Below are 40,608 nucleotides of genomic sequence, written 5' to 3' on the forward strand. Positions count from 1 at the left end.
ATGCCCACCGACATCGGCCTCGACGGTCAGAAGCTGCCCGGCCGCCTGCTCCGCCTCACCCCGGAGGAGGCATGGGATTTCGAGCACATCCCCGAAGAGACCGCGCCGGTCGAGTGGCTGCGCAAGCACCCGACGGGGCTCACCGGTGCCGAACTGGAGGCCCTGCGGCCTGATGAGAATGTGTGGGCCCCGAAGGACACTCGGCGTCGAGCGGTCAAGCTGTGGATTCGCGACGGCGGGATCTGCCAGATATGCGGACTGGCGGTGGACATCTCCCTTCGCTCCATCGCCACGCAGGATGGGGGAGCGACGCTGCACCCGGCGATGGCCTCCGTCGACCATGTCGTGCCCGGTGGCGGCGACTGGTGGGGCAACCTGCAGCTGGCGCACCGGTGGTGCAACACCGTGCGCAACGACAACCCGCCGACCATCATCGCCGTGCAGACGTACCGGGACCAGCTCGCGAAGGCCATCGAAGCAGCACCGTTTCGTGCGACGCCCGAGCCGCTCGTGCGCCGGAACTTCCTCGCGCGCTGGCTGTGGACCCCCGTTGTCGACGAGAACTGGCGCGCCGAGGTCGAACACGGTCGGCCGGCCGGGGAGTGGGGCGAGGAGTGGACCGTGCCGGCCCCGGCCCATCCCTACCAGCAACGCGAAGACTTCACGTACCCGGAGGGTCTGTACGGCGACCTGCTCGAAGGCGTGAGCGAGCGGTCACGCGCGTCCTTCATCCGACAGGCACGCGAGAAGGGGTTCGATCGGGACGAGGTCGAGCGTTACTTGGCCGCGCGTCGGCGCCCGAGGCCGAAGAAGGCCACGACCACCTGACCTCCCACCGTCAGGGGCGGTACGTGTTCTTCCCGCCGGCCGTCGCCAGGGCCCCGAGGATGAAGTTGCGGTGCTCGAGGTCGGAGTTGTGCTTCCCGACCCCGATCAGCCCGCCGTAGGAGCCGTGGAAGACCGCCTCGGTGCCCATCGAGAGGATCTCGGTGGCGGGGTGATCGTAGCGCTTGCCGATGTACCGGCTCACGAAGTGGTCGGGGCGGGTGTACTCCCCGCGCAGGGCGCGGCCGTTGTGCTCGGTGACCCCGCCCTTGCCGTCGGACTTCAGGATGGTCTGGTAGACCGGTTGCAGCTTCTGCTGGTCGAAGCCGCCTTCACCGTCGGGTTCGATGGTGGTACGGCGGCGCAGGAACGACTCCTCCAGGGCGTTGAGGTTGCCCACGGCGTACCCGAACCGGTGGGACAGCTCGTGGGTCGCGACGTCGTCGTTCAGCTTCCGCCCCTCCGCGTAGACCTCCGACCGGCCACCCGTCTTGATCTCCGCCGCCTGCCGCGACCAGCGGTTGCGGGTGGTCAGCTCGGGGCGGCGCCAGTGGGTCCGCCCGGTCTCCGGGTGCACCCACGGCTTCCACCGGCCACCGGTCGGGGCTCCGCTGGCGGTGTACTTGATCCGGGTGAACCCGCCGCTGGGCGTGGACCGCCACGTGGTGTCGGGGTCGATCACCTCGTACTCGATCGACTCGTACTTCTCGCCCATGCCCGGCACGTTTTCGCCGGTGGCGACCCAGTCGAACCGCGGGTTGTTCTCCTGCGCGGGGTCGGGGCGGCCCTCGGCGCGGTACTTGGTGTACGTCCGCTCGGATGAGACGCGCGTCTTGACCGCGTCGTTCATGTAGTGGGCGCGGCCCTTGGTGGTCTTGGGCACCATATCGATGCCGTACTCGTTGGACGCCTGAACCCAGTCGGCCGGGAAGAACTCGCTCATCCGCTGGAACTGGGTGGCCGCCGTCTTCTGGCCGCCCTCGGCGAAGGCGAGATTGCCACCGAGCTCGCGGACCTCGGCGAGGGCAGCCTGGTAGCCGTCGGCCAGGCGGCGCAGGTCGGTCTTGGTTTGCTCGTCGCGACCGTACATCGTCATCGCGTGTGCGGTGGAAGCCCGGTAGGCCTCCATCAACAGGGCGTCATCGACCGGGGCGCCGGCCTCGCGTGCGTCGGCGACCCGCTGCTTGACGGACGCGTGGGTCTCCTGAGCGGCGGTGGCCCGCTCACCCCAGGAGGCCTGGACCTCGGCGGTGGTGATCCCGGCGATCTCCTCGGCGCGGGCGGCGACCATCTCACCGACGTAGATCGCGGCCTGGTCGACGGTGCCGAACTCCTCCAGACGGGCCTTGGCAGCGACCTGCCGGTCCATCTCCTGATCGCGCTGCTCATGGCTGCGATAGGTTTCCGGGCGGCCGATCACCACCGGAGTGACGATCAGGGCGTCCTTCAGGTCCTCGGCGATCGTGTGGATCGCCTCCACGTCCAGGGCGGCGCCGCCCCACCCCCAGCCGTCGTCGAGGCTGACGTCGGGGTCAGCGTGGGCGGTCTCACGGAAGCGGCCACCGATGGCGGCGGTGCCGTCGCTGGTGCCGGCGGCGTGACGGGCGGGGGCGAAGGTGCTCATGCCCTTCCTGTGTACGGCGGATCGCCAGGATGACGGCGGCTGCCGTCACGGCCACAGGCCGCTGATCGCCACGACGAGCTCGACGGCGCGGGTGAGCAGCGCGAGTATGCAGGTCCCGACGCTGAGCCAGGGAATCAGCGTCGTCGGGTCGATCCGGTGGGCTGTGGGTGCGAGGTGTCGCGCCATGGCGATGCTCCGTTCCGGGTCCCACGGTGCCGGCTCGTGCCGACTGGGTGTCCGTGGTCCCGCACTAGGAGAGGGCCAGCCCCGTCGTACACGGTGTGGGATGGTGCCCCGTGTCGGAACTACGCCTCGTCGCCCTCGAGAGCATCGTCGTCGTCCTCGGTGGGGTCCTCGTCGAGGCTGTGGTGCCCGCCGGCGTAGATGAGCTGCCCGGTCTCCTCGCTGATCTCGGTGAAGAACGCCCGACCGGGATTGGTGGCGGCCAGCGCCGCGGCGACCCCCAGCTCGGTGTCCGCGCCGGCGGTCACGTCGATCGAACCCAGCCGGAACCGGGAGCCGAGCTCCACGGCCTCGATGGCGGCGACCACGATGACCGGGTCGCCGGTGAAGGTTCCGTCCTCGAAGGAAGCGATGGCGCCGTCGATGTCGACGGCCACGGGGGTGATGCTCATGGGATGCTCCTGGTGTTCGGGCCCGCGGCGTGCGGGCTGGTTGGTGCCCATGTGTGCGGACACCCGCCCCTCCGACGCCGGCGTCAGCCGGTAGAGCCGGAGGGTCGGTGTCGGCGGAGCCAGTTGTCCACCGCCGAGAAGGCGGCCGAGCTCGGCCGCCTTCTGCTCGATCGTCAGATCCGCACGGGTGGCGATCCCCTTGTCCTTCTCGGTCCATCGGGCCCGGTGGGCGACTGCACGGGCCCGGGTGCGGGCGTTGCGTTCCCTCGAGGCGGCCGCCGTCGCCGCCGAGCAGTCCTCGCACCGGCAGCCCTGCTCGTAGGCCAGGACCGTGCCGTGCTCGGCGGTGATGTTGGCCCGCGCGATCCGGCGCTGGTTCTGCGTCCGCTTGTACTGGGCCTTCGCCGTCGTGCAGGCCGGGCAGGGGCAGCCGTGGTTCATCCACCCGGAGGTGGTCCCGTGACGGATCACGGGTGGCGGGGAGGGGACCCCGTGCTGGGCCACGATGCGTCGGACGGCCCGGTAGGTGAGGCCCGTCCGGTCGGCGATCTGCGGCAACGTCGCCCCGCTGGCCCGCAGATCCCGGATCCGAGGGAGTGCCGCCTCGACCTCGGCCGGGGTGGTCAGGTGCCGGATCGGGGTGTCCATCGGCAGCCCCAGCGCACGCCGGCGATAGTGGGCCGCACACAGTCCGCGCGCGGCGACCACCCGGCCACACTCGGCCTGGGTGCACACGGTGGCGGGCTGACTCAAGGGGTGGCTCCTGGCGGGTGATCGTGGGCGGCGATGGCGCCGCCCACGATCGTACGGGTGCCGGTCAGATGGTCGGGACGAAGGCCGCGGCCTCGGCCACGTCGATCCGGTCACCCTCGGTGAGCGCCTCGAAGTCGCGGATGTCCCGGTACTTGAAGATGAAGTCGTTCGCCGCCTCGACGAGCTCCTCTCCGATCTCGTTACCGTCGACGTCCCTGACGTCGTGCATCTCCGGGACGGAGTCGTAGTCGGCCTCCCGCAGCTCGAAGGAGGCGACCTGCGGGTAGCTCGCCTGCAGCTCCACCGCCACACCCACCAGGTACGTGCGCTGCATCTGCTCCCGGACCTCCTGGTAGCGGGACTCGAGCCGCATCGCGGTGGCGTCGCGGGTTTCCTTGTCCCGAAGGTCCTGCTGCGGCTGCGGGGTCTTGCCGGCGGCCGCGGCGCAGATCGCCTTCCTCACCTGGGGCGCGGCGATGGCCAGCTCCATCGCCGTGTGCGCCGCCCACTCGGCGCGCCGGTGGGCGCTGCGACCGAACCGGCGGGCCTGCTCGCGGGTCTCGTGGTCCATGTCCTCCCACGGGTCCTCATCGCCGCACGAGATGGTGTCCATCGACCCGTAGCTGTCGTTCCAGAACGACATCGTCTTCCCGTCCACGCTCACATACGTCTCGACGGTGCAGTTGTCGCTCATCTGGACGTCGATCTCCGGGTCCGGCAGGGAGGACGGCCACGGGGCGTCGAACTCGGTCGGCCCTCCGGCCGGGATGTTGGCCGTGCCGGTCAGCGGGACGGTGAAGTGCGTCGGCGCCTCGGCGGCCGGGGTGAGCGCGACGTCCGGCTCGGTGTGGCTGGTGGCGGCGTACTGGCCGCCGGTGGGGACGCCCTTCTCGACGCGGGCCTGCTGCTGGGTCATCTTGATGGTCTCCTCGGGGGATTGGTCAGTTGGAGAGGTCGCTGGCGTACAGGTCGGCGGAGTTGGCCACCATGGCGTCGAAGTCGAGGCCGCGGGCGGCGGCGTAGTGGCGCAGGTCGGTGAGCATGGATTCGGCCGGAAAGGTCTTGTCCTCGCCGTCGCCGAAGTGGTCCCAGGTGGCGGCCAGGGACGCGGTGATGCGATCGTTGCCGTCGCGCTGCATCGCCTTGGGCCCGTACTTGGGCCCGTTGACCGGGATGGGCTTGCCGGTGACGTTGGCGAGGATCGCTTCACGGACTCCGGGGGCGTTGACGGCGGCCTGCTGCGCGCCGTTGGCGGCCGCTTCGATGGTCGCGTGCTTCTCCCGGCCCCAGGCGAGTGCCTGATCGCGGGTCTCCTCGTCCATGCCTGACCACGCGTCGGCGTCGTATTCGGTGGAGTCGAGCGTCTCCTCGCGGTCGGTCCAGAACTTCATCACGCTGCCGTCGACGGTCACGTGCGTCTCGATGACACCGCCGTCGAGGTCGATGTCCACCTCGGGGTCGGGCAGGGAGGACGGCCACGTCGCGTCGAACTCGTTGGGCACCGGGGTGTAGAGGTCCAGGGTTGTGACCAGGGGCATTCGGGTGTGATGGATCGAGATGTTGGGCTGCGGCGCAGCGGGAAGGGCGACGTCCGGCTCGGTGTGGTTGGTGGCGGCGTACTGGCCGCCGGTGGGGACGCCCTTCTCGACGCGGGTCTGCTGCTGGGTCATGACGGTGGTACTCCTTCGTGCGGGTGGCTGATCAGAACGTGGGGGTGTAGGCCGCGGCGTCGGCGACGCTGATCCACTGGCCGTCGGCCCGGGGGCGGAAGTCGTCGATCCGGCGGCCCCGGAACACCTCCGCGTTCGCGGCAGCGACGACGTTGGGCGGGATCTGATCGCCGTCGCAGTCGACGACGTCGTGGATCTCCGGCTCGGGGCCCGAGGTGCTCTCTCGGAGACGGAAGAAGGCGATGTCGGGGAAGCGGTCCTGCAGCTCGCTGGTGGCGCCGGCGAGGTGGAAGCTCTGCGCCCGCTCGCGCGGCGTCTGCCTCTGTCCCTCGGCGTGGGCCCGGTCGGTGCCAAAGCCGTTCAGGATGCTCAGGTCGGCCTGCGGCTTCTCGATCGGCTTGCCGGTGGCGGTGGCCAGGATCGCCTCATGCACTCCGGGAGCGTTTGTCGCGGCGGTCTTGGCGGCGTACGCGCCGTCTTCGATGCGACGGTGCACGGCGTGCGCCCAATCCACCGCTTCGTCTCGTGCGTCCTCGTCCAGGTGCGCCCACGGGTGCTCCTCATCGCGACTCAGCGCGCCGGCGGTGTCGTACATCGAGCCGTCGCTGCCGGTCCAGAAGCGCATCCGCTTGCCGTCCATCCAGACCGTGGTCTCGGTGTTGTCCTCGACATCGAAGTTGACCACCGGCTCGGAGACACCTTCGGGCCAGTCCGGCAGCCCGTCGTAGTCGTCGGGCCACAGCGTGACCTTCGCACCGTCCAGGGGGAGGTTGACCGTGCCGTACTGCACCGGGCCGGCACCCTGGGTGCTCGGCAGGCTGACGGACGATTCGGTGTGGGGCATCGTGTCGAACTGGCCGGCGCCGGGCACACCGGCGGGCTTGTGCGGCTGGACGTGGTTGCTCATGACGGGCATGGCTCCTGGCAGGTGGTCGAGTGGCTTCCACCCGGACTGTGTACGGCGAGACGCCGCCGCGCGCAGCGCCTACTCCTCGGTGTCGGGGGGGGGGCGCCCCTCGCCTCAGACGGCGCGGAACCGGTGGGCGTACTTGGCCGGGTCGGCGAGCAGATCGATCGGCAGGATCGTCTCGCGCCCGTCGCGGTCCAGGTCCACCATGGTGGTGATGAACGAGTGCGATTCGCGCAGGTGGTCGGCCACGGTCGGCAGGGCGGGGTTGTCGTTGGGCTCGTCGGCCCAGGAGGGGTCCCCGCCGGTGAGGTCGTTGCCGTCGGCGTCCAGGACGCGCGTGGCTGCGAACTCGGGGCCGCCGTCACCGCTGAGGTGAGCGGCCACGTGCAGCTGGGTGGCGGTGGGGAACCGGCGGTGGGTCAGGGCGAGAGCGTCAGCGGTCTGCGCCTTCGAGTCCTCCCGCAGCAGTGACTGGATCTGCGCCTGGCGGAGCAGGGCGTTGCCGTGGGAGGTCACGTGGTCCAGTGCGGTGCCCGGCTCGACGGTGACGGGGGTGGACTCGCCGGGCACGCCGGCGGCCAGGGCAGTGAGCCGTTCGGCCCGCTGCTGCAGTGGGGTGAGCCGCTGGTTCCGGAAGTAGGCCGGCTGCTCGACTCGGTGACCGGTCGCGTCGTCGAACTTCGCGTGCAGCCCGGTGGGCAGGGTGGCGCCGATCCGGGCCCAGGGGTGATCCGCCGGTAGGAACGCCATCACTGTGGTGGAGCCGTCCTCGTGCTCGTGGACGGCCGCCCAGGCGATGCCGTGCAGGGTGCCGTCCTCGACGAAGTCCTCCGGGGCGATGCCGTGCATGAACTGGTCCTCGATGAGGCTCAGATTCGGCTCGGAGTGGCTTGTCTCGCGGAAGCGTCCGCCGATGTGGGCAGTGCCGTCGGAGGCACCGGCGGCGTGGCGGGCGGGAGTGTTCGTGCTCATGCTCATCCTGTGTGCGGCGGGTCGGTGGGATGACGACTCAGGCGGCCAGTGGCTGGTCGAGGCCGGGGGCGTGCCGGTGGCCGAGCCGGTCGATCGTGGCGGACACCAGGTCCTCCAGGCTGGCGTGCACCGGCTGGGCGGGGCGGGCCAGCTGCAGGTTGTGGACGACGTCGCGCCGGTACGGATACTCCGGGTGGGCGCCGATGATGATCGGCTTGCCGGCCCCGAGCATCGAACCCAGCTCGAACAGGGTGAACGGCTGGATGCTGGTGGAGGTGAACCAGAACAGCACGAACCGGGCGCGGGCCAGGGCCCGGCGTTCCCAGCCGATCTGGGCGGCCGCCTCCGGGCCGGTGGCGTCGAAGTCGGTGCCGCGGCGCGGGTTGGCGACCGTGGCCGGCAGGTGCGCCAGGGCGGCGGCCACCTCGGACTGCCACGGCGCGGTGCCGGTGACCCCGCCGGCCAGGAACAGGTCCACCTTTTCCGGAAGCCGGGCCGGGGCCTGGACGAGTACGTGCGCCGAGTGACGGACCGGTGCCGGTGCTGGTGCCGGTAGGGCGATGACGGTCATCAGTCGGTCCCGCCGTTGAGCAACCAGGTGAAGAGCATGTTGGTCCGGATGCTGTCCCGGCTCGAGTCCGGCACGGACGCGAAGATGGCGCGCAGCTCGTCGAACGCCGCCTCGGTGGTGCAGTGCCCCTGCTCGCCGAGCTTGGCCAGGACGGGCCGGTCGGCGCCGGGCTGCTCGGCGAAGGCGCGGGCGATCGCCATGGCGCAGCCGTCGCTGATCTCACCTTTGCCGGCTCCGAACCGGTCGTAGACCATCCGGTCGATATCCGTAGGGCTCATCCGGGCGGCCTCGGCGCGGGCGACGAACGGCTGGGCCACGGTGCTGGACGCCTGCAGGTGCTCGCGCAGCATCCGGCCCAGGTAGGGGCTGCCGAAGGTGCCGGGGTCGGACTCGTTGGCCAGGGCGACGATGCGGGTCTGCTCCCACGCCTTTTGCCCGGCCTCGGCCGGGGTGGGGGCGGCGTCCAGGCGGACGCTGGCGGTGGCCTCCTGGGCGTCCCAGTCGTCCCCGTTCAGCTCCACGTCGTACCGGTCGCGCATGAACTCGGCGATCGGGCCCTGGTGGCGGTTCAGGTAGGTGTCCATCGCCTCCTCGGACAGGGGCTGCTCGGGCTGGAGCAGGTCGTGGAAGTTGACGTACCGGGTGGCGTCGACGAACCAGACCGGCGGCTCATCCTCCGAGCGGGTGACGGAGACCTGCTCGATGCCGGTGGTGTGGTCGAAGCCGGGCACCTCGTACGAGTCGCCGGGCGCGACGTCGACCGGGACGGTGTCCGGGTCGGCCAGTGCGACGGCGGACTCGCCGTGGATGTCGGGGGCGAACTTGCCGCCCATGCTGGCCGGGGTGCCGGCCGGGTGGCGGGCCTGGTCGTTGCTCATCGTCGGTGGGTCCTGTCTCAGGTCAGAGGGTGTCGGCCGCCGGTGCAGCGGTCGTGGTGTCGAGGGCTCGGGCGGAAGCCAGGTCCACGGCCAGGGCAGTGCCGTCGAAGGTGAACCGGGAGGGGTCCTCGACCGTGCGGACGGCCAATCCGTCCATCCGGGACCAGGTGGTCGGGTCGACGGCCCAGGTCGCCTCGCACAGGGCGGTGCCGTCGTCGGGAACCAGGCGGGTCTCCTCGAGGGTCCCCTCGTCCTCGCCGAGCTCCTCCCAGCCACGGACTCGGTCGATCTCGTTGCCGTCGGCGTCCAGGAGGGCGATGACGTCGAACTGCCGCTCCCCGTCGACGTTGGGTTCGATCAGCAGCTCGGTGGCCTGCGGGTGGGTGTGGGCCAGGGCGGTGCCGATCAGCTTGGCGGAGAGGCGCTGGTAGTGCCGGTCGACCGGCCCGAACCGGCCGTCCATGGCAGCCTCGTAGATGTGCTTGCGCTGCTCGTCCAGATCGGAGAGCTGGTGGCGCAGTTCGGGGCTGGCCGTGTCGATGTCGTTGATCACGATCGGCTGCGGGGCGTCCAGCGACACGGCGGACTCGGTGTGCGGCATGGTGTCGAACTGGCCGGCGCCGGGCACGCCCTTGGGCTTGTGCGGCTGGATCGTGTTGCTCATCGGGTGCTCCTGGTGGGTCGGGATCGTCTCTACTCGGACTGTGTGCGGCGGTCGGACGTCACGCACAGCCGGTCAGTCGCCGGTCGGAGTGGGGAGGGCATCGATCTTGGCCAGGTCGATGAAGTACTCGTCCGAGTAACCGGGGCCCTCGCGCCAGTCGATGACCTGCTCACGGACGCCGTCCGGGGTGAGTCTGCGGGTCAGCTCCCCGGCCGCCGGTCCGCCATCCCACAGCCGCAGGCCTGCGATGTCACCCTCGTACTCCTCCTGGTTCCAGCCCTCGGCGTCGTCGATCTTCACCGGCACGAACCGCTCCTCATCGTCCTCGTCGCGGGCCAGCACCAGGGTGGTGGCGGTCGGGTAGGTCTCGCGTAGGCGGGCGGCCAGGTGTTTGAGCCCGAGCGTCTCGTACGTCTCGCGCTCGGCCTTCAGCTGCTCCTCGAGTTCGGCGATCCGTCGAGCGGCCGCGGCCGGGACGGGCAGTCCGTTCGAGGTGGCGCGCTCGTCCCGCGACGGGGTCGCCACCTCGGGCACGGGGAGGGCGTCGAGAGTATCCAGGGCGATGGTGAGCCGCTCGTTGCACCACGGGCCCTGGGTGGAGGGGACCATCTCGGTCTGCATGGCGTCCTCGAGCAGGTCGCTGTCGCCCATCTCGGTGATGGCCTCGGAAGCGGAGGGCCCGCCCTCCCACAACTCGAGCTCGTCGATGTCCGCTCCGGCGGGCGAGTCGGCGTCCGTACCGTCGGCGTTCAGGGCCCCGGCGAGCCGGTACTGGTTCGGGTCCTCGTCGTGGCGGGTGAACTCGATGCGGTCGGCGGTGGGGAAGTGCCCACGGACCCGGGCGGAGAGGTGCTTGAGGGTGAGCGGCTCGGCGCGGAGTCCCAGGATGCTGGCCCGCTTGCGCGCCTCGTTCAGCTCCTCGAGCTCCGCAGCCGGGCTCGGCAGCGGGGCCGCGGCAGGGGCGGGGGGGTGAGGGTGACGTCGGCGTCGGCCTTCTCGACGGCGGCGAACTTGCCGCCCATGCTCTCGGGGGTGCCGGCGGCGTGCCGGGCGATCGTGCGGGTCATCGGGGGCTCCTGGCTGGCGGGGGAGTGCTGGTGGGGGTGTTCTGCCCGGACTGTGTACGGCGAAACGCCGGCACGCGCAGGGCAGGGCCCGGGTTCAGCGGATCAGCTGGGAGGCAGCCACAAGGTCGACCACCGTGGCGGTCTCGTCGGCGGAGAGGACGACGCCGGAGCCCCAAGTGGTCGTGTCGCGGTGCAGCCCGAGGACCAGGGCGTCGATCGAGGGGGTGAGCCCGCCGATCGGCTCCTCGGGGTCCAGCCACAGCTCCTCGCCGTAGGCATCCAGGACGGTGATCTTGTTCGGGGTGACGGTCTGGTCGATGACCAGCAGCGTCGCGGTGGGCTGGACCGCGCGGATGGCGGTGCCCAGCAGGGTCAGGGACACGCGGACGTACGGGCCGAGCGTGGTGAAGGATGCCGCGTCGGCCAGGAGACCCGCGTGGGCGGTGGCCAGGCGGGTCAGTTTGTGGCGGGTGGCCGGGTGGTTCAGCGTCGGGGCGATCGACATGAGGGGGGTCCAGTCGGGAGTCGGGTCGGTGATGACCCTCATGTGTGCGGCAACCGCCGCCCCTCCCGCCCACGGTCCACCCGCGGGCGGTGCGCCCGCTCTCAGGCCGGGTCGGCGTCCGTCTCGCCCTGCGGGACGCCGCCGGTGTTGACCGCCTCGAACAACTCGGCCTCCTGCGCCAGTGTGGGCAAGGTGGCGGTCGCGACCGGCACGGCCATCCGCCGGAAGCTGCGCTGAGCCGGTGCGGACAGTTCCCGGAAGGTGACCACCTGGTCGGGCCCGAGCCGGTGCGGGGTGGCGGCGATCTGCTCGGCGGGGAACCACACGGCCGGGACGGCCAGGCGCCCGCTGACGAACCGTGCCAGGGCGTTCAGTCGCTGCTTGCCGTCCACGACGGCGAACGCAGTCGGGTCGCGGTCCTCGAAGTCGGCGCCGGCGGTCCGGCTGGCGGTGAGCCGGTCGTTGAGGATGATCGCCCCGACCGGCCAGCCTCGCAGGATGGAGGCGACCAGGGCCCGCTGTCGGTCCTCGCCCCAGACGTGCCCGCGCTGGTAGGGCGGGTCAGCGTCCACCGCGCCGTCGGCGTCCAGGTTCACCAGCTCCCCGATCGAGGTGGCGGCCGAGGCGATCTCGGTGTGGTCCAGCGGTTGGGCCGGCTGCCCGGCCAGGCTGAGGTCCGGCTCGGCGTGTGCGACGGCGTCGAACTGGCCGGATGGGCGGCGGGGCTGGTCGGTCACGGTGTCCAGTCTCCAGGATCGGCGGGTGTGATGGCACCCGGTCTGTGTACGGCGCGGCGGGCGGCTCGTCAGTCCGACTCGACGCGGATGCGTTCGAAGGTCTCCCGGACGTGCCGGGCCTCGTCCCAGACCGCGGCCAGGGCCGCCGGGGTGGCACCGGTCGGGCGGGGACGCATCCCGGCCGGGTCGATGCCGTCGAAGAAATCGCCCAGGTCCGCCAGCAGGGCCCGCACGGCGGCCCGCTCCTCCTCGACGGCCTGGAGCTTCTCCTCCAGCCCATCCTTCTCCCGCTCCGCGGCCTCGACCTGGGTCTTCAGCTCCTTGACGTGGTCCTGCTGCTCGTCGACCTCGCTGGGGGAGTACCAGCCCTCCTCGTGGGCGAAGCGCAGAACGTTGCGGACGGCGACCTCCGGGAGCCCCTCGTCGATGAAGTCCTGGTCGACGTCGTCGCGGTACTCGCGGATGCCCTCGGCCAGGGTGTCGATCTCGGAACCGACGGCGCGGGTGAGCGCACCGCAACGCTCCTGTTCTTCGGCGGTGCGCGGGCGCACCCCGTGCCGGGCCTGCTCGTAGGCGGCGACCGCCGGCTTCAGCTCCTCGATCCGGTCGTGCAGCCAGGCCGGGTAGGACGCCGACTGCGGGGTGATCCTGACGCCGGGCAGTGGGGCGGCGCCGTCGGGGCCGGCGACCCGGTACTCGGGATCGGCCGGGTACCAGGAGAACGCGAGCCGGTACGCCTTGGTCGCGTCCGGGGTGCGGCGCACGGTCGCCTCGTAGTGGCCGGTGCGGCGGTTGCGGGTGACCCCGTCAGGAAGCGTGGTCAGGGTGCTGGTGCGCGGGGAGCCGGTAATCGTCATGACCCCCATGTGTGCGGACCCGTCGGCCTCCGGCGCCGCGGCCCGGTGCTGGGGGGCCCATGAGAGTCGGGCGACCGGCCTGGGCGAGGTGGCCGACCAGGATCGGGGGTGGTCGGCCAGGAGGTCGGCCAGCAACTTCCGCGCCATCACTGGGAAGCAAGGGGGTTACTACTACTACTACTACTTGTCCTACCTACAACTACTACTACATATAGGACCCCCCTATATATGCCTCCCTTCCAACAAACACACTCTTCCCCCTATATAGCCGTACCTTTCAGGTCGGCAAGGTCGGCTGGTCGGCCAGCAGCAGCAAAAACCGCGCCAACACTGGGAAGCAGGCCCCTCCACCCCCGATCAGCGGGTCGCCCGGACCGTGGCCATCCGGCGCGCCCGGCTCGCCCATCCGGTTGGAGGATTTTTTGGCGTGTGCTACGCTCCGGGGAGACGAGTCCGCCGAGGAGGCTCGGGGCGTAGCACACGAGGGAATCTGACCCCGTTAGCCGCCCCGCGGCGCGAACAGGCCAGCCGCCGCTCCATGGGTCTGCGATCGGCGCTCGTGCAGCCTCGACGCGGTCCGTGGACCGTTCCGCAGACCCTTGCCGCTCCACGCGTCGGGACCACTCAGCCCGCTGCCGCTGTGCCCCGTGTGCGCCGTCGGAGGCCGTCGGCGGCCACTCTTGCCGGTGCGGCCCTGGGCGGGGCACCATCAGGTGCCAGGAGTCGTCCCGCTGCCCCCCCAGCCGCCGTCCCCGCCCCTCCAGCGCCTTCAGCGCCTTCGTCAAGCCTCCACGGGGGGGGGGGGTGGCAGGGCTGCCACTTCCTGCTGGGGACGAGAGAGGCCCCATCCGCCGTCGGGCAGATGGGGCCTCTTGGGTTCCCGGGGTGGGTGTGCCCGGGCCGGTGGATCAGGCGGCGAGCGAGCTGTACTCCTCCTCGCCGTCGGCCTCGATCGGGCCGCCGTTGAGCAGCAGGTCCACATCCACCGGCACCCCGGAGACCCGGCTCTGCCCGACCCGGACCCGGGCGGTGACCAGCTGGTTGCCGTCCTTGACCACCCGGCTCAGCTCCGCAGCGGCCAGCTTCTCGTCCCACACCGACGCCCAACCGGCCGAGGCGGACTGCCCGAACGGGATCAGCGCCGGGTAGGCGGACTGGGCCCGGTTGAAGGCGGTCTGGACGTCGAAGAGGACGATCCGACGGTTCTTCCCGGCCGCGTCCCGGTGGATGACCATCGTGCCGATCTTCGGGCCCGACGGGCGCATCGTGGAGTCCCCGCTGCTGGAGGGCATCCAGCCCAGCTGCGTGTTGGCCAGCGTCTCGGCATCATCGGTGCCGACCATGGGGGCCGCCAGCGGCGCGTCACCAGAGACGATGTGCCCGCCCCCGGAGGAGAGCAGGGCCGAGATCGCCCGGATCAGGGAGATGCCCGGGGCGGCCTGCTGGTTCTGGGCGTGGGTGGAGGTGATCAGCTTGACCACCTCCTTGCCGATGCCGGACTTGAGCCCGAACTGGCGCACGAAGTCGTGGTCCATGTCCAGCTCCTGGGCCAGCATGGAGAGCAGCTCGAAGGTGATCAGCAGGTCCGAGGCCAGGGTCGTGGTCCGCTCGAGGGAGCCGGTGGAGGCGCCCATGCGCTCCATCATGGTCGCCGCGGCGGCCTTGACCTGGTCGCGGGTCTCGATCAGCTGGGTGACCAGACCCTCCCACCCGCCGGGGGCGCTGGCCGCGGCGTGGCGGACGTACTTGATCAGGTGCTGGGTCAGCCGCGCCTGTGTGCCGTCCCGGTAGGCCATGTGCACGATCCGGTCGGTGGCGGCACGGTCAGCGGAGAGCTTGCCGGGTCCGATGTAGACGGGGATGAGCCGCTCCTTGGCCGAGGCGGTGATCAGCTGGTTCTCCGCGGTCATCACCAGCTGGGCCATCGGCTTGTTGGTGCGCCGGGAGGTCATGTCGGCGTTCATGCGGTTCTTGCCGGCGTTGTTGAAGATCGCCCGGGTGATGTCGGAGAGCTTCTTGTCCTCGTCCTCGGCCTGCCGCTTGGAGGCGGAGGGGGCCATGTCGTCGATCACCCAGATCGGGGTGTAGGCGACGGCGTTCTCGATGGCGGCGGCGGTGTCCTTGGCCTGGCCGGGCAGCCGGCCCTGCCAGACGCCCTTGCGCCGCTCCCAGAACTTCATCATCGCCTCGGCACTCCAACTTTTTCCCGCTCCCTTGGGGCCGTGGAGCATCACAGATGTGCGCGGTCGCAGGGGGATCACAGGACGCAGCGCGGTGCCCAGCACCACCGCGGCGGCGGACGTCTCGGTCCACGCCCCGTTGTTCAGATAGGCGTCGATGACAGCCTGCAAGTCCTCGCGCACCTGCTGCCGGTAGGCCTCGTCGTCGTAGTCGCCCTCGGTCAGCTCTCCGACGCCGTAGTGCTGGGCGACGGGCACCTTCCGGTCATCGACCCCGCAGGAGGCGGTGGAGGTGAGCATGTCCCCGATCACCTGGTCACCGATGAGGAAGACCGGGTCGCCACCCTCGACGGGCACCCAGGACATCTGCATCCACTTGGTGCGGAAGTCCCGGTCGTGGGGGCGGTGGGCCTTGATGGCGGCCAGCCACTTCTCGCCGGCGGCCGCGCGCGGGGGCCAGGCCGGGTGCAGCAGCAGGTCCCGGGGCACGGTGGCGCCCTGGCGGACCCACTCGGCGGGGGTGAAGTGCAGGATGGTCTCCGGCCCGGTGACCGTAGCGGTGCGCGTGTCGCCCTCGTCGTCCCAGGAGATCTCGATCTCCACCTGGGCGTCCTCGATGTCCTGCGGGGTGACGTTGGGGTCGAAGTGGCCGGTGCGGATCTCCTTGTCGGTGGGTTGGCGCACGGTCTCCAGGGCGACCACCCGGCCGCCCAGGTCCATGACCGGGGTCCAGGTGTAGCCGACGACGATGCCGTTGCTGTCGGTCTGCACGGAGCATTCCTCCACCCCGGTGCCGTCCTTGGTGATGCGCCAGTTGCCCGGCTTCTCGGACTTGTCCCGGACAGGGGCGTCGGGCATGACAGGGGTGATCATGGCGACCAGGTCGGACCAGGTACCGGCCTTGGCGAGGAAGTCATCGACCCCGGCCTTGGCCATCTGTCCGCCCTCGCCTCCGGTCATCTGCGGGTTCAGGTAGAGGACCTGGCTGACCTGGCGCTGCTCGAGGTACTTGCTCAGGGTGACGGCGGCCCGGTGCACGTGCGGGTTGGTGCCCAGGTCGGCGTCGAAGGCGATCCAGGCGATGCGGTGGCGGACGTCGATCTCGCGCCAGTCGGCGGGGTTCTGCTTGTCGTTGTTGATGCCGGCGATGTTGACGATGGTGACCCGGTGCTCCTCGGGGATGGCCTCGAGCAGGGTGGTGAGCTTGGCGCGGGCGTCGGTGACTCCGGCCAGGGAGAGGTCATCCCAGGAGACGCCGTTGTGGCGCAGGTAGGCCGAGAGGGCGGAGTCGCCCTTGAGCATGCCCTCGGCGATCATCACGGTGGGGGCCCCGTCGATCCAGGACACCGGGGTGGAGGGGTGGACGTCCAGCGGGGTGACGGCCTGGGAGAGGAACTCGTACTTGACCGGCTTGTCGTGGTCGTTCAGACGCGGCAGCTCGGGGCGCAGCTGGTGGGTGATCGCCTCCAGGGCGGTGCCGTTGCGGTGGGCGGCTTGGACGTTGGCGATCGCGTACCAGGGCATCACCATGGCGTCGCGCCCGCCGCGGCCGATGGTGTCCTTCAGGTGCTTGCCCTGCTTGGTGGTCAGCTTCAGGCCGATGGCCTTGGCGGTGGGGGTGAAGTTCTCGGCGTCCATCCGGGTGTACCCGCGGGCGGCCGCGACCAGGGGCGCGACACCGGAGTCGGCGAGCTTGAGGGCGGCGGAGCCGGCCAGGTCGGGGCCGTAGTCGTCCATGCCCCACTGGGGCAGGGTGTCGAAGGTGAGGGTGGCCGGCAGGGGCGGCAGGGGAGCGGGCGCGGTGGCCTCGGTCCCGGTGGTGGCGGGGGTGGTTCCGGTGGCGGGGACAGCGGGCTGCTGCGGGGGAGTGAGACTCATACCCCCCATGTGTGCGGCATGATCCGGGTTCGTCGACACATAGCGGCCCCTTCGCGAACCCGGTCAAACCGGTCGGCCTGGTCGGACGGTCGGCCTGCCACGACCCCCGCTGATCGCTGTGGGCAGTGTCACACCACTAATTATCTTCAGACGAAGAATAAACGGTTATGGTGGTGTCATGTTCACCGCATACGCCACCACCGCCGGCCAGGCCGGCCCCTCCCTGGCCGCCCCCATGACCTTCCCGGCGGGGGAGCGGCACATCGTCACCGACCCCGCCTTCGACGCCGGCCAGACCCCCACCCACTTCCTGGTCACCGGCACCGACGCCAACGACTACGTCACCGCCGCCATGTGGACCGACTACGCGCACCAGGCCGGCGCGAAGATCACCGCCCTGATCCCGTACCTGCCCGGCGCCCGGCAGGACCGCGGCAACCCCTTCGGTGCCGCCGTCTACGCGAACCTGATCAACGGCATCGGCGCCGACGAGGTCGTCTGCCTGGACCCGCACTCGCCGGTCATGCCGGACCTGATCGCCAACCTGCGCGTCGTCGAGCCGCACACCGTCATCGCCACCGCCCTCGCCCCGACCCTGCACCAGTACGTGGGCATCATCTGCCCCGACGCCGGGGCCCGCACCCGCTCCGAGAAGACCGCCGCCCACCTGGGCCTGCCCGTCTTCCACGCCACCAAGCGCCGCGACTTCGCCACCGGCAAGCTCTCCGGCTTCGAGTGCGAAGCCCTCCCGGAGGCCGGCAAGCTGCTGGTCGTCGACGACATCTGCGACGGCGGGGGCACCTTCCGCGGCCTGGCCGCCGCCACCGGGCTCGGCCCGGACCGGCTGGACCTGTGGGTCTCCCACGGCGTCTTCTCCGGCGCCGCCCCGGCCCTGCGCGAGCACTACGGCGCGATCCACACCACCGACTCCCACCCCGGCGCGACCAACCCCGGCGTCGCGGCCACCATCCACCCCGCCATGCCCCACCTGCTCGAGAGGAACTGAACCCCCATGACCACCACCGCCCTCGCCCCCGCCGTCACCACCGCGATCACCATCCCGGCCATCACCGCGGCCCTGTTCGAGACGGATGCGTACAAGCTCGGCCACAAGGACCTCTACCCCTCGGGCACCGAGTTCATCCTGTCCAACTACACCAACCGGGCCTCCCGGGTCACCGGGGTGCACCACGTCGTCCATTTCGGCCTGCAGGCCTTCCTGCAGTCCTACTGCATCGAGGCCTTCGCCCCGTTCTTCGCCGCCGAGGAGGACACCGCCGTCGCCGAGTACGAGACCGTCCTGGCCTCGATCCTGGGCCCGAACAGCATCGGCACCGACCACATCCGCGCCCTGCACCGCAAGGGCTACCTCCCCCTGATCTTCCGGTCCCTGCCCGAGGGCACCCGCGTGCCGCTGCGCGTGCCCACCTTCACGGTGGAGAACACCGACCCGGAGTTCTTCTGGCTGACCAACTACATCGAGACTGTCCTCTCCGCGGCCATCTGGCAGCCCTCCACCACCGCCACCCTGGCCGACCGGTACCGCACCGTCCTCGAGAAGGCAGCCGCGAACACCGGCGGGGACTCCGCGTCGATCAACTGGCAGCTGCACGACTTCTCCTTCCGCGGCATGGCCGGCACCGCCGCGGCGGCCGCCTCCGGGGCCGGGCACCTGCTCTCCTTCACCGGCTCGGACTCCCTGGCCAGCATCGACTGGGTCGACCGGTACTACCCGGGCGAGAATGGGCTGGTCCTGGGCTCCGTGCCGGCCACCGAGCACTCGGTGATGTGCGCGGGCATCAGCGCCGAGAGCGAGCAGGCGACCTTCGAGCGGATCCTGGACGCCTACCCCTCCGGCATCGTCTCGGTCGTCTCGGACACCTTCGACCTGTGGAACGTGCTCACCGGGATCCTGCCGGCCCTGAAGGAGCGCATACTGGCCCGCGACGGCAAGCTGGTCATCCGCCCCGACTCCGGGGACCCGGCCGACATCATCTGCGGGCCCAACCACAACCGCCCCGCCGACGCCCGCACCCCCGCGGAGAAGGGCGCCGTCGAGCTGCTGTGGGAGGTCTTCGGCGGCACGATCAACGAGGCCGGCTACAAGGTCCTGGACCCGCACGTGGGCCTGATCTACGGGGACTCGATCACCATCGAACGGGCCTCCGACATCACCCACCGGCTCAAGCGCAACGGCTTCGCCGCCTCCAACGTCGTCTTCGGGGTCGGCTCCTTCACCTACCAGTACGTCACCCGCGACACCTTCTCCTCGGCGATCAAGGCCACCTGGGCCCAGATCGACGGGGTCGGGCACGACCTGCTCAAGGACCCGGTCACCGACACCGGCATGAAGAAGTCCGCCACCGGGCGCCTGGCCGTGGTGCGCGGGGAGGACGGCGAGCTGGAGCTGATCCAGCGGGCCACCCCCGAGCAGGAGGAGGCAAGCCTGCTGGCCCCGGTCTGGGCGAACGGGCAGTTCCTGCGCCGCCAGTCCTTCGCCGACGTCCGCGCCACCCTGGGCAACCTCGCCTGAGCGATGGACACCGAACCGGAGACCACCGGGGTGGGGCAGCGGCTGGCCGCCGCCGAGGCCGAACTCGCCCAGTTCGAGTCCCACCCGCCCCGGTCGGTGTCCGAGTATCTGCGCGGGCGCAACGCCCGGCTGCAGGTGATCGTGGACCTGCAGGCAGAATCGGAGACATGATGAGCGAGCTTCCCCACCAGCCCCTGGTGTCCATCGACACCGTCCCGGTGCTGGTGCGCGACGGTGCGGTGCACGTGGTGCTGGCCCGGCGTGCCGTCGACCCGTTCGCCGGGCGCGAGGCACTGCCCGGGGTGCTGCTGCTGGCCAACGAGCGGCTCGCCGAGGCCGCCGGCCGGGCCCTGACCACCAAGACCGGGGCCGAGGGCACCGACATCCGGGTGCTGCGCCAGGTCGGGGTGTTCGACGACTTCGACCGGGACCCCCGCGGCCCGACCCTGTCCATCCTGCACCTCGCCGTCCTCGGGCCGGACACTGCCGTCGACGATGAACTCGCGGCCGTGGTGCCGATCGGGGAACCCACCGGGCTGCCCTTCGACCACGACACGATGATCGCCGCGGCCGCCGGCGCTCTGCTGGACACCGGGCTGATGACCGACCTGCCCACCACCCGTGCCCTGGTCGGGGCGGTGTTCTCGACCGCCGACGTTGTCCGCCTGGTCACGGATCTGGCCGCCGCGGCCGGCCGGGATGTGCCGTACACGAAGAACCTGGCGCGAGACCTGCGCGCCCTGCCCGGGGTGATCCCCGCCGAGGGCTCGCGATCTGCGGTGAAGGGCGGCCGTGGCGCTCCCGCCCGCGCCTGGACCTGGGCCGACTGAGGCGACGCCGCACTGACCGGCGGCCCGGTCCGCACACATGAACCCCAGGGCCGCCGCACGCGCGAGCCCACTGACGAAGGAGATCAGGATGAAGACCATCAAGGAGCAGCTGCAGGAGGCCGTGCCGACCCACATGCGCGCGATCGCCGGCACCGACATCAGCGAGGGCCAGCGTGACGCCCACCGGGTCGGGCTGCGCACCGCCCGCAACGTGCTCGGCGAGATCGAGACGCGGGAGAAGGCAGGCAAGACCCCGGTCACCCTCGACCAGGCGGCCCTGACCGGGCTGGTGCAGAAGGAGGCGTCCAAGCGGCGCGAGACCGCGGCCACGTACCGGGAGGCCGGTCAGCCCGATCGGGCCGACGCCGAGATCGCCGAGGCTGAGTACCTGGAGAACTACCTGCCCAAGCCGCTGACGCGGGAGGAGGTCGAGGCGCTGGTCGAGGAGACGATCGCCGGGCTCACCGCCGACGGCACCGCCCTGACGGTGCGGGACATGGGCCGGGTCATGAAGCCGGTCCAGGCCCTGGTCGCCGGCCGCTTCGACGGCAAGACCATCAGCGAGATCGTCAAGAAGCGCCTCGCCTGACGCCGACCTCTCGTACAACATAATGGGGTGACAAGCCCATTTATGTTGTAGGGGAGGCGATGGGGATGTCGACCGACGGCACTCGGGGCCGGCCACCGAGCAGCCGGTGGTCGGTTCTGCGAGCCTTGCTCCTGGAGCCAGGGCCCGTCACCCAGCGGGCCCTCTCTGAGCGCCTCGAGATCACCCAGCAGTCTGTCTCACGCATCCTGCCGACGCTGGCGGAGGTCGTCGCGCGAAGCTCAGGCGGCTGGCAGCTCGCCGACCGTGACCGCGCGCTCACCTTGTGGCTGCAGTCCTACCGCGGCCCGGGTGGACACTCGACGTGGTGGTACGGACTGGATGCTCCTAACGTGCAGTCGGAGCAGGCGGCCACGTTGGCGTCAACGCTCGGAGTGGCCCCGCTGATCTCGGGCGACACAGCAGCCGACCGATATGCGCCATGGCGCACCCCTCGAACTGCCCGGCTGTACGTGCGAGAGCCGATCGACCTGAGCTCTGCAGGCTTCGTCCCGGACTTGACCCCGTCCGCAACCCTCGAGCTGGTGGTGCCCAAGGATCGAAGCCTCTGGGGCACCTCGGTCATTCTCGACTCCCGTCGCTACAGCGACCCCCTGATGGTGCTGTGGGAACTCGTACATCGGTCAGACGCGACCGACGCGCCCGAGGCCGCTGAGCATCTCGTGAACACGCTTCCTGGCCTGGTGGGCTGACGGGCCGCGATACGTTGGTGTCGGCTGGGAGAGGGCGCGTGCCGCACACATGCGGGACGAGTCCCTGTTCCGACCGCCCCTGGAGTCCCTGACCGTGAAAGCGACGTTCCGTCCTCTGTCGACCATGTACCGCACCGTGACCTCCCGGCGGGATGCCGACGACCTGTCCTCCGTTCTGACGGACCCACTGCGTGAACGCGCCGTGGTGGTGGTCTCGGTGAACGGTGACGAGGTCGCGTTCTTCGACCCGGAGCGGGTCGCGCGCGAGGTCGGATCGGGCGCACAGGTCTACCTGTTGGCCACCCGGGCGGTCGCGTACGACTTCGGCGAGCTCATGCCGGCCGACGCGAACGTCTACGGGGGAGCGGCCCGGGTCTACCCGCCAGGCGCGGACTGGCTGGCCGACCTCCACCGTGCGCCCCTGCACTTCGCCTTCAGCGTCGCCGAGGCGATGGGCAAGCTGGCACGGATCGGCGAGGACGTCGCGGCGATGGCCTATAGGCCCTCGACTGTGCCCGGCCCCACACGCGCCGCGCCGCCGGTCCCGCAGGAACACGGAGTCGTCTCCGCAGGTCTGGGTTCTGACGGAGTGCTGGTGACCCTGCAGGACGGCCGGACGGTGCAGGTGCGTGTCCCGGCCACCGACGCGGGCATCGACCTGTCCTCCGTGCTGCCGGTGGGGGCGGTCGTGTCTGGAGCCGTCTTCGAGAACACCATGGACGTGGACGGGCTGCATACCGCCGCCGACGTCGTCGACGCCGTCACCGAGAACATGACGGTCCCGGCGCTGGTCGCCTCCGAGAAGTCGGTCCTGTTGTTCCCGGGCCTGACCGTGCGACATCGTGTGCCAGCAGCGCCGGGCACGGTGATCGCGGTCCGGGTTGACCTGGTCGGCCGCGCCGACGGCAAGGGCTGGTCCGTCTCCACCGTCACCGACCCCCACCCGGACGAGGTGAGCCCGGCACTGCCGCTGCTGGAGGGCGGGCAGCCGTGGATCACTTGGCCGCCCTCCACAGAGCCTCCCGCGCCCGACGTACAGGCCTCCACCACCCTGAGACAGACTGCCGACAGTAGCCGCGACCCGCACCAGGACGAGCGAGGCGAGGCCGGGCCCGGTCTTCTGGAGGATCTGGAGGGCGTCCGGGACCGTATCCAGCAGCTGCTGGCCGAGAACGAACGCCTGGGACGGGAGAACACCCACCTCACCGACACAGTGCAGACGCTTTCCGAGGAGATCGATGACCTGCTGGCCGCACCGTCGGCCGCGGCGGTTGTCCCGGACCCGGTGCAGGACCCGCAGGTGGCTGGGCTGAAGGTCCGCCTCGCCGCGCAGCTGAGGCGTACGCGCGAGTTGGAGGACGAGCGAGACGAGGCGGTCGCCGACGCCGTCCGGGAGGCTGACCGGGCCGACCGGGTGGGCCGGGAGAATGACCGGCTGCGGGCGGAGCTGCGCGCGGAGCGGGCCAAGGCGACGGCCGCCCGACGCGCCTCACGATCGGCGGACGCTGCGCCGACCGGACCGGCCTTCACCGACCCGCAGCACCAGTTCCGGCACGAGGTGTACCTGGCCTGGGTGGACCGGTTCCCGGCCGCGGCCAAGGACGAGCACCCCATGGCCGGGTTCGACCTGGGGGAGAGGTTCCTGCCGGACCTGGAGGCCCTGCAGGGCATCGACCGGTCCAAGGTCGTCGACGTCGTCGTGGAGATCCTCACCGGCCTGGCCGACCGCCTCCCGGGCCGGGAGATGCACCGCCTGCGCGGCGGCGTGGCCGGGGCCCCGACGATCGAGGACCCGGTGCTGGGCACCGCGTGGCGGGTGAGCCTGCAGGTCAAGACGGCCTCCGCTCGACGCCTGCACTTCTGGCGCGGCTACGACGGGCACATCACCCTGGCGACCGTCGGCGTGCACGACGACCTGGAGATCTGACGGTGGCACCGAGGCGAGGCCGGCAGCCGGCGCGACGTCGTCGCTGCCGTGTTGGGCCGCTGGCCTTCCCGCAGGCCTGGTCGAGCGCGTGAGCTTGCGCGAGGACGAGACCGGCTGGCGGGTGGGCGAGACGGAGACCCACTTCATCGAGATCATGCCGACCCTGTACAACGATCGGCTGGTCCTCACCCCGAAGCGATCGCCGATGACGTACGACCGGTACTGGTGCTACCCGAGGGGGCCGGCGGCGTTCATGGCCGCCTTCGCGTGGGACAGCTCGGAGGAGACGGAGCCGCCGGGCTGGATCAAGTCCTGGGATCAGCGCCGCCACGACCCTCGTCCGATCCCGCGACTGGATGAATGCCGGATGGGCTGATCCTGGCCTCGAGCGCGTGCTTGCACGAGGATGGACCCGTGGACAGGACCATGCACGGGCGACCGGTGTCGGATGAGCAGATCCAGGCGTGGGCCGATGAGGCTGAGCGCGGGTACGACGTCGGCGAGATGCTCGAACGCCGCCGGAATGAGGCTGGCGAGACGGAGAAGTGACCCCGTTCGTCGTGCCGAAACGCTGCGCCGATAATTTATCTTATGTAAACCGGCGGGTCGGTGAGGGCGCTACATCTCCGCGATCTCGAGCCGTCGGGTTCGCAGTTCCCGCTCGACCCGGTGCAGTCCCGAGCCGGTGAACGGCAGGGCTGACAAGTTGGCCCGCTGGGCGGCGGACAACGCCATGCGGGCCGCCGAGGCGGCGGCCTTGGCCGGCAGGCCGATGTCGGCGGCCAGGCCTGTCCAGTCGCCGGCCTTGAGCCGTCGCGTCTTGCCCTGCACCGGCAGTGCCATCGTCTCGTCGCCGTAGCCCGCGAGGACGGCGCTCACGCGACGGCGGTCAGGTGCAGGCCCACGGCGTTCGCAGCTGCGGCGACGGCGGCGAGGCTGCTGGTCCCGGCGCCCGCCTCGATGCTGCGGACGGTGCGCTCCGAGAGGCCGGCCAGCTCGGCGAGGACCTCCTGCGTGATCCGGGCCTCCTTGCGGGCAGCGCGGATTGCCGTCCCGATGGTGCCGCTGTCGTCCACCGGTCCCCCAATCTCGGCAGGATCCTGCCGCTTCCCATCGACTTGCCTCGATCATCGCACCGGTCGGGTCGAATCGGCAAGATCCTGCCGGACAGGTGCTGGCGAAAGGGTGACGTCGGTCGTTCGCCCAGGATCGGCAAGATCCTGCCGGCTGCAGAGGCTCGCGGTCGCCGTAGCCTTGCCCGATGGACATCGTCGACGACGAGGATGACCCCGCGGTCGCCTTCAACCCCGCCATTCACCGCGCGCGAGACGCAACCCCGTTACGCCGGATCATCGCTGCCCGCCAGCGCATGGAGGCCGCCGAACGCGAACTGGCCGACGCGGTGGCCGCGGCGCGGGCGGCCGGCGACTCGTGGCCCGTCATCGGCGCCGCACTGGACACGGGCGCGCAGGCCGCCCGGCAACGATTCGGCTCCCCCGCCGAGACGGCTGCGGCAGCGCCAGTCGAACCCCACCCCTGACGGGCCCCGGTCAGCCGACGTCGGCCGGGTCGAGCTCGGGCCGGGTGCGCACGTACCGGGCGACGTGGCGCAGCGACCCGCCGACCGTGGCGGTGTCCGCCAGCACTTCCACCACGATCGGCTCGATCAAGGTCACCGGCGTGCTGTCCCGGGAGGCGTTGAACCGGTCCAGCGCGGTCGAGCGGATCACATCAGGCCACGGGTGCTCCCCCGCCGGCGCCCGCAGTTGGGCGACCAGGCCGGGCCTGTGGGCGCGGCCGATCGGCACGGTGCGCCCCACGATCCGCAGGACCCCGTCGACGAACCGGCCCAGGATCAGCTCCCCCGGCGCGGTCAGCGTGCCGGTGACCGCCCCGGCCACCAGCTCGAGCGTGTCCTGGTGCTTGACCTTGATCCAGTCCCGTCGCCCACCGCGGTAGGGCTGGGCGGCGCCCTTGGCGACCACACCCTCGATCCCGTGGGCCGGCATCTCGACCATCCACCGCTGGGCCGTCTCGAGGTCGTCGGTGGCCGGGCACAGGGACAAGGGCGGCGCCCACTTCCCGGCCAGGGCCTCCAGCAGCTGCCGGCGGGCGCGGTAGGGCTGGCCGCGGGTGTCGTGGCCGGCGACGGCCAGCAGGTCGAAGGCGACGAAGGTGGCCGGTTCGGTGCGGGCGAGCCGGGCGCTGGTGCGGGGGCTGCCGGTCAGGCGGCGCTGCAAGGCGTCGAAGTCCAGGGACTCCCCCGCCCACCGCACGGCCTCCCCGTCCAGGACGCAGCCGGTCGGGATCTGGGCCGCGGCCGTGGCCGCCAGCTCGGGGAACGCGACGGTCAGCTCCTTGCCCTGCCGCGACCACAACCGCACCTGGTCCGCTTCGACGGTGATGACCATCCGGTACCCGTCCCACTTCGGCTCCCACCGGGTCCCGCCGGGCAGCGCCGTCGGGCCGGGCAGGTCGGGGGCGGCCCGGGCGAGCATCACCGGGACCGGGCCGGTCAGCCCGTCCGGGACCTGCTCGACGTCCTCCACCTCACCATTGTGTCGGTGCCGGGGGCTAGACGGTGTCCTCGGTGATGCCGAACTCCTCGGCGACGATGACCATGGCGTGCTCCTTGATCTTGCGGATGTAGTTGCGCACGGTGGCCGCGGTGACGCCCATGGTCTCGGCGATCTCCTTCGGGCTGTCGTTGTACCGGGGCGCGTCATCCTCGCCGCGGTCGTAGACCCCGGCCAGCCACAGTTCGGCGCACCAGCCCAGCTGCTCGCTGTACTGGCGGGTGCGTTCGACGATCATCTTGACCACCTGCGGGCCCTCCACGGGGTGCAGCACGCAGTCCATGTCGATCGGCTGGCTGAAGTCGTGGTCCCCGATCTCGGCGGTGGTGCGGAAGGTCTGGAAGTCGTTGACGGAGGCCAGGACGCCCTGCTTGGCCGGGTTGGCCCGCTGGCGGTGCATCCGATCGTTGTGCTCGTCGACGACTTCCCGGTCGGTGGGGACCCGGCCCAGGTTCTGGGCCATCTCGTCGCGGGTGGCCTTCAGCACGCGCTTGCGGCGCATGATCGAGGTCATCTCGGTGGCGGGGGCGTCGTCGGTGTCCAGGTAGGTGCGCACGACCTGCCGGGCCCGGTGGTGCAGCAGACCCTCGAAGTTCATGATTTCGCTACCGGTACCGGTCTCCTCCAGCTGCTCGGTGAGCATGGTGTACGCCTCGACGCACACCATCTGGGAGAAGTCCTCGAGGTACTGGCCCGGGGCGACCCCGAAGTTGCGGCACAGGGCGCTGGCGATGCGCCGGAAGGAGCCCATCCGGTCGGCGATGAAGTCGTTGACCAGGCGGGCCCGGGTGTGGGCGGGAGCGGCCGCGATCAGGGCGATCGCGTCGTGGGTGGTGCTAGACATCGCGGGTGCTCCTCGCGTGGGGGAAGCCGGGCCACGGGGGGCAGTCTTTGCTGGCAAAGGCGTCCTCCCACGCTGCGAACCGGCGTCCGCCTGCTCGCGGATCGAGTAGCCAGCCGATACTCATCGAGGCCACCGTGGATGAACTATCGGCCACGGCCTGCACGTGGGAAAGGATCCGGGTCGCACTTTTTGGGCCCCACCCGACCTGGGCGATGAGCAGCTGCCGCAGGGAGACCCTCAGCAGTGCCTTGTGCCGGGTGGTCGCGGCGGCGCGCAGGACGTCGTGGATGCTCACCTCGCCGGTGTGCACGCCCATCAGCCACCGCGCGCGGGTGGTCGCCGCGGCCCGGCGGGCGGTGTTCAGGGTGGTCAGGCTGTTGGCCGGCCGGCCGCTCACGCCGCGTACCCCTGATCCCCGCCGACGGGGTCCAGGGCGCGGTGCCGGGCGGTCCAGCGGGCCATCGCGTCGGGGCCGACGGAGAGGGCGGCCTCGGCGCGGGCGGCGGCGAGCCGGTCCTGCGGGTAGACCTTGCGGTACTCGGCGACGATGGTGGCGACGTCGGCGCCGGGGAACCGTCGGGCCAGCTCACGGATCTTGGGCCCGATGTGCGGGTCCCCCAGCCGGTCACGGATCGCCTTCTCCGCGTCCCGGCGCAGGTGGGTGGCCATGAACTTGAACGGGTCGACCTTCATGAACCGTCCCGGTTCCAGGCACAGGTCGATGAGCCGCAGCACCGGGGAGGTGGCGGCGCTGTCCTGGTCCCCGTACATCATGGTCGCCAGCACCCCGTCCAGGCCCACCTCGTCCAGCACCGGCTGGACGTCGGCGCCGGAGACCCCGACCTGGCCGGCGACCTCGTGGCTGACGAAGGAATGAGCCTTGTGCAGCAGGGACCGCAGGACCGGTTCGATCTCGGCGACCTGTTCCCAGCGGGCGGTCTTGCCGTCGCGGGCCAGGCGTTCGAGCTCGGAGCGCAGGCGCCGGGTACCGGTGGTACCGACGAAGACGGGCTGGGCCAGGGACGGGATGGTGACCGGGCAGGTGATCGGCAGGGTGTGCTCGCGCACGATGAGGCGGGTCTGCCCGGCCAGGCTGTGGCCCAGGCCGCGGGCCCGGTAGGTGAGGGTGAGCGGGTCGGTGACCAGGGCGAGGGGGCCGCTGGCCCAGTCCACGCGCACGGGCATCAGCAGTGCCGCTCCCCCGCCCAGGGCGACACCCTTGCGCCCGACGTTGATCAGGGGTTCGGCCCAGGTCCAGGCCGGCAGGATGACCAGGCCGGCGGCCTCGGGCAGGTCCGCGGCCAGCAGCGCCTCGGCGGCCTGCCCGTGGATGATCCGCTCGAGGCGGCGGCACAGGACCTCGAGGGGGCGGTGCCGCTCCAGGGCCGGCACGGTGTACGGCTCGTCGATCATGGCGGTCATCACGCGGCCTTCTTGCCGAAGATGCGCCCAACCAGGCTGGTGCGCGCCCGCTTGCCGGTCGTGGCGGTGCCGGGGGCGGTCGGGGCCTGACCGGTGTCACCGCTGGTGGCGAACTGGTCCATGCCGGTGACCCGGTGCAGGGCACGAGTGACGATGGTGGTGATCCCGGGGTTGCCCAGGGTGAGGCGGCCGGAGTTCATGGCCGCCTCCACGCCCGGGTCCTGCCAGGCCAGGCCGAGGTAGGTGAACCGGCTGAACATCTTGCGCAGGCTGTTGTCGACCTGCCCCTGCGCGGGGTCGACGGCGTTGACGGCGACCATGACCCGGTCGGCGGGCACCCCGTCGGCGACCAGGCGCTTGAGCCGGTCCAGCAGGTTGTTAGCCCCGGCGTTGGACATCTCGGTCAGCCCGAGCACCCACCCGCCGGGCTGGAGCAGGCCCGGGAGGATGACGTGGGAGAGGAACCCGGTCTGGTCGATGTTCTCGATGATCTGGGTGTCCACGACGACCAGGTCGGCCCGGCGCCGGGAGTGCTCGATGACCTTGCGGTAGAGCATCGGGGTGACCAGGGTCGCGTCGTTGATGGTGTCGGTGGGGGCCCCGACGAAGGCGAAGGCGACCTCGCCCATGTCCGGGCTGCGGTGTTCGTTGATGACCCGCGGGGAGAGGATGACCCGGTCGATGGGGCCCAGGGCCGCGTCGTAGATGGTGGGCAGGGTGGTCTTCTGGATCCGCAGGAAGGTCCGCTGGTCGCCCTGACCGAGGTTGCCGTCGATGAGGATGACCCGCAGGCCCTTCTCGGCGGCCGCCTGGGCCAGCTGCTGGGAGAAGGTGGTCTTGCCGACCCCGCCCTTGCCGGCCACGGCGAAGATGACGGCGGCGTCCCCGTACTCGGACCGGCCGGTGCCGGCCTCCTGCGCGGCTGCCATCTCGTCGAACAGGTCGGTGACGTCGGTGTCGATGCCCAGGCCCAGGTTCGCGGCCGTCGGGGCGGTCGTGGCCGCCGGTGCGGGGGTGAAGGCGGTCGGCGGGGCGGGTGTGGGGGCCGTTTCGGCCGTGGCGACGCGGGTGCGAACGTGGTGGGCGGCGGCCTCGTCAGGGGTGACCTCGCCGGCGCGGATCAGGTCGAACATCTGGTCGCGGGTCGGCTCGACCGGCGCGACTGGCGCGGACGCTGCGGGCGTGGGCAGGGCCGGGGACGGTTCGGCCCAGTCATCGACGATCTCGAACTCGGGCACCGGTGCGGGCGCGGCGGCGGCGGGCGTGTCCTCTCCGGCCTCGTCGAAGGCGAACGGGTCCACGGCCGCCGGGACCGGGACAGGCTGCGGCTCGAGTTCATCGAAGACGTCCGGCAGTTCCAGCCCGACCGGCTCCTCGGCCGCGGCCGGGTAGGTCAGGGCGCCGGCGTGCCCGCCGATCGGGTCCAGGCCCAGGACGGTGAGCAGCTCGTCGACGGTGAAGCGGGTCGGCAGGTCGGTGACGTGGTCCCCGGCGACGATGGGCAGGGCCTGGTTGCGGACCACGGCGACCGGGATCGTCTGGTTGCTGCGGGCGGCGTGGTCGTAGACGGCGCGCACCCAGGTAGCCAGGCCGTTGGTGGGGACGTCGCCGACGATGAGCGGGAACGCCCCGTGGGTGGCCATGGCGGCCTTGACGGCCAGCGCCGCGTCCCGGAACTTCGGGCCGGTGATGACGGTGATGCCGGCCGCCTCGAGCACCGGGGTCAACTCCGGCAACTCCAGGACGCCCAGGTGCGGCGCTTTGCGTGAGGAAGAAGAAGTGGTCACGGTAGGTATATGCGTCCCGCCCCGCGACAGGTGTCATCTCCGCCTTCCGGGGGTGACCCGGTATCCTTTGTGCCAGTCAGCCCGCCCTTGCCCCGACCCGAAGGAATCCCCCGACCATGATCGAACCGCTCGTGCAGTGGGTGGGTCGGTGGGTCGTGGCGTTGAGCGAGCCGCTCGTGTCCACCGCGGACCGCACAGACATCGAAGATCACCTGCGCGCCCTCATCGCAACGAACCCGCAGTGGTTCTGCGCCTGGGGCGCCGGCTACCTCGCCGACCTGATCCGGTCCCTGGACCCAGAGGACCCGTGGCGGAACCTGACCGTCGAGAACGACCGTGCCCTGCACCCAGACGGGTCCCCGTTCGGGACGTGGACCGACGGGACGGACCTGGTGCCCCCGGAGGTGCCCGACCTGCGCGCGGATCTGGGTCTGGCCCCGCTGCGGCACGAGCTGCCGGCCGGGTCGACCGTCCTGATGGCCCTGGCGGCCACCGGATGGGAGCCGGTTCTGGCCTGGTGCGAGGCTCACCTGATCACCGACGTGCCGCTACCCCAGGACCGGGCCGAGGCGGTTTTCACCCTGTTCGCCGAAGCGCTCACGTGGGCGATGTACCGGCGCCGGCTGTTCACCGGCAAGGAGGACACGTTCATCCCGGTCTCCGGGACGGCGTGGACGGGCAGGGCGGAGAAGATGATCTCGGGGGCGCACTGGGACGAAGCGCGTGCGGCCCGCGCCCTGGAGGGTTCGAAGATCCCCGAGGGCACCTACCGCCAGTTCGCCTGAGACGCGGCGTCGCCGCCGGCGACCGGTGCCGCACACATGCGGGCCATGGACTCTTCATGCCCGGCCGACACCCGCGCCGAGGCGGTGATCACCGACGTGCCCGCTCCCGGTTCACGCCTGGCGGCCCTGCTGCAGATCGAGACGCTGATGGGGCGCCGGGTGTTGCACCTGGGCCGTGCCCGTGGCCCGGTGGCCGGGTTGCTGCGCCGGCACCGGGTGGTCCACGCCTACCTGGCATCGGACCGGCTCGAGCCGTTATGCGAAACGGCCGGCATCCCGATCACCGCGGTGGGCGCCGGCCTCATGGGCGCCTGCTGACCCCCTCCTCGACTCAGCGGGGGCCGGCCATCCACGGCTCGGCACCCGGCGCACCGGTGTAGGTCAGGGTGCCGTCCCGGTTGAGGATCAGCTTGGCGCCCTTGAGCTGCTGGTACTGCTGCTTGGCCGCGTTGGGGGATCCGGCGCTCTGGTCGAAGGCGGCCAACTGCTGCTCCACCTCGGCGATCCGCGCGGACCGCTGCACCCAGCGGTCAGCACTGTTGGGTGCGAGCGTGTTGATGGTTGCGGCTACGTGCCGCAGGGCCTGACCCGACTGGGCACCGCCCACCAAGACCATGACCTTCTGCCCGTCGCTAATGGTCAAATAGGTCGTGCGCGAATCCACCACCTGGTTCTTCTTCGCCACCGCGCCCACGATCGCCCCGGCCGGTCCGGCGACCACAGCGCCGGTGATGACCCGTGTGGCCGTGGTCCGGGACTTGACAGCGACCGCGCCGTCTCCGTCCACCGCGGCGGAGAAGGCCGGTGTCAGCGGGTGCTCGACACCGTCGATGACCACGTGGCTCGGGAACACCCGCACCGTTCCGCCTGACGTGATCGCACTGGCTGCCGGGATGAGGCCGCGCGCCTCGGCCAGCTTCCTCTCGAGGACCTCTCGGTCGGTCTTGCTGTCGGTCACCGCGTTGACGGTCTTGATCGCGTACGCGCGGTACGCCTTCCACCGGGCAAGGTCGGTAGGGCTGAGCAAAGCCTCGCGCCGCTTGCGCTTCTGGTCATCGAGGTAGGCGTAGCCGATCAACCCCGCAATCAGTACGACGATGACAAGCACGATGATCCCGAAGATCTGCCAGCCGTTCATGAGCCTCCTTGGCTTGTGGCGCGGGGGAAGAGTCGTCCACCCGGTACGGACACCGACGGTGCCGCACACATGGTGATTATGTATCAGAACATCATCGAGCTCGAGCTCGAGCTCGGCACGGCCATCTTGACCGCCGACGCGCACGGCGACCGCCCCGTTGCCCTCGCTGAGACCGTCGAGGACTTCGAGGCGATCGCCTACGCGCAGGATGTCGAGGACACCCCGGAGATGGCGGAGGCGGCCTGAGCGTCCTCTCCCCCCAGAGAGAAGACGCGCAACCGTCACCGCCACGAACCGCCGCACCGCTTCCCCCCGGAAGGGTGCGGCGGAGTCTTCGCGCTGCCCGGGAGACCGGTCAGGCCGCCTGCAAGGGTGCGCGGGCCAGCACGGGCATCGGCGCGGTCATCAGCATGGCCGCCGGCAGGACCGGCGGCATCGCGGCCGGGCGGGTCCGGCCCACCGGCGCGGCATTGCCGAACCGGATGCACCGCGGGCACGCGATCGCGGTGGTGGTCACCCAGCCCTCGTACTGGGCACGCGCCCGGGCCAGGGTCGAGGGGGCGTTGACGACGATGCGGGCGTTCGTGGGGCACGGCTCGTCGACGGTTCCATTGCAGACGAGTTCGGTCAGGCAGGCAGAGCTGATAGCCATAGTGGATGAGTCCTTGCAGGGTGAGACCAATGCGGTGATGAGGTTCAGGCCCATAGGGCGGGCCGAGGGTGCGCGCCGCGCCCTGGAAGCGTGGGCGCTTCGAAGGATGCGGTGGGCGGGGGTGGCTCAGGGCGCCGTACTGGTGGCGACCACGAGAGGGTGCGCGACCAGGAAGGGCCCATGACCGGGCAGGACCGTGACGTTGCCGAGGGCGGTCAGCTCCCCCAGAGAGCGGGTTGCCTCGGCGTGGTCGTGGTCGAAGACGGGGTGGATCTGCTGGACCCGGGTCCCGTGGTTGAGGGGGTGGGCGGTGATGACCGCGTCCCCGGTGGCCACCGCACCGCCGGCGAGCCGGTACGCGGTGTGCCCGGGCGTGTGCCCGGGAGTCGGGATGGGCGCTGGTGCGCCAGGGAGGTCCACCAACCGGGAGACCGAGGCCTCGGCGTCGGTGGTGATCGCGTTCGGGGTCAGTCCGCCGGCCTTGACGGCGTGGGCGATCCAGCGCAGGGCACGGGGCTGCCACAGGTGCGGCAGCAGCTGCGGGACGGTGACCTGATATTGGACCTCCCCGCGCACGGCGGGGCGTTCGTCGGCGGAGGCCAGCACGGGGGTGCCGTGTTCTGCGGAGAGGTGCCGTGCTGCACCCGTGTGGTCGACGTGGCCGTGCGTGAGGACGACGGCTTCGGCGTGGGCCGGGTCCAGTCCAAGGGAACGGATGCTGGACAGGACGGCGGGCGTGTCGGCCGGGTAGCCGGCGTCGATGAGCGTGAAGTCGAAGCCGTCGCGAAGGATGATCCAGTTGGCGGCTGGGCCGCGGACGAAGAAGACGTCCGGTGCGACCTCGGTAGGCAGGGGTGATCGTGGTGATGCCATGGGCTGTCCTCGAGCATGCCCGGATGCCGGCCGGTTGTGACGGGCGGCGAACGGGGGAAATGAAGGCAGCCTTCGGGGCATCCGCCCTGCGGGGCTCAATGGAAGATCGAGCTGGAAGAGGCAGCGGTTGAGGCATCCGCCCGGGACGCTGCTTGAAGATTCAAACACGTGGATTCGCTGTGAGCAACTAGCTCCGGCGTGTCTGGTACCCCGTGTGTCGCGTACCCCGCGTCGCGGGTCTGGCGAGGGCTCCGTCCGGCTACCCTTGAGTGGGTTTCTGGAGGGGCCCAGCTATGACGACTTTGACGGCGGAGACCACGCGGACGAGCGACCAATGGATCCTGGTTGACGCGACGATCCCGCACCGACTCGCACTTCTCAGCGTCGGCGAGATCAACCACTCAGGTGCGAGCATGCGCAAGAACCTGGACCTGGCGGGCCGGCACATCGCCATCGACCGCATCCACCGAGCCGCCCAGGATGGGGTACAGGTCGATGACGTCGTCGAGTTCGGTGGCGAACAGTGGCGGGTCTACTGCGAACCGATCCGCTCCCCCATCACCCGGACCATCATCGGGGTGCTCGCCATCTACACCGAGCCGCCCAGGGAGCTGCCGGAGAAGCCGGTGGTGGGCGCCCTCGAGTGGGCGATCTACGATCAGGGACGCCGGATCGAGACCGTGTGGGACGACAACGTCTACCGCCTCTACGGGGTGGTCCCAGCCGGGCGAGGATCGGCCACCGGGGACATGGCCCAGTGGTTGAATACGCTGGTCGCCCCGGAGGACCGGATTCGGATGAAGCTGCTCATCGACGGCAACATCGCCCGTCCCGGCGAACAACGGACCACGATCAGCTACCGGATCTTCACCGGGATCGGCACCGACAGCCCGGGCTCACGCCAGCTGGAGGCGTGGGGGAAGATCATCGACGAGCCGGACACCAGCGTGAAGTGGTTACGCAGCCTGACCCGGGAGATCTCGTCTCTCCAGCCGGCACCGCTGGCCGACGCCGAGCTGGACACCGCGGCCCTGATCAGCGCCGCATTCGCCCTCACCCGCGACCAGGTTCTGCTGATGGTGGACACCTCGTACTGGCAGACCTTCTCCACGTCGAGCAACTGGGGCACCACCCGGTTGCTGCTTCCGCGTTTCGGGTACCTGCCCAACACCGTTCACCCGGACGACTTCACCGCGTTCTCCACGATGTGCGTGGAAGGCAACCGCACCGACGAGCCGCTCATGATCCGCTGGCTGTGCCGGGACGGGCAGTACCGGGCCGTCAACGTGACGGCCTCCAACGGGCACACCGACGGCACCCCCAGCCGGTATGTGATCGTCAGCCTGGCGAAGGCGACGTTTGACGACGTTCCCGGCGCTGACGTGAAGGCACTCTCGCCCGCCTGACATCACCGTCGGTGCGGTGGCCGAGGAGCGTGCGCGGCGACTGCCGCACACATGGGGGTCATGAGCAGCCAGTCCCGCCAGCCCGCCGGTGCCGCCGCGTCCACCGGGGGCCAGTTCCGGTCCACCGAACACGCCGAACCGGACATCGCCCTCGGCGCCGTACCTGGCCCGGAGCCGGTCACCGAGCCGCCCGCCGGCGCGGAGCCGGTGCGTGCGGTCTACCGCGACCCGTACCCGGACCGGAAGGGCTCGGAGCGGATCGTCGAGGACTGCGGCAAGTGCGCTGGGACCGGGTTGTACACCGGCCCATACGGGCACAGCTTCTACACCCCCGCCGTCGGGGCGGTCGACACCGGCTGCTTCGGGTGCATGGGCACCGGGAAGCACTCCTTCCTGGTCTCCTCCGCCCGGGAACGGGAGCGGCGCCGGGTGGGCCGGGCCAACGAGTCCATCGACCGGGTCGACCGGTTCAACGAGAACCTGGCTGCCGCCGTCGCGGCCCACCCGTCCCTGGCGCTGCTGCAGGACTGGGAGATCGCCTCCATGGCCTGGGTCGACCAGTACCGGACCAAGCTGTTCGCCGGGCCCCTTTCCGAGGACCAGATGTCGGCCGCGGCCAAGGCGATCGACCGGTACCACGCCACCCAGCGGGCCGAACTGGAGCGGGAGGCCGCCCGCGAGGCGGAGAGGGCGGCCCGGCCCCCGGCCCCGGTCGGCCCGGCCACCATCGAGGGTGTCGTCATATCCACCAAATTCGTGGACAACTCGTTCAGCTACTCCGGTGGCTCGACCATGAAGATGCGGGTCAAGGACGACCGCGGCTTCGAGGTGTGGTCGACCGCCCCAGCCACCCTGCGCGACGCGGTGCGCAACAGCGGACGGGACCAGTACCTGGCCGGCTCCCGGGTCCGGTTCAACGCCACCCTCAAGCCCAGCCACGACGACCCGTCGTTCGCGTTCGCCTCCCGCCCCACCAAGGCCGAATTGCTGCCCCCGCAGGACACCGAGGACGACGCCGCCTGAGAGGCGCGAGGAGAGGCGGGCTGCCGCACACATGGTTCGCATGCAGTGGACCTGGGTCCTGAACGACCTCTACTTCGCCGTCTTCGTCCCGTACTTCATGCTCAACGTGCTCTGGCACCTGTCAGTTCGGAGGACAAGGCGTCGATACGTGCTGTCCAGCATCCTCAAGCCGACCTGCCTGGTGCTGTTCGGCTTCTTCGTCGCCAGCGCCATCACCGACGCCACCCACGGACGCCCCGTGTTCGCGCTCGTCGACGCCGCCTGCGCGTACATCTACGCCCGGGACTGGCGCGGCTACCAGGACGACGACGACTGGTGGTCCGATGCGACCAAGGCTCTCAAGCGTCGTCTCCGGAGTCTCGCTGGGCGGTCCCGGACAGTGACCGCACCGACGGCTCCTTGACGCCAGTGGCGCGCCAGGGCAGAGACCGGGAAGGGGCGCGAGCCGGCGCGGCTGCCGCACACATGACCCCTGCCCGGTGCCCCCGCCCCGACTCCTCGAGGAGAACCCCATGCCCGCTCTCGCCGCCAGCTACGACTTCGTCGGTTACACCTTCCGCGCCGAGCAGTACTGCCCCGAGGACCTGCTCGACGCCCTGCCCACCGGTCCCGGCGAGGCGTTCGACGGGTGGGATGACCTGTCCGGCCAGCCGGTCGAGGACTCCCTGCGGGAGCTGGCGTTCGCATTCAGCATCGACCGCGAGGACGAGGCGAGCTTCGACTCGGATGACTTCCCGAAGGTGATCTTCCGGGACCAGACCACCGAGGACGACGTCTGCGGCGCCTGCGGAAAGGACCTCTGACCGTCCCCGCGTGCGCGAGGGGGCCACTGCCGCACACATCGGGGGGTATGAGGCCCCTGAAGGACATGTCCGCCGCTGACCTGCACATCGCTCTGCTCGACGAGACGGTCGGGATGAACGGCAACGGCCGGATCGCCGTCGCCGCCCACCACGCCGCGTTCTTGCACCGGAACCAGACCCGCGCCAACCGCGGCACCCTGGACCGCACCCCGTACGTGGAGCACCCGCTGCGCAACGCCCTGCGCCTGGTCCGCTGGGGTGTGCGGGATGTCGAGGTGATCATCGCCGCGATCCTGCACGACGTCGTCGAGGACTGCGCACCGCACATCGCCGCCCACTTCCTGGGCCACTCCCCCACCACCGTGCCGCACCACCAGCTGCGCGCCGCGGCCCTGGGCTGGATCGCCGACGTGCACGGGGTCCAGGTCGCCTCCCTGGTCGAGGCCGTCTCGATGCCCGCACTGCCCCGCGACATCACTCCCGAGTGGCGGCGCCTGCTCTACGCCGCCCACGTCGATGAGGCCGTCTCCGGCAACGCGGCCGTCCTGCTGCTCAAGTTCTCCGACTACGTCGACAACGCCCTGGGCCTGCACCACAACAACGTGCCCGCCAACCGGCGGATGGTCACCAAACTGGCCCGCAAGTACCTGCCCCTGTCGGGCACCTTCGTCCGGGAGATCACCACCAACCGAGACCTCGCCGGGATGGTCAGCGAGCACGGGTATGCCGAGATCACCCGGCAGGCCCTGGCCGCCGAACCCCGACTGCGCGCGTTGCTCGAGCAGCTCGCGGCCGCTTGAGCGAGAGGGCCCCGATGCCGCACACATGATCGGCATGAAGACCCTCGACCCCGACTTCCTGACCGCTCCCCCGGCTGACGGTGCTCCCGCCGTCGTCACCATCGACCTGCCCGTGGCCGCCTTCCTCGCCGGCAAGGACCCCGACACTGCCCGCCCGGCGGCGACCGTGACGGTCACCGGGCCGACCTACGCGACCTGCATCGCCGCTCTGGCCAACCTCGGCCGCCAGGGTTCCACTGCCATCCACGCGATGGTCGGCGCCCACCTGCAGGCGAACGACCGCACCGCGGCCTCCGGCGAGTTCGCCGTCCTGGCGGCCATGCTCGCCGTGCACAACCCCTACCGGGTGTTCGAGTTCGAGGGCGGGCTCGCCGTGGACGGTCAGCCGGACTCCCCGGTGAAGCTGACGGTCACCGCCCCCAGTGGCCTGGCCGCAGCCGTCGCCCTGCGCGCGACCACCAACGAGGACATCCTGTTCGTCACCGCCGCCAACCTGTGCCCGGAGACCAACCTTGATGCGGAGCTCGGGCTGTGAAGGTCACCGACCCGGTCCAGCTGCTCGCCCAGCTCTACACCAGCTGCCTCGTCATCGGCCTCGTCCTGCTCGTGGCCGTCGTGATCGTCATCCTGGCCTTCGCTCACCTGGACGTGGCCCAGGAGCGTCGCCGCCGCGCCCGCGACGCAGCTGCCCGGCCCGCGCGCGACGAGACGCCGACCACCCTGATGCCCGTCATGCCCTCCCGGGCACCGCGCTGGGATCTGGACGACCCTGCGGCCATCTGGGAGCCGGCGGCATGAGCGGCGTCCCGATCACGGTGGTCACCACCGCCCAGGTCGTAGACCGGCTCGCCAACATCCTCACGCAGCTCTCCTGCTCCCCGTCCGAGGCGTTCGAACGGCACTGGCACCAGGGCGACTGGTCCGAGGAACACCTGCTCGGCCAGCTCCAGCACACCCTGTGGCTGGCCTCCGCCTCCCCGTACCCCTTCAACACCCACTGCGAGGACTGCTTCGGCGTCGGGGACACCCCCATCGACGAGGACCTGGTCATGGTGGCCCTGGACCGTGCCGCGTCCGCGGCGACGGCCCTGCAGGTGCGGCCGAACGTGGCGATCGAAGGGCGCCGCGACGGGATCACCGGCTACGACGCCGCGCTCAGCGAACTGCGCACGGCCCTGGCCTTCCTCGGTGTGGAGACCACCGACACCTACTGGGCCGGGACTGTGGACGAACCGTGATCGAGAGCCTGCTCGCCCACACCGGCCGCCGCCTGAACTCGAACGGAAACCCCTGATGCACCCGCTCATCCACCCCGCCCGCGACATCGCCGGTCTGCTCTCCATCTCCCCCATGCCGACGGTCCTGAACCCGATGTGGCTGGCCATCGGCATCACGGTCATCGTCCTGGTGGCCATCCCGGTCCCCTCGGTGATCGCCGCCATCCGGTGGGCGGTCCGCCGGCTCCGCGTCCGTCACGCGCGCACCCAGCTGCCCCTGACCGCACAGCTGCCGGCCGTGGAACCGGCCGCCCCGCGAACCCTGGCCATGCCGGTCACCACCCCGGCGGACGAGGCGGGACCGGATCGGCAGGAGGCGGCGTGAGCGGGTACGAGAAGCTCACCGTCGTCACCTCCGCCGCGTGGCTGGCCCGCGACCTGGACGCCGCCGGCGTGGTTCCGGTGACCCGTGATATCGGGCTGGACGCGCCCGTCCTGGACGGGGCGACGGCGCTGTGGTGCCCCGGCGTGTACGCGACCCGGATGGTCGCCACCGGCCTCGAGCACCCGTTCGCCTCCTTCGGCCCGGACTGGCCGTTCTTCTTCCCGCACCGATTCCTGCGGCGAACCGTGATCGCCGACCGACTCAGCGACGTGCGGTGGCTGGCCGCCGCGTCGTTGCCCGGCCCGGTGTTCGGCAAGCTCGCCGAGCACAAGGCCCCATCCGCGCCCGCCCGGGTGTACCCGAGCATCGATGCCTTCGCCTCCCGCCTGCGCGAGGTGTTCGGCGACGCCGCGGAGGACCTGCAGGTCCTGGTCTCCGCCCCGATCGTGTTCCGCGCCGAGTACCGATGCTTCATCGCCCACGGGCAGGTCACGGCCGCCAGCTTCTACTTGTTGCGCACGCGCACCGGTGGCGAGATCACCTGGGACGCGTTCGAGACCGCGGAGCAGGCCCCGCCGGTCGAGTCTGCGGTCCGGTTCGCCCAGCAGGTCGTCGACGCACTCGAGGACGGCCACCGGGCCACCGGTGCGCCCGAGTGCGGCCAGCCGGACGGGTGGGTGCTCGACGTCGGGCTCGACGAGAACGGCGCCTGGTCGGTGGTCGAACCCAACGCCTCCTGGTCCTCCAACCCGTACCACGCCGACCCGGCCGGCGTCGTGCGCTCGATCCTCGCCTCCCAGGATCCCGCCGGGCGCCCGGACTGGCGGTGGCGACCCGACCCCGTCCTCGCCGCCCGCGTCCGGCCCTTCCCCACCAGCACCAGGAGCACCTCATGACCGAACGGCTCACCGTCGTGCTCCCCGCCGCGTCCAGCGACCAGATCTCCACGGACCTGCGCGCCCTCACCCAGGCACTCGTCGGAGCCGGCGTCGAGAACCACTACGGCGGCCTCGGCGGCACCTACGGGTACGGCGTCGAGTTCGAGAACGCGACGTTCATGATGCACCCCTTCTGCTGGTGCGAACAGGACGACTGCCCGTGGTGCGTCCGATGCACCTGCCCGGAGGATGCGGATCTGTACCGAGACCTGGCAGGCGAGCAGATCAGCTTCGAGGAGTGGCTGGGCCTGGACTACCGGACGCGGCCAATCCTCGAGGACGGTCCGGGCCCGCGGTGCGCCTACTGCACCCAGGTGGTCAGCAGAGCAGCCAACTTCCTGCACCGCCCCACCGGCACCCAGGTCCGCTGGTACAAGTACATCGGGCGCGACCAGGAGGTCGAGCTGCATGGAGACTGGGCGGAGATCATGGCCGACGTGCGCGCCTCCCTGACCCGGTGAGTGCGCGCGCCGCGGCGTCGTCCGCACACATGGGTGCCGTGAACGACGTCACCGCCTCGAAGGAGCACAGCGTGAGCACCGAGTACACCGGGTGGAATCAGCCGCTTGGCTACGCACGTGAATGCTGACGTCGCTTGTCGGTGAATGTTGCCGTCATCCCAACCGCCAGAACCCTTGGTCCTG

General features: G+C 70.8%; 51 protein-coding genes. 25 read left to right on the top strand and 26 right to left on the bottom strand.

The genetic code is table 11. The features are described from left to right. Complete coding sequence (locus tag V6N00_RS13720; protein ID WP_334233063.1) at positions 1 to 828, top strand: HNH endonuclease; 828 nt, start codon at positions 1 to 3, stop codon at positions 826 to 828. Positions 829 to 838: 10 nt separating this feature from the next. Here V6N00_RS13720 and V6N00_RS13725 read toward each other — a convergent pair whose 3' ends face one another. The 16 genes from V6N00_RS13725 to V6N00_RS13800 all read right to left on the bottom strand — a co-directional run bounded on the left by V6N00_RS13725 (position 839) and on the right by V6N00_RS13800 (position 16,726). Then, the gene (locus V6N00_RS13725; RefSeq protein ID WP_334233065.1) at positions 839 to 2,449 is read right to left on the bottom strand and encodes a hypothetical protein; all 1,611 of its coding nucleotides are present in this window, start codon (positions 2,447 to 2,449) and stop codon (positions 839 to 841) included. 45 nt (positions 2,450 to 2,494) lie between these two features. Continuing rightward, positions 2,495 to 2,635, bottom strand: coding sequence for a hypothetical protein (locus V6N00_RS13730; protein WP_334233067.1), 141 nt, complete (start codon positions 2,633 to 2,635; stop codon positions 2,495 to 2,497). Between the two features lie 119 nt (positions 2,636 to 2,754). Continuing rightward, positions 2,755 to 3,837: a hypothetical protein gene (locus V6N00_RS13735; protein ID WP_334233069.1), complete on the bottom strand. Its 1,083-nt coding sequence runs from the start codon at positions 3,835 to 3,837 to the stop codon at positions 2,755 to 2,757. Between the two features lie 64 nt (positions 3,838 to 3,901). After that, the gene (locus V6N00_RS13740; protein WP_334233071.1) at positions 3,902 to 4,753 is read right to left on the bottom strand and encodes a hypothetical protein; all 852 of its coding nucleotides are present in this window, start codon (positions 4,751 to 4,753) and stop codon (positions 3,902 to 3,904) included. A 25-nt stretch (positions 4,754 to 4,778) separates the two neighbouring features. After that, positions 4,779 to 5,507 carry a hypothetical protein gene (locus V6N00_RS13745; RefSeq protein ID WP_334233072.1) on the bottom strand — a complete coding sequence of 243 codons (729 nt, stop codon included), beginning with the start codon at positions 5,505 to 5,507 and terminating at the stop codon, positions 4,779 to 4,781. Positions 5,508 to 5,538: 31 nt separating this feature from the next. Further along, complete coding sequence (locus tag V6N00_RS13750; RefSeq protein ID WP_334233075.1) at positions 5,539 to 6,414, bottom strand: hypothetical protein; 876 nt, start codon at positions 6,412 to 6,414, stop codon at positions 5,539 to 5,541. A gap of 114 nt (positions 6,415 to 6,528) precedes the next feature. Next, positions 6,529 to 7,389 (bottom strand): hypothetical protein, encoded by an 861-nt coding sequence (locus V6N00_RS13755; protein ID WP_334233076.1) that lies wholly within the window; start codon positions 7,387 to 7,389, stop codon positions 6,529 to 6,531. Positions 7,390 to 7,426: 37 nt separating this feature from the next. Next, positions 7,427 to 7,960, bottom strand: coding sequence for a nucleoside 2-deoxyribosyltransferase domain-containing protein (locus V6N00_RS13760; protein WP_334233079.1), 534 nt, complete (start codon positions 7,958 to 7,960; stop codon positions 7,427 to 7,429). Then, positions 7,960 to 8,838, bottom strand: a complete 879-nt coding sequence (locus V6N00_RS13765; RefSeq protein WP_334233081.1) for a hypothetical protein — start codon at positions 8,836 to 8,838, stop codon at positions 7,960 to 7,962. The genes V6N00_RS13760 and V6N00_RS13765 overlap by 1 nt, the downstream gene beginning before the upstream one ends. Before the next feature lie 22 nt (positions 8,839 to 8,860). Continuing rightward, on the bottom strand, positions 8,861 to 9,502 hold the full coding sequence (locus tag V6N00_RS13770; protein WP_334233083.1) for a hypothetical protein: 642 nt from the start codon (positions 9,500 to 9,502) through the stop codon (positions 8,861 to 8,863). A gap of 72 nt (positions 9,503 to 9,574) precedes the next feature. Then, on the bottom strand, positions 9,575 to 10,153 hold the full coding sequence (locus V6N00_RS13775) for a hypothetical protein (RefSeq protein ID WP_334233084.1): 579 nt from the start codon (positions 10,151 to 10,153) through the stop codon (positions 9,575 to 9,577). Positions 10,154 to 10,413: 260 nt separating this feature from the next. Then, positions 10,414 to 10,569 (bottom strand): hypothetical protein, encoded by a 156-nt coding sequence (locus V6N00_RS13780; RefSeq protein ID WP_334233086.1) that lies wholly within the window; start codon positions 10,567 to 10,569, stop codon positions 10,414 to 10,416. Between the two features lie 94 nt (positions 10,570 to 10,663). Further along, positions 10,664 to 11,074 (bottom strand): hypothetical protein, encoded by a 411-nt coding sequence (locus V6N00_RS13785; protein ID WP_334233088.1) that lies wholly within the window; start codon positions 11,072 to 11,074, stop codon positions 10,664 to 10,666. A 101-nt stretch (positions 11,075 to 11,175) separates the two neighbouring features. Beyond that, positions 11,176 to 11,811 carry a DUF262 domain-containing protein gene (locus V6N00_RS13790; protein WP_334233089.1) on the bottom strand — a complete coding sequence of 212 codons (636 nt, stop codon included), beginning with the start codon at positions 11,809 to 11,811 and terminating at the stop codon, positions 11,176 to 11,178. A gap of 68 nt (positions 11,812 to 11,879) precedes the next feature. Continuing rightward, a complete protein-coding gene (locus tag V6N00_RS13795; RefSeq protein ID WP_334233091.1) occupies positions 11,880 to 12,668 on the bottom strand; it encodes a hypothetical protein in 789 nt (262 codons plus the stop codon). Positions 12,669 to 13,576: 908 nt separating this feature from the next. Then, a complete protein-coding gene (locus V6N00_RS13800; RefSeq protein ID WP_334233094.1) occupies positions 13,577 to 16,726 on the bottom strand; it encodes a hypothetical protein in 3,150 nt (1,049 codons plus the stop codon). A gap of 178 nt (positions 16,727 to 16,904) precedes the next feature. Here V6N00_RS13800 and V6N00_RS13805 point away from each other — a divergent pair, with 178 nt between their 5' ends. From V6N00_RS13805 to V6N00_RS13845, 9 genes are all read left to right on the top strand, one after another. Continuing rightward, positions 16,905 to 17,732 (top strand): ribose-phosphate pyrophosphokinase, encoded by an 828-nt coding sequence (locus V6N00_RS13805; RefSeq protein ID WP_334233095.1) that lies wholly within the window; start codon positions 16,905 to 16,907, stop codon positions 17,730 to 17,732. 6 nt (positions 17,733 to 17,738) lie between these two features. Beyond that, positions 17,739 to 19,259, top strand: a complete 1,521-nt coding sequence (locus V6N00_RS13810) for a nicotinate phosphoribosyltransferase (RefSeq protein ID WP_334233097.1) — start codon at positions 17,739 to 17,741, stop codon at positions 19,257 to 19,259. Positions 19,260 to 19,262: 3 nt separating this feature from the next. Beyond that, positions 19,263 to 19,430, top strand: coding sequence for a hypothetical protein (locus V6N00_RS13815; protein WP_334233099.1), 168 nt, complete (start codon positions 19,263 to 19,265; stop codon positions 19,428 to 19,430). Continuing rightward, a complete protein-coding gene (locus V6N00_RS13820; RefSeq protein ID WP_334233101.1) occupies positions 19,430 to 20,089 on the top strand; it encodes an NUDIX domain-containing protein in 660 nt (219 codons plus the stop codon). The genes V6N00_RS13815 and V6N00_RS13820 overlap by 1 nt, the downstream gene beginning before the upstream one ends. A gap of 88 nt (positions 20,090 to 20,177) precedes the next feature. Further along, positions 20,178 to 20,678: a GatB/YqeY domain-containing protein gene (locus V6N00_RS13825; protein WP_334233103.1), complete on the top strand. Its 501-nt coding sequence runs from the start codon at positions 20,178 to 20,180 to the stop codon at positions 20,676 to 20,678. Between the two features lie 65 nt (positions 20,679 to 20,743). After that, complete coding sequence (locus tag V6N00_RS13830; protein ID WP_334233105.1) at positions 20,744 to 21,388, top strand: helix-turn-helix domain-containing protein; 645 nt, start codon at positions 20,744 to 20,746, stop codon at positions 21,386 to 21,388. Between the two features lie 124 nt (positions 21,389 to 21,512). Then, on the top strand, positions 21,513 to 23,315 hold the full coding sequence (locus tag V6N00_RS13835; protein ID WP_334233107.1) for a hypothetical protein: 1,803 nt from the start codon (positions 21,513 to 21,515) through the stop codon (positions 23,313 to 23,315). Positions 23,316 to 23,403: 88 nt separating this feature from the next. Beyond that, a complete protein-coding gene (locus tag V6N00_RS13840) occupies positions 23,404 to 23,691 on the top strand; it encodes a hypothetical protein (RefSeq protein WP_334233109.1) in 288 nt (95 codons plus the stop codon). 38 nt (positions 23,692 to 23,729) lie between these two features. After that, positions 23,730 to 23,864: a hypothetical protein gene (locus V6N00_RS13845; protein ID WP_334233110.1), complete on the top strand. Its 135-nt coding sequence runs from the start codon at positions 23,730 to 23,732 to the stop codon at positions 23,862 to 23,864. A gap of 69 nt (positions 23,865 to 23,933) precedes the next feature. Here V6N00_RS13845 and V6N00_RS13850 read toward each other — a convergent pair whose 3' ends face one another. Together V6N00_RS13850 and V6N00_RS13855 are read right to left on the bottom strand one after the other, a co-directional pair. Further along, entirely contained in the window at positions 23,934 to 24,194 is a 261-nt protein-coding gene (locus V6N00_RS13850) for a hypothetical protein (RefSeq protein ID WP_334233111.1), read from the bottom strand. Beyond that, positions 24,191 to 24,391 carry a helix-turn-helix transcriptional regulator gene (locus tag V6N00_RS13855; protein ID WP_334233113.1) on the bottom strand — a complete coding sequence of 67 codons (201 nt, stop codon included), beginning with the start codon at positions 24,389 to 24,391 and terminating at the stop codon, positions 24,191 to 24,193. Before V6N00_RS13855 ends, V6N00_RS13850 begins: the two co-directional genes overlap by 4 nt. A 185-nt stretch (positions 24,392 to 24,576) precedes the next feature. Here V6N00_RS13855 and V6N00_RS13860 point away from each other — a divergent pair, with 185 nt between their 5' ends. Beyond that, entirely contained in the window at positions 24,577 to 24,855 is a 279-nt protein-coding gene (locus V6N00_RS13860) for a hypothetical protein (RefSeq protein WP_334233116.1), read from the top strand. A 10-nt stretch (positions 24,856 to 24,865) separates the two neighbouring features. On the opposite strand, the gene V6N00_RS13865 is transcribed toward V6N00_RS13860, so the two are convergent. Genes V6N00_RS13865 through V6N00_RS13885 form a run of 5 tightly spaced genes read right to left on the bottom strand, consistent with a single transcriptional unit; the run spans position 24,866 to position 29,944 of the window. After that, on the bottom strand, positions 24,866 to 25,864 hold the full coding sequence (locus V6N00_RS13865; RefSeq protein WP_334233118.1) for an ATP-dependent DNA ligase: 999 nt from the start codon (positions 25,862 to 25,864) through the stop codon (positions 24,866 to 24,868). Positions 25,865 to 25,889: 25 nt separating this feature from the next. Beyond that, positions 25,890 to 26,735, bottom strand: coding sequence for a hypothetical protein (locus tag V6N00_RS13870; protein WP_334233119.1), 846 nt, complete (start codon positions 26,733 to 26,735; stop codon positions 25,890 to 25,892). Continuing rightward, complete coding sequence (locus V6N00_RS13875) at positions 26,728 to 27,132, bottom strand: hypothetical protein (protein ID WP_334233120.1); 405 nt, start codon at positions 27,130 to 27,132, stop codon at positions 26,728 to 26,730. Before V6N00_RS13875 ends, V6N00_RS13870 begins: the two co-directional genes overlap by 8 nt. Beyond that, positions 27,129 to 28,157 carry a hypothetical protein gene (locus V6N00_RS13880; RefSeq protein ID WP_334233121.1) on the bottom strand — a complete coding sequence of 343 codons (1,029 nt, stop codon included), beginning with the start codon at positions 28,155 to 28,157 and terminating at the stop codon, positions 27,129 to 27,131. The genes V6N00_RS13875 and V6N00_RS13880 overlap by 4 nt, the downstream gene beginning before the upstream one ends. Then, positions 28,157 to 29,944, bottom strand: coding sequence for a nucleotide-binding protein (locus tag V6N00_RS13885; protein ID WP_334233123.1), 1,788 nt, complete (start codon positions 29,942 to 29,944; stop codon positions 28,157 to 28,159). Before V6N00_RS13885 ends, V6N00_RS13880 begins: the two co-directional genes overlap by 1 nt. 116 nt (positions 29,945 to 30,060) lie before the next feature. Here V6N00_RS13885 and V6N00_RS13890 point away from each other — a divergent pair, with 116 nt between their 5' ends. Both V6N00_RS13890 and V6N00_RS13895 read left to right on the top strand, forming a co-directional pair. Next, a complete protein-coding gene (locus V6N00_RS13890) occupies positions 30,061 to 30,729 on the top strand; it encodes a hypothetical protein (protein ID WP_334233126.1) in 669 nt (222 codons plus the stop codon). Between the two features lie 45 nt (positions 30,730 to 30,774). Beyond that, on the top strand, positions 30,775 to 31,047 hold the full coding sequence (locus V6N00_RS13895; RefSeq protein ID WP_334233127.1) for a hypothetical protein: 273 nt from the start codon (positions 30,775 to 30,777) through the stop codon (positions 31,045 to 31,047). A 13-nt stretch (positions 31,048 to 31,060) separates the two neighbouring features. Here V6N00_RS13895 and V6N00_RS13900 read toward each other — a convergent pair whose 3' ends face one another. Beyond that, positions 31,061 to 31,867, bottom strand: coding sequence for a hypothetical protein (locus V6N00_RS13900; RefSeq protein WP_334233129.1), 807 nt, complete (start codon positions 31,865 to 31,867; stop codon positions 31,061 to 31,063). A 69-nt stretch (positions 31,868 to 31,936) separates the two neighbouring features. Here V6N00_RS13900 and V6N00_RS13905 point away from each other — a divergent pair, with 69 nt between their 5' ends. Then, positions 31,937 to 32,113: a hypothetical protein gene (locus V6N00_RS13905; RefSeq protein ID WP_334233131.1), complete on the top strand. Its 177-nt coding sequence runs from the start codon at positions 31,937 to 31,939 to the stop codon at positions 32,111 to 32,113. A gap of 109 nt (positions 32,114 to 32,222) precedes the next feature. Here the strand turns inward: V6N00_RS13905 and V6N00_RS13910 are convergent, their stop codons facing one another. Both V6N00_RS13910 and V6N00_RS13915 read right to left on the bottom strand, forming a co-directional pair. After that, on the bottom strand, positions 32,223 to 32,519 hold the full coding sequence (locus V6N00_RS13910; RefSeq protein WP_334233133.1) for a hypothetical protein: 297 nt from the start codon (positions 32,517 to 32,519) through the stop codon (positions 32,223 to 32,225). A 126-nt stretch (positions 32,520 to 32,645) separates the two neighbouring features. After that, positions 32,646 to 33,392 carry an MBL fold metallo-hydrolase gene (locus V6N00_RS13915; protein WP_334233135.1) on the bottom strand — a complete coding sequence of 249 codons (747 nt, stop codon included), beginning with the start codon at positions 33,390 to 33,392 and terminating at the stop codon, positions 32,646 to 32,648. Positions 33,393 to 33,805: 413 nt separating this feature from the next. Between V6N00_RS13915 and V6N00_RS13920 the strand changes: the two genes are divergently transcribed. The 11 genes from V6N00_RS13920 to V6N00_RS13970 all read left to right on the top strand — a co-directional run bounded on the left by V6N00_RS13920 (position 33,806) and on the right by V6N00_RS13970 (position 40,425). Next, on the top strand, positions 33,806 to 34,798 hold the full coding sequence (locus V6N00_RS13920; protein WP_334233136.1) for a hypothetical protein: 993 nt from the start codon (positions 33,806 to 33,808) through the stop codon (positions 34,796 to 34,798). A gap of 60 nt (positions 34,799 to 34,858) precedes the next feature. After that, positions 34,859 to 35,821 (top strand): hypothetical protein, encoded by a 963-nt coding sequence (locus tag V6N00_RS13925; protein WP_334233138.1) that lies wholly within the window; start codon positions 34,859 to 34,861, stop codon positions 35,819 to 35,821. Positions 35,822 to 35,861: 40 nt separating this feature from the next. Then, entirely contained in the window at positions 35,862 to 36,224 is a 363-nt protein-coding gene (locus V6N00_RS13930; RefSeq protein WP_334233139.1) for a hypothetical protein, read from the top strand. Between the two features lie 109 nt (positions 36,225 to 36,333). Next, positions 36,334 to 36,624 (top strand): hypothetical protein, encoded by a 291-nt coding sequence (locus V6N00_RS13935; RefSeq protein ID WP_334233140.1) that lies wholly within the window; start codon positions 36,334 to 36,336, stop codon positions 36,622 to 36,624. A 65-nt stretch (positions 36,625 to 36,689) separates the two neighbouring features. Continuing rightward, on the top strand, positions 36,690 to 37,424 hold the full coding sequence (locus V6N00_RS13940) for a hypothetical protein (protein ID WP_334233141.1): 735 nt from the start codon (positions 36,690 to 36,692) through the stop codon (positions 37,422 to 37,424). A gap of 34 nt (positions 37,425 to 37,458) precedes the next feature. Further along, positions 37,459 to 37,959 (top strand): hypothetical protein, encoded by a 501-nt coding sequence (locus V6N00_RS13945; RefSeq protein WP_334233143.1) that lies wholly within the window; start codon positions 37,459 to 37,461, stop codon positions 37,957 to 37,959. Further along, positions 37,956 to 38,222 (top strand): hypothetical protein, encoded by a 267-nt coding sequence (locus V6N00_RS13950; RefSeq protein WP_334233145.1) that lies wholly within the window; start codon positions 37,956 to 37,958, stop codon positions 38,220 to 38,222. The genes V6N00_RS13945 and V6N00_RS13950 overlap by 4 nt, the downstream gene beginning before the upstream one ends. Beyond that, the gene (locus tag V6N00_RS13955; protein ID WP_334233148.1) at positions 38,219 to 38,662 is read left to right on the top strand and encodes a hypothetical protein; all 444 of its coding nucleotides are present in this window, start codon (positions 38,219 to 38,221) and stop codon (positions 38,660 to 38,662) included. Before V6N00_RS13950 ends, V6N00_RS13955 begins: the two co-directional genes overlap by 4 nt. Positions 38,663 to 38,717: 55 nt before the next feature. Continuing rightward, the gene (locus V6N00_RS13960; protein ID WP_334233150.1) at positions 38,718 to 39,026 is read left to right on the top strand and encodes a hypothetical protein; all 309 of its coding nucleotides are present in this window, start codon (positions 38,718 to 38,720) and stop codon (positions 39,024 to 39,026) included. After that, a complete protein-coding gene (locus V6N00_RS13965) occupies positions 39,023 to 39,922 on the top strand; it encodes an ATP-grasp domain-containing protein (RefSeq protein WP_334233152.1) in 900 nt (299 codons plus the stop codon). The genes V6N00_RS13960 and V6N00_RS13965 overlap by 4 nt, the downstream gene beginning before the upstream one ends. After that, on the top strand, positions 39,919 to 40,425 hold the full coding sequence (locus tag V6N00_RS13970; RefSeq protein ID WP_334233154.1) for a hypothetical protein: 507 nt from the start codon (positions 39,919 to 39,921) through the stop codon (positions 40,423 to 40,425). Before V6N00_RS13965 ends, V6N00_RS13970 begins: the two co-directional genes overlap by 4 nt. Positions 40,426 to 40,608: the final 183 nt, after the last annotated feature.

The sequence above is a fragment of the Tersicoccus mangrovi genome, assembly GCF_036881825.1.
Classification (GTDB): Bacteria; Actinomycetota; Actinomycetes; order Actinomycetales; family Micrococcaceae; genus Tersicoccus; species Tersicoccus mangrovi.

Excerpts from the sequence above, each read along its gene's own strand:
- V6N00_RS13720 (WP_334233063.1), top strand. The coding sequence starts at position 1 with ATGCCCACCGACATCGGCCTCGACGGTCAGAAGCTGCCCGGCCGCCTG.
- V6N00_RS13725 (WP_334233065.1), bottom strand. The coding sequence starts at position 2,449 with ATGAGCACCTTCGCCCCCGCCCGTCACGCCGCCGGCACCAGCGACGGC.
- V6N00_RS13730 (WP_334233067.1), bottom strand. The coding sequence starts at position 2,635 with ATGGCGCGACACCTCGCACCCACAGCCCACCGGATCGACCCGACGACG.
- V6N00_RS13740 (WP_334233071.1), bottom strand. The coding sequence starts at position 4,753 with ATGACCCAGCAGCAGGCCCGCGTCGAGAAGGGCGTCCCCACCGGCGGC.
- V6N00_RS13745 (WP_334233072.1), bottom strand. The coding sequence starts at position 5,507 with ATGACCCAGCAGCAGACCCGCGTCGAGAAGGGCGTCCCCACCGGCGGC.
- V6N00_RS13750 (WP_334233075.1), bottom strand. The coding sequence starts at position 6,414 with ATGAGCAACCACGTCCAGCCGCACAAGCCCGCCGGTGTGCCCGGCGCC.
- V6N00_RS13755 (WP_334233076.1), bottom strand. The coding sequence starts at position 7,389 with ATGAGCACGAACACTCCCGCCCGCCACGCCGCCGGTGCCTCCGACGGC.
- V6N00_RS13760 (WP_334233079.1), bottom strand. The coding sequence starts at position 7,960 with ATGACCGTCATCGCCCTACCGGCACCAGCACCGGCACCGGTCCGTCAC.
- V6N00_RS13765 (WP_334233081.1), bottom strand. The coding sequence starts at position 8,838 with ATGAGCAACGACCAGGCCCGCCACCCGGCCGGCACCCCGGCCAGCATG.
- V6N00_RS13770 (WP_334233083.1), bottom strand. The coding sequence starts at position 9,502 with ATGAGCAACACGATCCAGCCGCACAAGCCCAAGGGCGTGCCCGGCGCC.
- V6N00_RS13775 (WP_334233084.1), bottom strand. The coding sequence starts at position 10,153 with ATGGGCGACAGCGACCTGCTCGAGGACGCCATGCAGACCGAGATGGTC.
- V6N00_RS13780 (WP_334233086.1), bottom strand. The coding sequence starts at position 10,569 with ATGACCCGCACGATCGCCCGGCACGCCGCCGGCACCCCCGAGAGCATG.
- V6N00_RS13785 (WP_334233088.1), bottom strand. The coding sequence starts at position 11,074 with ATGTCGATCGCCCCGACGCTGAACCACCCGGCCACCCGCCACAAACTG.
- V6N00_RS13795 (WP_334233091.1), bottom strand. The coding sequence starts at position 12,668 with ATGACGATTACCGGCTCCCCGCGCACCAGCACCCTGACCACGCTTCCT.
- V6N00_RS13800 (WP_334233094.1), bottom strand. The coding sequence starts at position 16,726 with ATGAGTCTCACTCCCCCGCAGCAGCCCGCTGTCCCCGCCACCGGAACC.
- V6N00_RS13805 (WP_334233095.1), top strand. The coding sequence starts at position 16,905 with ATGTTCACCGCATACGCCACCACCGCCGGCCAGGCCGGCCCCTCCCTG.
- V6N00_RS13810 (WP_334233097.1), top strand. The coding sequence starts at position 17,739 with ATGACCACCACCGCCCTCGCCCCCGCCGTCACCACCGCGATCACCATC.
- V6N00_RS13815 (WP_334233099.1), top strand. The coding sequence starts at position 19,263 with ATGGACACCGAACCGGAGACCACCGGGGTGGGGCAGCGGCTGGCCGCC.
- V6N00_RS13820 (WP_334233101.1), top strand. The coding sequence starts at position 19,430 with ATGAGCGAGCTTCCCCACCAGCCCCTGGTGTCCATCGACACCGTCCCG.
- V6N00_RS13825 (WP_334233103.1), top strand. The coding sequence starts at position 20,178 with ATGAAGACCATCAAGGAGCAGCTGCAGGAGGCCGTGCCGACCCACATG.
- V6N00_RS13830 (WP_334233105.1), top strand. The coding sequence starts at position 20,744 with ATGTCGACCGACGGCACTCGGGGCCGGCCACCGAGCAGCCGGTGGTCG.
- V6N00_RS13835 (WP_334233107.1), top strand. The coding sequence starts at position 21,513 with ATGTACCGCACCGTGACCTCCCGGCGGGATGCCGACGACCTGTCCTCC.
- V6N00_RS13860 (WP_334233116.1), top strand. The coding sequence starts at position 24,577 with ATGGACATCGTCGACGACGAGGATGACCCCGCGGTCGCCTTCAACCCC.
- V6N00_RS13870 (WP_334233119.1), bottom strand. The coding sequence starts at position 26,735 with ATGTCTAGCACCACCCACGACGCGATCGCCCTGATCGCGGCCGCTCCC.
- V6N00_RS13880 (WP_334233121.1), bottom strand. The coding sequence starts at position 28,157 with ATGACCGCCATGATCGACGAGCCGTACACCGTGCCGGCCCTGGAGCGG.
- V6N00_RS13890 (WP_334233126.1), top strand. The coding sequence starts at position 30,061 with ATGATCGAACCGCTCGTGCAGTGGGTGGGTCGGTGGGTCGTGGCGTTG.
- V6N00_RS13895 (WP_334233127.1), top strand. The coding sequence starts at position 30,775 with ATGGACTCTTCATGCCCGGCCGACACCCGCGCCGAGGCGGTGATCACC.
- V6N00_RS13900 (WP_334233129.1), bottom strand. The coding sequence starts at position 31,867 with ATGAACGGCTGGCAGATCTTCGGGATCATCGTGCTTGTCATCGTCGTA.
- V6N00_RS13905 (WP_334233131.1), top strand. The coding sequence starts at position 31,937 with ATGGTGATTATGTATCAGAACATCATCGAGCTCGAGCTCGAGCTCGGC.
- V6N00_RS13910 (WP_334233133.1), bottom strand. The coding sequence starts at position 32,519 with ATGGCTATCAGCTCTGCCTGCCTGACCGAACTCGTCTGCAATGGAACC.
- V6N00_RS13915 (WP_334233135.1), bottom strand. The coding sequence starts at position 33,392 with ATGGCATCACCACGATCACCCCTGCCTACCGAGGTCGCACCGGACGTC.
- V6N00_RS13920 (WP_334233136.1), top strand. The coding sequence starts at position 33,806 with ATGCGCAAGAACCTGGACCTGGCGGGCCGGCACATCGCCATCGACCGC.
- V6N00_RS13925 (WP_334233138.1), top strand. The coding sequence starts at position 34,859 with ATGAGCAGCCAGTCCCGCCAGCCCGCCGGTGCCGCCGCGTCCACCGGG.
- V6N00_RS13930 (WP_334233139.1), top strand. The coding sequence starts at position 35,862 with ATGCAGTGGACCTGGGTCCTGAACGACCTCTACTTCGCCGTCTTCGTC.
- V6N00_RS13935 (WP_334233140.1), top strand. The coding sequence starts at position 36,334 with ATGCCCGCTCTCGCCGCCAGCTACGACTTCGTCGGTTACACCTTCCGC.
- V6N00_RS13940 (WP_334233141.1), top strand. The coding sequence starts at position 36,690 with ATGTCCGCCGCTGACCTGCACATCGCTCTGCTCGACGAGACGGTCGGG.
- V6N00_RS13945 (WP_334233143.1), top strand. The coding sequence starts at position 37,459 with ATGAAGACCCTCGACCCCGACTTCCTGACCGCTCCCCCGGCTGACGGT.
- V6N00_RS13955 (WP_334233148.1), top strand. The coding sequence starts at position 38,219 with ATGAGCGGCGTCCCGATCACGGTGGTCACCACCGCCCAGGTCGTAGAC.
- V6N00_RS13960 (WP_334233150.1), top strand. The coding sequence starts at position 38,718 with ATGCACCCGCTCATCCACCCCGCCCGCGACATCGCCGGTCTGCTCTCC.
- V6N00_RS13970 (WP_334233154.1), top strand. The coding sequence starts at position 39,919 with ATGACCGAACGGCTCACCGTCGTGCTCCCCGCCGCGTCCAGCGACCAG.